Source organism: Vibrio sp. Vb0888 (assembly GCF_033338835.1).
Taxonomy (GTDB): Bacteria; Pseudomonadota; Gammaproteobacteria; order Enterobacterales; family Vibrionaceae; genus Vibrio; species Vibrio alginolyticus.
Window position 1 is genome coordinate 1 of sequence record NZ_JAWOTL010000009.1, and the last position, 57,671, is coordinate 57,671.

52 protein-coding genes (1 of these 52 running past the window's edge) are annotated in these 57,671 nt (G+C 43.8%); 25 read left to right on the top strand and 27 right to left on the bottom strand.

All coding sequences use genetic code 11. From position 1 onward, the window contains the following. Both R7P72_RS13865 and R7P72_RS13870 read left to right on the top strand, forming a co-directional pair. The coding region (locus R7P72_RS13865; RefSeq protein ID WP_254845721.1) for a flagellin at positions 1 to 162 on the top strand (162 nt) is incomplete at its 5' end. A gap of 116 nt (positions 163 to 278) precedes the next feature. Continuing rightward, entirely contained in the window at positions 279 to 1,403 is a 1,125-nt protein-coding gene (locus R7P72_RS13870) for a flagellin (protein WP_005382040.1), read from the top strand. Between the two features lie 94 nt (positions 1,404 to 1,497). Here R7P72_RS13870 and crr read toward each other — a convergent pair whose 3' ends face one another. From crr to cysZ, 5 genes are all read right to left on the bottom strand, one after another. Beyond that, positions 1,498 to 2,007: a PTS glucose transporter subunit IIA gene (gene crr / locus R7P72_RS13875; RefSeq protein WP_005382041.1), complete on the bottom strand. Its 510-nt coding sequence runs from the start codon at positions 2,005 to 2,007 to the stop codon at positions 1,498 to 1,500. Positions 2,008 to 2,128: 121 nt separating this feature from the next. Then, positions 2,129 to 3,853 (bottom strand): phosphoenolpyruvate-protein phosphotransferase PtsI, encoded by a 1,725-nt coding sequence (gene ptsI, locus R7P72_RS13880; RefSeq protein WP_005382042.1) that lies wholly within the window; start codon positions 3,851 to 3,853, stop codon positions 2,129 to 2,131. 140 nt (positions 3,854 to 3,993) lie between these two features. Further along, positions 3,994 to 4,251, bottom strand: coding sequence for an HPr family phosphocarrier protein (locus R7P72_RS13885; protein ID WP_005382043.1), 258 nt, complete (start codon positions 4,249 to 4,251; stop codon positions 3,994 to 3,996). A gap of 300 nt (positions 4,252 to 4,551) precedes the next feature. After that, entirely contained in the window at positions 4,552 to 5,520 is a 969-nt protein-coding gene (gene cysK, locus R7P72_RS13890) for a cysteine synthase A (protein WP_005382045.1), read from the bottom strand. 164 nt (positions 5,521 to 5,684) lie between these two features. Then, on the bottom strand, positions 5,685 to 6,428 hold the full coding sequence (cysZ, locus tag R7P72_RS13895; RefSeq protein ID WP_025767003.1) for a sulfate transporter CysZ: 744 nt from the start codon (positions 6,426 to 6,428) through the stop codon (positions 5,685 to 5,687). Between the two features lie 251 nt (positions 6,429 to 6,679). Between cysZ and zipA the strand changes: the two genes are divergently transcribed. The 3 genes from zipA to R7P72_RS13910 all read left to right on the top strand — a co-directional run bounded on the left by zipA (position 6,680) and on the right by R7P72_RS13910 (position 11,660). After that, positions 6,680 to 7,636: a cell division protein ZipA gene (gene zipA / locus R7P72_RS13900; protein ID WP_017819969.1), complete on the top strand. Its 957-nt coding sequence runs from the start codon at positions 6,680 to 6,682 to the stop codon at positions 7,634 to 7,636. A 90-nt stretch (positions 7,637 to 7,726) separates the two neighbouring features. Then, positions 7,727 to 9,739: an NAD-dependent DNA ligase LigA gene (gene ligA / locus R7P72_RS13905; RefSeq protein ID WP_017819968.1), complete on the top strand. Its 2,013-nt coding sequence runs from the start codon at positions 7,727 to 7,729 to the stop codon at positions 9,737 to 9,739. Between the two features lie 511 nt (positions 9,740 to 10,250). Then, on the top strand, positions 10,251 to 11,660 hold the full coding sequence (locus tag R7P72_RS13910; protein ID WP_318110628.1) for a porin: 1,410 nt from the start codon (positions 10,251 to 10,253) through the stop codon (positions 11,658 to 11,660). A 40-nt stretch (positions 11,661 to 11,700) separates the two neighbouring features. Here the strand turns inward: R7P72_RS13910 and R7P72_RS13915 are convergent, their stop codons facing one another. The 6 genes from R7P72_RS13915 to bcsE all read right to left on the bottom strand — a co-directional run bounded on the left by R7P72_RS13915 (position 11,701) and on the right by bcsE (position 17,418). Continuing rightward, positions 11,701 to 11,883: a hypothetical protein gene (locus R7P72_RS13915; RefSeq protein WP_213907346.1), complete on the bottom strand. Its 183-nt coding sequence runs from the start codon at positions 11,881 to 11,883 to the stop codon at positions 11,701 to 11,703. Positions 11,884 to 12,500: 617 nt separating this feature from the next. After that, positions 12,501 to 12,962 carry an NfeD family protein gene (locus tag R7P72_RS13920; RefSeq protein WP_017634826.1) on the bottom strand — a complete coding sequence of 154 codons (462 nt, stop codon included), beginning with the start codon at positions 12,960 to 12,962 and terminating at the stop codon, positions 12,501 to 12,503. 3 nt (positions 12,963 to 12,965) lie between these two features. Next, positions 12,966 to 13,883: an SPFH domain-containing protein gene (locus R7P72_RS13925; RefSeq protein ID WP_005382060.1), complete on the bottom strand. Its 918-nt coding sequence runs from the start codon at positions 13,881 to 13,883 to the stop codon at positions 12,966 to 12,968. A 153-nt stretch (positions 13,884 to 14,036) separates the two neighbouring features. Further along, complete coding sequence (gene bcsG, locus R7P72_RS13930; RefSeq protein WP_025767002.1) at positions 14,037 to 15,662, bottom strand: cellulose biosynthesis protein BcsG; 1,626 nt, start codon at positions 15,660 to 15,662, stop codon at positions 14,037 to 14,039. Then, positions 15,662 to 15,838, bottom strand: a complete 177-nt coding sequence (locus tag R7P72_RS13935; protein WP_017819966.1) for a hypothetical protein — start codon at positions 15,836 to 15,838, stop codon at positions 15,662 to 15,664. Before R7P72_RS13935 ends, bcsG begins: the two co-directional genes overlap by 1 nt. Beyond that, positions 15,835 to 17,418 (bottom strand): cellulose biosynthesis protein BcsE, encoded by a 1,584-nt coding sequence (bcsE, locus tag R7P72_RS13940; protein WP_053303303.1) that lies wholly within the window; start codon positions 17,416 to 17,418, stop codon positions 15,835 to 15,837. Before bcsE ends, R7P72_RS13935 begins: the two co-directional genes overlap by 4 nt. 470 nt (positions 17,419 to 17,888) lie before the next feature. On the opposite strand from bcsE, the gene R7P72_RS13945 reads away from it, so the two are divergent. Genes R7P72_RS13945 through R7P72_RS13970 form a run of 6 tightly spaced genes read left to right on the top strand, consistent with a single transcriptional unit; the run spans position 17,889 to position 28,641 of the window. Continuing rightward, positions 17,889 to 18,086: a hypothetical protein gene (locus R7P72_RS13945; protein ID WP_021034149.1), complete on the top strand. Its 198-nt coding sequence runs from the start codon at positions 17,889 to 17,891 to the stop codon at positions 18,084 to 18,086. Beyond that, positions 18,083 to 18,862, top strand: coding sequence for a cellulose biosynthesis protein BcsQ (gene bcsQ, locus R7P72_RS13950; RefSeq protein ID WP_005382068.1), 780 nt, complete (start codon positions 18,083 to 18,085; stop codon positions 18,860 to 18,862). Before R7P72_RS13945 ends, bcsQ begins: the two co-directional genes overlap by 4 nt. A 3-nt stretch (positions 18,863 to 18,865) precedes the next feature. Then, positions 18,866 to 21,505, top strand: a complete 2,640-nt coding sequence (gene bcsA / locus R7P72_RS13955; protein ID WP_318110631.1) for a UDP-forming cellulose synthase catalytic subunit — start codon at positions 18,866 to 18,868, stop codon at positions 21,503 to 21,505. Further along, positions 21,495 to 23,780 carry a cellulose biosynthesis cyclic di-GMP-binding regulatory protein BcsB gene (gene bcsB, locus R7P72_RS13960; protein WP_132936490.1) on the top strand — a complete coding sequence of 762 codons (2,286 nt, stop codon included), beginning with the start codon at positions 21,495 to 21,497 and terminating at the stop codon, positions 23,778 to 23,780. The genes bcsA and bcsB overlap by 11 nt, the downstream gene beginning before the upstream one ends. Beyond that, positions 23,780 to 24,886, top strand: coding sequence for a cellulose synthase complex periplasmic endoglucanase BcsZ (gene bcsZ, locus R7P72_RS13965; RefSeq protein ID WP_132936491.1), 1,107 nt, complete (start codon positions 23,780 to 23,782; stop codon positions 24,884 to 24,886). The genes bcsB and bcsZ overlap by 1 nt, the downstream gene beginning before the upstream one ends. After that, positions 24,877 to 28,641, top strand: coding sequence for a cellulose synthase subunit BcsC-related outer membrane protein (locus R7P72_RS13970; protein WP_213907347.1), 3,765 nt, complete (start codon positions 24,877 to 24,879; stop codon positions 28,639 to 28,641). The genes bcsZ and R7P72_RS13970 overlap by 10 nt, the downstream gene beginning before the upstream one ends. Positions 28,642 to 28,701: 60 nt before the next feature. Here R7P72_RS13970 and R7P72_RS13975 read toward each other — a convergent pair whose 3' ends face one another. The 3 genes from R7P72_RS13975 to R7P72_RS13985 form a co-directional block, all read right to left on the bottom strand. Then, positions 28,702 to 29,556: a co-chaperone YbbN gene (locus tag R7P72_RS13975; RefSeq protein ID WP_005382073.1), complete on the bottom strand. Its 855-nt coding sequence runs from the start codon at positions 29,554 to 29,556 to the stop codon at positions 28,702 to 28,704. A gap of 472 nt (positions 29,557 to 30,028) precedes the next feature. After that, positions 30,029 to 30,856 carry an SDR family oxidoreductase gene (locus R7P72_RS13980; protein WP_005382075.1) on the bottom strand — a complete coding sequence of 276 codons (828 nt, stop codon included), beginning with the start codon at positions 30,854 to 30,856 and terminating at the stop codon, positions 30,029 to 30,031. A 44-nt stretch (positions 30,857 to 30,900) separates the two neighbouring features. Further along, a complete protein-coding gene (locus R7P72_RS13985; RefSeq protein WP_213907348.1) occupies positions 30,901 to 31,815 on the bottom strand; it encodes a TIGR01777 family oxidoreductase in 915 nt (304 codons plus the stop codon). Between the two features lie 255 nt (positions 31,816 to 32,070). On the opposite strand from R7P72_RS13985, the gene R7P72_RS13990 reads away from it, so the two are divergent. The 6 genes from R7P72_RS13990 (at position 32,071) to yfcE (ending at position 35,317) form a co-directional block, all read left to right on the top strand. Next, entirely contained in the window at positions 32,071 to 32,805 is a 735-nt protein-coding gene (locus R7P72_RS13990; protein ID WP_005382077.1) for a DUF1538 domain-containing protein, read from the top strand. Next, positions 32,802 to 33,593, top strand: coding sequence for a DUF1538 domain-containing protein (locus R7P72_RS13995; protein ID WP_005382078.1), 792 nt, complete (start codon positions 32,802 to 32,804; stop codon positions 33,591 to 33,593). The genes R7P72_RS13990 and R7P72_RS13995 overlap by 4 nt, the downstream gene beginning before the upstream one ends. Next, the gene (locus R7P72_RS14000; protein WP_005382084.1) at positions 33,583 to 33,933 is read left to right on the top strand and encodes a P-II family nitrogen regulator; all 351 of its coding nucleotides are present in this window, start codon (positions 33,583 to 33,585) and stop codon (positions 33,931 to 33,933) included. The genes R7P72_RS13995 and R7P72_RS14000 overlap by 11 nt, the downstream gene beginning before the upstream one ends. Next, on the top strand, positions 33,930 to 34,337 hold the full coding sequence (locus tag R7P72_RS14005; protein WP_005382085.1) for a CBS domain-containing protein: 408 nt from the start codon (positions 33,930 to 33,932) through the stop codon (positions 34,335 to 34,337). Before R7P72_RS14000 ends, R7P72_RS14005 begins: the two co-directional genes overlap by 4 nt. Before the next feature lie 149 nt (positions 34,338 to 34,486). After that, on the top strand, positions 34,487 to 34,696 hold the full coding sequence (locus tag R7P72_RS14010) for a hypothetical protein (RefSeq protein WP_005382086.1): 210 nt from the start codon (positions 34,487 to 34,489) through the stop codon (positions 34,694 to 34,696). Between the two features lie 75 nt (positions 34,697 to 34,771). Further along, positions 34,772 to 35,317, top strand: coding sequence for a phosphodiesterase (gene yfcE / locus R7P72_RS14015; protein ID WP_005382087.1), 546 nt, complete (start codon positions 34,772 to 34,774; stop codon positions 35,315 to 35,317). 38 nt (positions 35,318 to 35,355) lie between these two features. Here yfcE and R7P72_RS14020 read toward each other — a convergent pair whose 3' ends face one another. From R7P72_RS14020 to R7P72_RS14035, 4 genes are read right to left on the bottom strand one after another with little or no spacing between them, the layout of a single operon-like run. Further along, positions 35,356 to 35,634 carry a SelT/SelW/SelH family protein gene (locus R7P72_RS14020; protein WP_005382088.1) on the bottom strand — a complete coding sequence of 93 codons (279 nt, stop codon included), beginning with the start codon at positions 35,632 to 35,634 and terminating at the stop codon, positions 35,356 to 35,358. Between the two features lie 21 nt (positions 35,635 to 35,655). After that, positions 35,656 to 36,411, bottom strand: a complete 756-nt coding sequence (locus R7P72_RS14025) for a sulfite exporter TauE/SafE family protein (RefSeq protein ID WP_005382090.1) — start codon at positions 36,409 to 36,411, stop codon at positions 35,656 to 35,658. A gap of 46 nt (positions 36,412 to 36,457) precedes the next feature. Beyond that, entirely contained in the window at positions 36,458 to 36,973 is a 516-nt protein-coding gene (gene toxS / locus R7P72_RS14030; protein WP_005382091.1) for a transmembrane regulator ToxS, read from the bottom strand. Between the two features lie 11 nt (positions 36,974 to 36,984). Further along, positions 36,985 to 37,863: a transcriptional regulator gene (locus R7P72_RS14035; protein WP_213907349.1), complete on the bottom strand. Its 879-nt coding sequence runs from the start codon at positions 37,861 to 37,863 to the stop codon at positions 36,985 to 36,987. A gap of 271 nt (positions 37,864 to 38,134) precedes the next feature. Between R7P72_RS14035 and htpG the strand changes: the two genes are divergently transcribed. The 3 genes from htpG (at position 38,135) to hemH (ending at position 42,134) form a co-directional block, all read left to right on the top strand. After that, positions 38,135 to 40,039 carry a molecular chaperone HtpG gene (gene htpG, locus R7P72_RS14040; RefSeq protein WP_005382093.1) on the top strand — a complete coding sequence of 635 codons (1,905 nt, stop codon included), beginning with the start codon at positions 38,135 to 38,137 and terminating at the stop codon, positions 40,037 to 40,039. A 320-nt stretch (positions 40,040 to 40,359) separates the two neighbouring features. Then, positions 40,360 to 41,004, top strand: a complete 645-nt coding sequence (adk, locus tag R7P72_RS14045; RefSeq protein ID WP_005382094.1) for an adenylate kinase — start codon at positions 40,360 to 40,362, stop codon at positions 41,002 to 41,004. A gap of 167 nt (positions 41,005 to 41,171) precedes the next feature. Further along, on the top strand, positions 41,172 to 42,134 hold the full coding sequence (gene hemH / locus R7P72_RS14050) for a ferrochelatase (protein ID WP_005382095.1): 963 nt from the start codon (positions 41,172 to 41,174) through the stop codon (positions 42,132 to 42,134). Positions 42,135 to 42,183: 49 nt separating this feature from the next. On the opposite strand, the gene R7P72_RS14055 is transcribed toward hemH, so the two are convergent. Next, positions 42,184 to 43,572, bottom strand: a complete 1,389-nt coding sequence (locus R7P72_RS14055; protein ID WP_005382097.1) for a peptide MFS transporter — start codon at positions 43,570 to 43,572, stop codon at positions 42,184 to 42,186. Positions 43,573 to 43,905: 333 nt separating this feature from the next. Between R7P72_RS14055 and rfaH the strand changes: the two genes are divergently transcribed. Then, positions 43,906 to 44,406 (top strand): transcription/translation regulatory transformer protein RfaH, encoded by a 501-nt coding sequence (rfaH, locus tag R7P72_RS14060; protein WP_005382098.1) that lies wholly within the window; start codon positions 43,906 to 43,908, stop codon positions 44,404 to 44,406. Between the two features lie 115 nt (positions 44,407 to 44,521). On the opposite strand, the gene asnB is transcribed toward rfaH, so the two are convergent. From asnB to nagA, 4 genes are all read right to left on the bottom strand, one after another. After that, positions 44,522 to 46,186 carry an asparagine synthase B gene (asnB, locus tag R7P72_RS14065; RefSeq protein WP_005382100.1) on the bottom strand — a complete coding sequence of 555 codons (1,665 nt, stop codon included), beginning with the start codon at positions 46,184 to 46,186 and terminating at the stop codon, positions 44,522 to 44,524. Between the two features lie 230 nt (positions 46,187 to 46,416). Further along, positions 46,417 to 48,006: a cation:proton antiporter family protein gene (locus tag R7P72_RS14070; RefSeq protein WP_005384981.1), complete on the bottom strand. Its 1,590-nt coding sequence runs from the start codon at positions 48,004 to 48,006 to the stop codon at positions 46,417 to 46,419. Between the two features lie 81 nt (positions 48,007 to 48,087). Beyond that, complete coding sequence (gene nagC / locus R7P72_RS14075) at positions 48,088 to 49,302, bottom strand: DNA-binding transcriptional regulator NagC (protein ID WP_005382105.1); 1,215 nt, start codon at positions 49,300 to 49,302, stop codon at positions 48,088 to 48,090. A 2-nt stretch (positions 49,303 to 49,304) separates the two neighbouring features. After that, a complete protein-coding gene (gene nagA, locus R7P72_RS14080; protein ID WP_005384983.1) occupies positions 49,305 to 50,441 on the bottom strand; it encodes an N-acetylglucosamine-6-phosphate deacetylase in 1,137 nt (378 codons plus the stop codon). Positions 50,442 to 50,930: 489 nt separating this feature from the next. On the opposite strand from nagA, the gene nagE reads away from it, so the two are divergent. Both nagE and glnS read left to right on the top strand, forming a co-directional pair. After that, complete coding sequence (nagE, locus tag R7P72_RS14085) at positions 50,931 to 52,424, top strand: N-acetylglucosamine-specific PTS transporter subunit IIBC (RefSeq protein ID WP_005384985.1); 1,494 nt, start codon at positions 50,931 to 50,933, stop codon at positions 52,422 to 52,424. Between the two features lie 276 nt (positions 52,425 to 52,700). Next, entirely contained in the window at positions 52,701 to 54,371 is a 1,671-nt protein-coding gene (gene glnS / locus R7P72_RS14090; RefSeq protein ID WP_005382124.1) for a glutamine--tRNA ligase, read from the top strand. Between the two features lie 221 nt (positions 54,372 to 54,592). Here glnS and fcrX read toward each other — a convergent pair whose 3' ends face one another. Beyond that, positions 54,593 to 55,042 (bottom strand): ferric iron uptake transcriptional regulator FcrX, encoded by a 450-nt coding sequence (gene fcrX / locus R7P72_RS14095; protein ID WP_005382141.1) that lies wholly within the window; start codon positions 55,040 to 55,042, stop codon positions 54,593 to 54,595. 200 nt (positions 55,043 to 55,242) lie between these two features. On the opposite strand from fcrX, the gene R7P72_RS14100 reads away from it, so the two are divergent. Continuing rightward, the gene (locus R7P72_RS14100) at positions 55,243 to 55,746 is read left to right on the top strand and encodes a DUF4442 domain-containing protein (RefSeq protein ID WP_005382144.1); all 504 of its coding nucleotides are present in this window, start codon (positions 55,243 to 55,245) and stop codon (positions 55,744 to 55,746) included. A gap of 52 nt (positions 55,747 to 55,798) precedes the next feature. On the opposite strand, the gene fldA is transcribed toward R7P72_RS14100, so the two are convergent. From fldA to R7P72_RS14115, 3 genes are all read right to left on the bottom strand, one after another. Then, positions 55,799 to 56,332: a flavodoxin FldA gene (gene fldA / locus R7P72_RS14105; RefSeq protein ID WP_005382146.1), complete on the bottom strand. Its 534-nt coding sequence runs from the start codon at positions 56,330 to 56,332 to the stop codon at positions 55,799 to 55,801. Between the two features lie 48 nt (positions 56,333 to 56,380). Further along, a complete protein-coding gene (locus tag R7P72_RS14110; RefSeq protein ID WP_005393038.1) occupies positions 56,381 to 56,602 on the bottom strand; it encodes a DUF2788 domain-containing protein in 222 nt (73 codons plus the stop codon). 112 nt (positions 56,603 to 56,714) lie between these two features. After that, positions 56,715 to 57,482 carry an alpha/beta fold hydrolase gene (locus R7P72_RS14115; protein ID WP_017819953.1) on the bottom strand — a complete coding sequence of 256 codons (768 nt, stop codon included), beginning with the start codon at positions 57,480 to 57,482 and terminating at the stop codon, positions 56,715 to 56,717. Positions 57,483 to 57,574: 92 nt separating this feature from the next. Here R7P72_RS14115 and seqA point away from each other — a divergent pair, with 92 nt between their 5' ends. Beyond that, positions 57,575 to 57,671 carry the 5' portion of a replication initiation negative regulator SeqA gene (seqA, locus tag R7P72_RS14120; RefSeq protein WP_005382149.1) on the top strand. It continues 446 nt past the right edge of the window, so only the first 97 of its 543 coding nucleotides appear in the window; it begins with the start codon at positions 57,575 to 57,577; its stop codon lies beyond the right edge, outside the window.

The following is a 57,671-nucleotide window of genomic DNA, read 5'->3' on the forward strand; positions in this document are numbered from 1 at the left end:
ATTAACGAGAACGTGAATGCGTCGAAGAGCCGTATCAAAGATACAGATTTCGCGAAAGAAACGACGGCAATGACCAAATCACAAATTCTATCGCAAGCGTCAAGCTCAATCCTTGCGCAAGCGAAACAAGCGCCTAACTCAGCGCTAAGTCTGCTAGGTTAATCAATTTAACAAAGCAAGAAACCAAAGCCAGGCTCATCCCTGGCTTTTTGCTTATTGGCTATAACGATTCAGATGTGTCCTGACAGTATGTTCGATAAGGCATTCATATCGATTAGATGATCTCTTTAAATTCCAATGTTTCTGCGATGGTGGCGCAGAGACACCTGAGTCAAGCAGCTGCGCAAAATGTTGAGTCACAACGCAACCTAACTTCGGGGTTTCGAATCAACTCGGCGAGCGATGATGCGGCAGGTTTACAGATATCGAATACTCTCCATGTACAAACGAGAGGGCTTGATGTCGCCTTAAGAAATGCGCACGACGCTTTTTCTGTTGCTCAAACAGCGGAGGGAGCATTGCACGAAAGCAGTGACATATTGCAACGCTTACGCTCTCTGGGGCTTCAAGCAGCAAACGGCAGTTATGACTCAAGTGATCGGCAAAGTATTCAATATGAGGTCGTAGCGCTGCAAGATGAGCTTGATCGTGTCGCGATCACGACAACATTTGCGGATAAAAACCTGTTTGATGGATCTTACGGTTCACAAAGTTTCCATATTGGCGCGAACGCTAATTCAATCTCTTTGACGTTACGTAACATGCGTAGCCATATCCCAGAGATGGGAGGGCAGCATTATGTTGGTGATGCGGTCGATAAAGATTGGCGAGTCACTAAAGATAACCAAACCCTAAAAGTCGAATACCAAGACAGTAAAGGGCAAACCCAAACGGAATCCATTGGACTCAAATTGGGTGACCGTATAGAACAGGTCGCCACTTACATCAATGCTCAACAATCGATAGTGAATGCTTCAGTAACGGAAAACAACGAACTGCAATTCTTCGCTTCTACGATGAAGGCGCCAGAGGGTGTGGTTCTCGATGGGAGTTTAGCGGATGAGCTTGATGTGAGCGCTGGTCAATTAGTCACAATGGATGACATCGATATGTCGACGGCAGGTAAGGCGCAGCTTTCAATTGGGGTGATTGATGCAGCAATTAAGTATGTTGATTCGCACCGGAGTGAAATTGGCAGCTTTCAGAACCGTGTAAACGGCTCGATGGATAACTTAAATACTGTGAATCGGAGTGTTACAGAATCCAAGAGTCGAATAAGAGATACAGACTTCGCAAGAGAATCTACGGAAATGGTGCGTTCTCAAGTGCTCCAAGATGCGACAACTGCGTTATTGGCTCAGGCAAAGCAAAGGCCGAGTTCGGCACTTGGATTACTTAGCTGAGCGGGTTTCAGCGATGCCCATCGCTCAGAAAAAAGTCAGATAATAAAAAACGCTGCCATTGGCAGCGTTTTTTTCGTGTTCGATTAAGTAAAAATTACTTAGTTACACGTAGAACTGGAGTTTCACCAACAGTTACAGAACCAGAAAGCTTGTTTAGCTCTTTGATTTCGTCCATGTTAGAGATAACAACTGGAGTTAGCGTTGACTTCGCTTTCTCTTCTAGAAGAGCTAGATCGAATTCAATTACAGTGTCGCCAGCTTTAACAGTTTGACCTTCTTCAGCGATACGCGTGAAGCCTTCGCCTTTTAGTTCAACTGTGTCGATACCGAAGTGAACGAAAAGCTCAACACCGTCGTCAGACTCGATAGAGAACGCATGGTTAGTTTCGAAGATCTTACCGATAGTACCGTTTACAGGAGCTACCATTTTGTTGCCTGCTGGCTTGATAGCAATACCGTCACCAACGATTTTCTCAGCGAAAACAACATCTGGCACGTCTTCGATGTTTACAATCTCACCAGAAAGTGGCGCGATGATTTCGATAGCACCAGCGTCAGCGCTGTCATCAGATACAAGCTTCTTAAGTTTGTCAAACAGACCCATTGTGTCATGCTCCTAAGGTTTGGTTTTATTCTGTCGAATTATAGTATACCAATATAGCTCATTAGACGACTTTTTTCGCCGTCTAATGGCCATTAAGTATTGAATTACTTGGTACTACCGATTACTGAGCTTTCTCAGCAATAAACTTTTCTACCACGGCTTCGATTTCTTCTGCTGTCGGTAGAGAAAGGGCTTCTTCAGCCATTGCTTTCACTTCTGCGAAGTTAGAGTTACGAACTACTTTCTTCACTTTAGGGATTGAAATGCCGCTCATTGAGAACTCGTCCAGACCCATACCTAGAAGTAGAAGTGTTGCACGCTCGTCACCTGCAAGTTCACCACACATACCAGTCCATTTACCTTCTGCGTGAGAAGCGTCGATAACTTGCTTGATCACAGTAAGTACAGCTGGTGATAGTGGGTTGTATAGGTGAGAAATCATCTCGTTACCACGGTCAACCGCTAGCGTGTACTGAGTTAGGTCGTTTGTACCGATAGAGAAGAAAGACACTTCCTTCGCTAAGTGGTGTGCGATCGCAGCAGCAGCAGGAGTTTCAACCATAACACCGATTTCGATGTTTTCGTCGAACACGTGGCCTTCAGCGCGTAGCTCTTCTTTGTACTCTTCGATGGCTTTCTTAAGCTCACGGATTTCTTCGACAGAGATGATCATTGGGAACATGATACGCAGTTTGCCGTGTGCAGAAGCACGTAGAATGCCACGAAGCTGATCACGAAGGATTTCACGACGATCTAGACTGATACGTACAGCGCGCCAGCCTAGGAATGGGTTCATCTCTTTTGGAAGATCCATGTATGGGAGATCTTTATCGCCGCCGATATCCATAGTACGGATGATCACAGCTTGACCGTTCATTGCTTCCGCAACTTCTTTGTACGCTTGGTACTGTTCTTCTTCAGTTGGTAGCGCAGTACGGTCCATAAATAGGAATTCAGTACGGTACAGACCAACACCTTCACCGCCGTTACGAAGGATACCGTCACAGTCTTTCACTGTACCGATGTTACCGCAAACTTCTACACGATGACCGTCAGTCGTTTCTGCGTGTAGGTCTTTCAGTTTCGCTAGCTCTTCTTTTTCAGCTAGGAATGCTGCTTTAACCGCTTTCGCTTCTTCTAGCTCAGCTTCTGATGGGTTGACAACAATCTTGTTGTTCATTGCGTCAAGAATCAGCATGTCGCCATTCTTAACTTTCTTCGTGATGTCGTTAGTACCAACGATAGCTGGAAGCTCAAGTGAGCGAGCCATGATTGAAGTGTGAGATGTACGACCGCCGATATCACAAGCAAAACCAAGCACGTAGTCTAGGTTAATTTGCGCAGTTTCAGATGGCGTTAGGTCGTAAGCAACAAGAATTACTTCTTCGTTGATATCGCTAAGCGAAACAATGTTGATGCCTAGTGCGTTCTTAACAAAACGAGAACCGATATCGCGGATGTCAGTTGCACGCTCTTTTAAGTATTCGTCGTCTAGAGACTCAAGAGCACATGCTTGCTCTTCGATCACTGAGTGGATAGCGTGATCAGCAGTCATCTTGTCGTTTTTGATAAGTGCTAGGATTTCCTCTTCTAGCTCTTCGTCTTCAAGAAGCATGATGTGACCTTCAAAGATCGCTTCTTTTTCTTCGCCAAACGTTTCAAGCGCTTTTTGCTTGATAGTTTCTAGCTGAGCTGCAGATTTGTTACGAGCGTCAAAGAAACGCTGAACTTCAGCTTCTACTTGATCGTCAGAAATAGTGTTTGTGTTTAGGACAATTTCATCTTCTTGAAGTAGTAGTGCTTTACCGATTGCAATACCAGGAGATGCTAGGATGCCTGAAATCATAGCCTTACCTTAAGTTTGGTCAACTTTATAAAACGGGAGAATAATGGGTGCGCTAACGAATAGTTTTAGCTTAGTTTTGAGCCTATTTCCAACGAAGCCATTTTGCTTTCACAAAATGGCTTCTGGAGTAGGAGACCGGATTAGTGTAGTTGGTCCATTAGAGCAACTAGGTGGTCAACTGCTTGCTGAGCTTGTGGGCCTTCAGCAGAAATAGTAACTTGAGTACCTTTTACTAGGCCTAGTGTTTGTAGTTTGAACAGGCTCTTAGCGCTAGCGCTTTTACCGTTAGAAGTCACAGTGATGTCTGCGTCGAATGCTTTCGCTTCTTTAACAAACTGTGCAGCTGGACGAGTGTGAAGGCCGTTTTCTGCTGTGATTTCTACTTGCTTCTCGTACATGTGATATACCCCAATAAATGTATTTTTTTGTTAGTTTGTGACCAGATTTTAGCTTAACTGCTTTACATCTTGTGCGCTAGCACGGGAAGAGTTCAAAGCGCGTCAGTTCTGATACTAGTCAAAAGTTTGGTAACTACGCAACTGTTTGCGTGCGTAATCACTTTGAAACCTTTTTGTGTTCTGCTTCTTTATTTTGAAGCTAGAAATAAAACACCCTGATATTACCAAAGGTAGGGCAGGGATCAACAAAAAAGCCCCTAAACGGGGCTTTTTTAAACTAAAAATTGATTTGAACACATATTATTGTTGGTTCTCTTTTTCGGTAAAGATACCTGCAAAGAGTGCTGTACTTAGGTAACGCTCACCGGAACTTGGCAAGACAGTTACAATTGTTTTTCCTTCAAATTCAGGTAGTTCCGCAAGTCGGTTCGCTGCAACAACCGCTGCGCCAGATGAGATACCAGCTAGGATACCTTCCTCTTCCATTAGGCGACGAGCCATCTCAATCGCTTCTTCTGAGGTAACTTGCTCAACACGGTCAATAATGTCTAAATCGAGGTTACCAGGGATGAAACCAGCACCGATACCTTGAATTTTGTGTGGGGCAGGTTGGATTTCTTCGCCAGCAAGTGCTTGTGCAATAACCGGAGACTCTGCTGGCTCAACTGCAACAGAAGTGATGGCTTTGCCTTTTTCACCTTTGATGTAACGGCTTGTACCTGTGATAGTACCGCCCGTACCAACACCAGCAACGAATACGTCGATTTCACCGTCTGTCGCTTCCCAAATCTCAGGGCCCGTAGTCTTTTCGTGGATTTCTGGGTTCGCTGGGTTGTCAAATTGTTGAAGAAGTAGGTACTTCTCAGGGTTGCTTGCTACGATTTCTTCTGCTTTAGCAATCGCCCCTTTCATGCCTTTCGCCGCTTCAGTCAGCTCAAGGTTCGCGCCTAGTGCTTTTAGTAGCTTACGGCGTTCTAGGCTCATTGATTCAGGCATGGTCAATGTTAGCTTGTAACCGCGAGCAGCCGCTACGAATGCTAGAGCAACACCTGTGTTACCACTGGTAGGTTCTACAAGCTCTACACCTGGCTTAAGAAGGCCCGCTTTCTCTGCTTCCCAAATCATGTTTGCACCGATACGGCACTTAACACTGAAGCTAGGGTTACGCGCTTCAATTTTCGCGAGAACTTTGCCTTTACTTACTTTGTTTAGACGAACGAGAGGTGTATTACCAATAGTAAGAGAGTTATCTTCGTAGATTTTGCTCATAGTGATGTTCCTTCATTACACGTTGTGTGAATATGGATAGAAGAATATGCGGTATGAAAAAAAGGGAAAAGGATTAAAAAGTTATATCTTATTAGGTTGGCCCAGAACTTGATAAAAGAAAAGGGAAAAGCTGGCGCTGATCCCTTTCCTTAATCTCTAATCGACTATCGTTGGTGCTTAAACTCCGCGACCCACATAGCGGTTGCACCACATATTGCTACAGGCATGACAATGAGGTTCAAAATTGGGATCGTCGTAAATACAGACACCAATACCCCAAAGCCATAGGCCTTACCTTGCTTTTGTTTCAATTTGTAACGCATGTCGTTAAATGGGATTTTGTGGTTATCAAACGGGTAGTCACAATATTGAATCGCGAGCATCCAGGCGGTAAAGATAAACCATAAAAATGGGCCTACTGTTTGTCCAAGGGCAGGGATGAGCAATAACAGGAATAGGCCTATTGCTTTAGGTAAAATGTAAAGGAGCTTTCTCCACTCACGAGCTAAAACGCGAGGAACATCTTTCAGGACGGCAGTGAAACCATCATCATTTACTTTTTGTCCCGTTAAGTACTCTTCCACTTTTTCAGCCAAGAGGCCATTGAATGGCGCGGCGATAAAGTTCGCGAGCGTGCTGAAAAAATAGGAGAAGGTAGCGAGTATCGTTAGAGCGAGTAAAGGCCAAAGAATGTAAGTTAACCAGGATAAAAACTCAGGCAGCTGCCCAATCCAGCCTTCTATCCATATATTAAGGTTTGAAAATAGATAGAAGATGGCACCACCTACAAGCAAGATATTTGCAAGTAGAGGTAAGATGACAAAGCGCCTGATTTTAGGGGCTAGTGCCAATTGTATCCCGTATAGAAAATAACCGAACCCGGTTCTCTGCTGATTGTTTTTCTTCATGTCTATTTTGGCTTCGTGTAAATGAAAACTCATTGTACCTGTGAGGACTTTTCTTTCAAAGCCCTGACAAATGACGTCTTGTTAAGTGGAATCGTGGCAAGAATCACAACAAAAAACGGAACTTCTTGCATTAAGTTGTTCTAAATCTACATATAGTTTTGGTAAAGTAAACGTATCATTCAGATTTATTGCACTTGGGTTGCTGCTCAAGGAACTGCGAGTAGTAAAAACAAGTATATTGAGAGTAAATAATGCAGGAATTGCGATTCGTACTCATTGTTGTTGGCGCATTAGCCATCGCGGCATTACTGTTTCATGGTTTATGGAGCAGTAAAAAAGAAGGCAAAGCAAAGTTTGGTAACAAGCCACTTGGTAAGCTGGATGTTGACCAAGAAGACAAAAATGATCTTGTTGAGAAAGAACGAGACTTCGCTCCCGCTCCTGAAGATGACTTTGAGATCATTCGCAAAGATCGCAAAGAACCAGATTTTGGGATGGCGAGTTCTTTCGACAACAAGTTTGAATCTGACCCGTTATTCGGTGGTCCATCTGAAGTCAAACAGACGCAGCAGGAGCCGGATGACATCCCTTCATTTGTTGCAGAAAAAGATAAAGAAGAGGACGTTGAGCCTGTTGTTCAAGCAACAGTAGCTGAAGAGCCATTCCAGCCTGCTGTGGAAGAAGAAGTTATTCCCGCCGCGTTTGATATTACGGAGAAAGAACAGCAAGTCGAAACGGTTAGTGAGCCTGTCGTTGCAGAGCCTAAGGAAGAGCCAAAGCCAGAACCTGAAATGCAAGTGATTGTATTGAATGTGCACTGTGCTGGTGAAGAGCCATTTGTTGGTACTGCTTTATTTGAAAGTATGCAACAAAACGGTCTAATTTATGGCGAGATGGATATTTTCCATCGTCATGTCGACTTGTCCGGTAACGGCAAAGTGCTGTTTAGCGTCGCTAATATGATGCACCCTGGTACGTTTGAACATGCTGATCCTGCTGAGTTTACAACGAAGGGTATTTCATTCTTCATGACATTGCCTTGTTATGGCGAGGCTGAACAGAACTTCAACTTAATGCTCCGAACTGCGCAGCAAATTGCTGATGACTTAGGTGGTAACGTACTTGATGACCAGCGCAACTTAATGACGCCAGATCGTTTAGCATCTTATCGACGTCAAATAGTTGAGTTTAATGCCGCTAACGCATAATCTTAACAGCAAATAATAATAGGGCTCCGGATGGAGCCCTTTTTCTTGGATTTCCCAACCTCACCGATTGAAAATACACGGGGCTTTACTATGTCTGAATCAGTACTTCAGCGACTAGAAGAACTAAAAGAGTCGTTGCATTACCACGCTGTGCGTTACTACGTGGAAGATAACCCAGAGATCCCTGATGCCGAGTACGACCGTTTAATGCGAGAGTTACTGGATATTGAAGCTGAGAACCCTGACTTAATAACCGTAGACTCGCCAAGCCAACGTGTCGGTGGGCAACCTCTCTCTGCGTTTAGCCAAGTGACACATGAAGTACCGATGCTTTCGCTTGATAACGCGTTTGATGATAGTGAACTCGATAGTTTCCACAAGCGCGCACAAGAGCGCGTGGGCAGCCAGAGTGTGAAAGAATACTGTTGTGAGCCTAAATTGGATGGACTCGCCGTAAGTTTGTTATATGAGAATGGCGTTTTAGTTCAGGCGGCCACTCGAGGCGATGGTACTACGGGTGAAAACATCACAGAGAATGTGCGTACGATTAAAGCTATTCCTTTAAAACTCAGAGGTAATGACTGGCCAAATCGTCTTGAAGTTCGTGGTGAAGTCTTTATGCCGAAAGCTGGGTTTGAAAAGCTCAATGAATTAGCAAGGAAGAAAGGCGAGAAAATCTTTGTTAATCCACGTAACGCTGCGGCAGGTAGCTTACGACAATTGGATTCACGTATTACGGCTTCTCGTCCGCTTAGCTTCTATGCATACAGTGTAGGCGTGGTGCAAGGTGCAGAATTGGCAGCAAGTCATTACGAACGCTTTTTGCAAATCAAATCTTGGGGACTGCCAATGTGTCCGGAAACTAAGCGAGTTGAAAGCTTGGCGGATGTAAAAGCTTACTACCAAGATATATTGCAGCGTCGTGATGCCCTCCCTTATGAGATCGATGGTGTCGTTATTAAAATTGACGATATTGCCGTGCAAGAGCGTCTGGGTTTTGTTGCTCGCGCTCCACGTTGGGCGATTGCCTACAAATTTCCAGCTCAGGAAGAAATGACGACACTGAATGAAGTGGAGTTCCAAGTCGGTCGCACTGGTGCGATTACACCTGTTGCTAAACTAGAGCCTGTATTTGTTGGTGGGGTAACGGTAAGTAATGCGACGCTTCATAACGCAGATGAGATAGAACGTCTGCAAGTCAAGATTGGTGATCACGTTGTGATCCGCCGTGCTGGCGATGTTATTCCGCAAGTCGTTTCTGTCATCAAAGAGCGCCGACCAGAAACAGCTCGAGATATTGTTTTCCCAACTCAGTGTCCTGTTTGTGGTTCGCATGTTGAGCGGATCGAAGGAGAAGCGGTAACACGTTGTATGGGGGGCTTAGTTTGCCAAGCCCAACGCAAACAAGCGCTAAAACACTTTGTTTCTCGTAAAGCGTTAGACGTTGACGGTTTAGGCGATAAAGTGATCGAGCAGCTTGTTGATCGTGAGATGGTGAAAACTCCTGCTGACTTATTTAAGTTATCAGCGGGGATTTTAACCGTACTAGATCGCATGGGGCCAAAGTCTGCGCAGAATATTGTGAATGCGTTAGAAAAATCCAAAGAAACAACTTTACCTCGGTTTTTGTATTCACTGGGGATCCGTGAAGTTGGCGAGGCAACCGCAGCAAACTTAGCAATGCACTTTAAAACGTTGGGAGCGATCCAAAATGCTACCGAAGAGCAGTTGATTGAAGTGCAAGACATCGGTGCTGTGGTTGCTCAACATATTACGACTTTCTTTAGTGAAGAACAGAACCAAGCGGTGGTTAAAGATTTGCTTGAACAAGGAATTCATTGGCCAGAGATTAATACTACTGAGCAGGTGGGGGAATTACCATTAGAAGGTAAAACAGTAGTATTAACGGGAACACTTTCTCAACTGGGGCGTACAGAAGCCAAAGAAGCCCTCCAAGCACTGGGGGCTAAAGTGACGGGTAGTGTTTCTAAGAAAACCGATATTTTGTTTGCTGGTGAAAATGCAGGTTCGAAGCTCGCAAAGGCACAAGAACTGGGTATCGAAATTAAAACAGAACAAGACTTACTCGAATTGATGAATTAAGTCTTCTCAAAAAAGCTAAAAAATAACTAAAAGCCCCGTATGGTAAGCATGCGGGGCTTTTTCTTGTCCATAATTAAGTGTTTTTTTATTGAGTAATTGATGCCTTTGTTCTTTTCAGTGATCAAGATCGAACCTTGGGTTATTGGTTTTTTTGGCTTTTTTAGTCTGCGAGTGACTTCAAGTTGATACTTTCAGGCTAAATTTAAATGTTTGATTTTAAATGATATTTTGTTGATTTGTGTTGGTGTTGTTAAAAATAAGATCTGGATCAATAAGTTATATGGAACTTTGGAGTGGCTCATATTTTTTTAGAAAAAAAATAAGTTCCATTTGGATGTTTTTAGCTGCGAAGTTAGTCTTAATCACGTGGATACACGGTGTGTATGCAGGAACTAAAAAAAAGCCAAATTAGAAATAATGAGGTTTGATCAGGAATTTACTTCTCTCCTTCGGCGGCCAACTAAAGGTGAGATAGAAAAATACAGCTATATCCATTTTTAGGAGTTTTTCCATGGACAAATTTTTTAAGGTTTCAGCGTTAACCGCAGCAATGTTTGGTGTTGTTGCTGTCGCTCCAGCTACAGCGTCTACTGAAAGTGCAGCAGGTGGCGAGTACGTAGAGAAAGTGAACGAATTTATGCAAGACTCAAGTCTGAATGCATTATTCATAGTTGATACTCGTTCACGAACTCGTACAACAGGTAAGCCCGGCGGTGAAAATGGTGACCGTTGGAGTCGTCTAAACTACTCTTCTTACAACGCAATTTTAGACTTCACTTCTGGCTACCACGATGGTTGGGTGGGCGCAGATGTTGCGGCTTACTACTCTGGCGATCTTTACAACGATAGTCTTTACAATTCAAACGAAGGCTACCTATGTAACGAAATCTCAACTTGTAACAACCTAGACTGGGGTGCAGGTGATGGTCAGCAGCTTAAAGTTTACAAAGCAGCGCTGAAATTCAAAGCAAACGAAAACTTTAATGCTCGTTTCGGTATGTTACAGGCTGGTGGTAACGGTACAATCGGTAACGTTTGGAGCTTTGTACCTGGTACTTACCGTGGTTTCGAACTAAACGCTAAACTTGGTGATTTCAACCTAAGCTACTTTGGCGCAGACCAATTTACAGCACCTTGGCTGCTTCACGAAGATGATTACGCACCAGCGCTTTGGTCTGACACTTCATGGAGCTACCTACACTCTCTGGGCCTAAACGGTAACCTAACTGACAGCTTGTTTATGCAACTTGGTTTGGGTCAAGCTACTGGCGTTCAATATGCAAATGGTGTTGACTGGGGTGCAGGTCAAGTAACTAGCTACCACAACGAAACTGACAACACTTCTTACAAGGCTTACTTGAAGTACACTGTTAGTGACCGTACAACTCTAGCATTTGATTTCTACGGTGTTGACGATGATGTGAAATACGATGGTCTAGGTTTCCACACTGGTCTATCTTTGAATCAATCTTTCGGCAAGCTAGCTTGGATGTCTGAGTTGCGCTACACAGACACAGATAACCGTGCGGACTTCGTTCCTCGTACTATTCATACATATGGTATGAACAATGGTACTTGGTCTCAGTGGTGGGACGCGCTGTCTGACTGGAACAAAGCGGGTGAGCTAGCATGGTACAACCGTCTATCTTACAACCAAGGTAACGGCTGGAACTACTACCTAGGCTTTGGTTACGGTACTGGCGCTGACTCTGCAGCAAGCGGAGCATCAGGTGACTGGGATTACGAAAGCGAATACGCAGTTAACGCAACAGTATCTTACTCACTACAAAGTGGCGCGCTTAAAGGTTCTACCATTCGTTTACACGGTACAATCCTAGAACGTGATGAGTACGCAGGTGCTAGCGATGCGGATGAAACAGACTTACGTCTACAAGTTCTTATCCCTTACAGCTTCCACTAATACTTAATTAGATAATAAAAGGAGCCGCTAGGCTCCTTTTCTATTTCACTTCTCGGCCGTCGTATATTTTGCAATATAACGGTGGCAACATATGTACATTACCGTTTGGCAACTCACACTTTATCTCTGGGCCTAACGTACGACCACCGGATGCACCATTAGCATGAGTGGTTAACGGAATTATGGCAAAAGACATTACTAATAGACCAGATAAAAATCTCATAATAATCACCTTAATATAAACTTTAAATATCTACGTGCTTGTATAAACCGTGACTACGCAGAAAGGCAAGGTTGAATAGGGCTATTATATCAAACTAAGCTCTTACTTCTTTACTATTCCCATTCCCCACCTCTAAATCGACACATTTCACTTGGAATATTCGTAACGTCGCCACTTGGCATCTTACATTCGACTATAGGTCCCAAATTAGTTGTACCGCCGTTTCCGTTGTTGTAGGCAAAGGAAGAAAAAGAAAAAATACCGCACAACATTAGAAAGAGAAGCTTATTCATAGTACATCCTCTTACTTACCAAATAAAAAGCACTCAACTTAAATGCTTATGCGTTAAGTATGTATCCGAGGATAAAAAGATCAAAAAATAATTCAATAAAGTTTTATTTTTTAAAATAAATTTAGATCGATAATTTACCTAGATATATTTCTATCTTATTGATTGTCGTGTGTTGAATAATTAAATAATAGGAAATGGTAGGTAGGGTATTAATAATATTACTAATACTTATTTTTTTCTCGATTTTAATTAAGGTAATGAAATGAAAGCAGTTGTTTAGATTAAAGTAATGGAGCATGATTTGCCCCATTACTTTGGCATAAATTAATTAGAATCAGGCTCAATGATTAAAATAATACCTTCAACATCGGTGATTCTTACGCGGGTACCGGCTGGAAGTGCTTGATCCGATTGTGCGGACCATGTGGTATCGGCTACCTTGATGCGATTGAGCCCGACGGAAAAGTCTTCTTCAAGGATAAGAGTACGCCCAATTAACTGCTTGTACTTTTGGTTCAGATCTCTTTCTTGGTCTTCTTGCTTGTCTTTAGACCATTGTCGTCGCCACCAAAGCCAGGTGGTGATTAAGCTGAAGCTTGCAAAGCAAAGCCATTGCAATTGCCAGCTCATTGGCAAAACGGTCATGAGTGCTCCAACGATAAGTGCAGACATCCCGAGCCAGAGAAAATACCCTGCGGTACCAAGTAGCTCAACTGCTAAAAGAGCAAAGCCAAACGCTAGCCAATGCCAGAAAGAGATACCTTCCAACAAACTAAAAAAGTCCATAAATTATTCTTTATCTTGCTGTTTAAACATTTCTGCTATCCCTGCAACCGAGCCCATTAGTCCGGTTGCTTCTAATGGAAGCATAATGATTTTACCATTTTCGGCTTGACCAATGCTCTTGATCGCTTCGGTATAACCCTGTGCAATGAAGTAATTGACGGCTTGCATGTCACCTTTTGCAATGGCTTCGGAAACCATGTAAGTCGCTTTTGCTTCTGCTTGCGCGGCACGCTCACGTGCTTCTGCATGGAGAATAGCAGACTGCTTTTCGCCTTCAGCTTTTAATATCTCTGATTGTTTATGACCTTCGGCCTTTAATATCTCAGCTTGGCGAACCCCTTCTGCTTCAAGAATTTCCGCACGCTTATTACGCTCGGCTTTCATTTGCGCATTCATTGCAGCGGTCAGATCGGCTGGTGGCTGGACATCTTTAATCTCAATTCGTGTGACTTTTACGCCCCAAGGGTTTGTTGCTTGGTCAACAATCGCCAACAGCTTAGAGTTGATCATGTCGCGTTGGCTCAGCATTTCGTCCAGTTCCATTGAACCTAAAACGGTACGAATGTTCGTAAGGGTCAAGTTTCTAATAGCGTGTTCTAAGTCGTTGACTTCATAAGCCGCTTTTGCAGCATCGATCACTTGAACAAATCCGACAGCGTCAATAACCACGTTAGCGTTATCTTTTGAAATGACCTCTTGCGCAGGAATATCGAGAACGCGCTCCATCATGTTTACTTTTTGACCAACTTTATCAACGAATGGAATGATCAAGTTTAAACCCGGCTTTAATGTGTGGGTGTAGCGTCCGAAGCGTTCAACTGTCCAGTTGTTTCCTTGCGGAACCGTTTTAATGGCTGAAGATAAGATAACGACAGCAAGAACGACGAAAATACCGATGGTGATCAGTGAATCAATTGGCATGAGTTATTCCCTTAAGTGCATAATATTCGATCCATTTTTACCTATTTATAGACAATAGACAATTGAAGTTCTGAGACCTTTGAGAGGTTATTGGTTTTTTATATGACAAAGGCCGGAAACACCGGCCTTTGTCATTGCATGGTTTTACTCTCGCTATTTTGCGGGGTATTCAATCCAACTTGAACCATCAAGAGAAACATAATATTTCCCTTGTACTTCAATCACAGTAGAGCCTGAGTTCTGCGCGACAACTCGTGTTTCTGGTAGGTTCTCTGTCAATATTGAAGGGCTAAACGTCTTACTTTGATAAATGTTTTTATCCAGGATATTCGAAACGAGCTGCGACAATGCCAGATAGCTAGATGGCTCGCTTACGTGTTCGGTGTCGCCCTGACGCTGAATTCCTTCTCCGAAGATTTTAATTCCTACCGGTGTATGAATGATTGTCGGTGCAGGAATTTCTCGCATACCCGAAATTTGCATGCGGTCTCCTCGCATTCCACCACCATGTTCTGGTACCAAAGCGACAACGATGTTGCGTTTTGAGGACTCTAAGGTTTTAAAGAACGCGTGGAGGTCATCAAGCAAATTCTTAAGGCGCATTTTGTAGCTAGCAATAGATGTGCTTGAATTCGCATTGATGATCCTGTTGCCATCATGTAGTGAAATTGAGTTGTAGAGTGCCACGACTTTGTCGTCACTACTGTTAAGTCTTTGCTGCCACCAGTTATCCAATACTTGCTTATCGCGGAAGATCGAAGAGCCATCAAAAGATTTTTGGTAAGGAGTTAAGTCTTCTTGAGACATAAGAGCCGCTTGTAAGTCGCCGTCTTTTTTGATCAATTCAAGGAAGCTATCAAAGACACCATTGTGGTTCATCAGTAAATTTTCTGTGAAGCCTAGCTCTTTCAAACTTTCGAACAAGTAGCACTGCTTTGATGGTGCTGGCTGGAACAGTTGACTGTGTTCCTGTTGACCACAATTGGCTCGTAACAGACGAATGACCGCAGGCCCGCTGTATGACGTTGCAGAGCTAAAGTTGTCGAACATGATGTCAAATTCTTTGAATAGAGGATGATCGGCCAGTCCTGCAATTTCGATGTCATCCCACGCGACCGAGCAAATACTCAAGAACAACAAATCGAAAGGAGCATCCATTGCGCTGTTGGTATCGAATGCCACACGTCGAGAAGCTTCTTTAGAAAAGAAATCTGCAGTTAACGTGTTGAAACTGGCATCATTAATTTCCGTTATTTGAGGTTGTTTGCTAGCAGTAACCTCGGTTGTCGGCTGTTGTTGAGCTACTTCTGCAGCCACTGTTGTCTGAGGTTCAGTCGTCATAGGAATACTTATATAGACCATCGCAATAACCACAAAGACTGAAACTCTAACGAACTTGCTCAAAATAAAGTACGCACCACACAAAGCGAGCAATCCGAGTATTGCTTGGAATGATAAAAATCGTCCCAAAAGCTCGACCAGATAACTCAATTCAAACTGCATTAACTGTCCCGCTTGAGCCCAAAGACGGTCTAGAGGAGGTAGGTAAGAATCGTAATGCAAGAGCCACGCTGCGGCGACAAATACAACGATATGACGTACCGCATTTAGGCTTTTCATCGAGATAGGAAGCAGGATGAAGATCAACAGCGCAAAGTTTTCTATTGGATGGAAATCGATGATTCCTTGAAAATAGAGCGCTGTTTTTGCGATAAAGTAAATATTCCACCAGCCCAATCCTATAGTAGAGGGGGTAGAGTCATGAGAATGCGATATCATTACTTAAGCTTCTTAGTATTAGTGGCTGATGTATCTAGCTCAAAATAGCGCGAGCGTTTTAAGTGCTTGTGGTAAAAGCGTCGGGTAGCGTTTACTAGGTCACGGATAAAGTATCCTAGGAGTAGGCCAATACCTGAGCTGATAATCACGGTCAGTAAAAAATCGTTAATATTCATGAACGCTCCTTGAGCTCGATGGTTTTTTTCACAGCAAACAAAGGAGGAACATCAGTAATGGAGTTAGTGGCGGTATGGAATATTTTCCTCTCTGTCGCCAGAGCTGAAACGTCGTCGGATATGACGGCTTCATCTTGAACGATGAATTTTAACTCTGTTTCGATATCTAATTGAGTATCAAACGTGTGAGTTGAATGAAATAAGTCTCTCACTGGGAACTCAAATATATTGTTGAGTGCAATATCAATATCGCTATGTCGAATAGCACTGAACAAGACATATAGAGCTTTGTTGCAGGCTGTCACAACGTCGCCATCTCTTCGAATATGGCAAAGACGTAAACATTCCTCTGCCGTCATACCTGGTAATAAGTTCAGCTTGATAAGCGCAAAGTTCACATTTGAGTGTGTTGAGTGGGAAATGACGTCAATACAGTATTGGCTAAAGTCCTGGTTTTGTAAGTAGCCTTTGCTACCAAACTTAAGGTCATACTTTAAGAGCGCCTCTAAACTGTCAGGAATTGGGCGTGTAAGCATCTGGCCTTGAATTGCTTCAACCTGAGTCATAAAGCGCATTGGGGGGATTTGCGCGTGAGAAATGAAGTTTGCCCCCGAGCGAAGTAAGAACTTTTCATCTGCATATCTCAGACATTGTTGGGTCTCCCTGACAATAATCTTTAGCTGACGGCCATACGCGGACCTTAAACGGTAGCAATCTAACGCGATCTGTTGAACTTCGCTTTGGTTATCACAGCTGAAAACAATAGTTGAAGAGCGAGGGTTGTCTAGCATCGCTATGAGTCCTTGATTGCTCTCTGCCACACGCATCCCTTTTGGGGCTTTCACGCTTTCTCTGAAAGCTCTTCTGCTGACATAGATTCTATCGCTATCCGATTTGTCTTCTGGCATGACATGAGATTGATGCGTTTCGTAAGACGTTGCTTTTAGTGTTTTATCTTTAGTTTTAGTGAGAATGTATTCGTGTTGGGTAATTACACCGTGTTTATTGGACCAAAAATCCACAAGATAGCAGTAGCGAGCGTCATCTAATGATGTCATGGTCGCCAAACCTGCAATGTGTCTATTATGAGAAATAAGAATGGGCTTTAATAGTGAAGTCGTCAGATGCCCATATATACAAACACTAATAGTGATTTTTTTATTATTTGCCAGCTCATTTAAGCTTTGTAGAAAGACACTTATAAAATCATCATTAGTTGATGATAGTAGCGAGTCTGGAACAACTAATAGACATGTAGAAAACTTCTTTATGTTCGTTTGGTGAATGTCTTTAGCAAGATTTATAGCTTTGGGTGTTTTTTTTGTGAATTTATGACTAAGAAAAAAACACTGTTCAAGGTGGGTTTTAGATAAGTCATTGAATTTCATTAAGGCTTCATCATTCAATGTGGACAAAAAAGTTTCTTTGTCTGTAAAGCTTGTAAGTGAAGTGTTGTCATTTTCCGGTAGTGTACTGAACAAATAATCAATAAGCATCTGTTTATGAGTAAATAAGTTTACATAAACAGAGTTTATCTCTCGTTCGTTTTTAATAGCAGATGATTCAGAGAGTGATGACATAAAGAGCCTTAAATCAATAACTTAATGTGTTTTGTGAAGCTCACAATCCGTTGTATGCTAATCGTTACAATTTTGATTTTCTTAGTGACAAGAAAATGACGCTAAGATATTAAACGAAATTGATCAGAAATTAAAATAGTTATAGCATGTGCTTCACATGATGTTTATGAGTTTAAAATCAATAGTCTCTAAGTCTATGATTCTCATTTAAAATATTTAAATTTCTTATGTGTATTAAATGGATGGTAACAATTCATTATTGTAATCCTTTTTTCTGAAGTTAAATATTATTTAGGCCTTTGTTATTTATATGGGCTATAAATAAACTTATTCACATTCATCATCGTTCTATAAATATGAGACGCATAGGTCGATGCGTCAATTTTTTAACAATGGAATTTATACTGAAAATGATAGTGGCGGGATTGCTGTTATCTCAGTTTAAGCTCCGTTACATTGTGAAAAATTCTATGACTGAGTCTGCAAAAGATATTAATTCGATCTACTCTTCTTATAACTTAACTCAATACACGTATATTGAAACAACAGAAAACGAGTCTTACGTACAAGTTAAAAATAAGTGGCAAGTCTTCAAAGCCAACGGTGCTCGTAATGTTCTATCTTTGGTACGTAATACGCAGAAAAATTCAGAAACGGAAGCGATATGAAGCGCCTTCTATTTGTTAGTTTAAAAGGCGGCTGTGGCTCAACGACCGTCGCTGCGAATTTGGCACAAGCGTTAGTTAAGATAAATAAACAGGTACTGGCCATTGAGGTGGTGCCTAATAGTTTACTGCAAGCTCATCTTGGCTTGCCGAGGGAAGAGCAAGGAGGCTGGGCGAAACAACTTCTTTTAGATAAGCCTTGGACCCAGGCTGGTTATGAAAGCCCACAAGGTGCACTTTTTTTACCGTTTGGCCATCTGAATTCTGAGCAGTTAAAAGCGTTTTTTAATGAGCGTTCTCACTATCTATCAATGCTAGGTGAAATGACGTTGCAAGTGAGCGAAAACCGTGGTGAGCAGTGGCTGCTTTTTCACGCCGACTTAGCAGAGCTTACTGATCCTGAAGTGCGATCTTTTGTCGACTCAATGGATATGATTGTGGTGGTGGTAACGGCAGACGCCCTGAGTTATCTCACTCTTCAATCTTGGCTACAACATGAAGAGCTATCGAGATTGCTTCGCTCTGATAAATTACGTTTTTTGGTGAATAAATATCAGCCAGAAACCGAAATTGGTCGTGATTTCATGTTGGTGCTGAAAAAGGAACTTAGCGAATCCTTGATTCCTGTTTCGATTCATCGAGATACGGCATTGCTTGAATGTGTGGCAAACCTGACGACCGTTCAACACTATTCGCCATCGAGCCAAGCCGCAAAAGATTTTCAGTCTTTTGCTTTTTGGTGTGTATCAGCGTTATCAAGCGCTCAGGACCAAAGCTAATTTATGCGAAGTCTTAATCTGATTTTCCAACGTTGGGTAGTGGACCAATTCAGACTGCAGAAGAACGCTTACGAGCAAGCCTGGAATTGTAAAACAAACTGGGTTGGTGAGTGTGCTTTGTCTTTTTGGTTTTCATTGAGTTTTGTATTTTTAAAGCCGGTTATTTCGGGTGTTCCCTCATGGAAACTGCCTTTGGTTTACTATCCAAACGTTAATTTTGCTGCGCCAAGATGGTTTGATCCTGTACGTTTTATTATCCAAAGCGTGTGGTTGCTTTGCTTCAGGCAAAACGTAAATGTAAATACAGCATGGTCCAAAAAAACCAGCAGCTTAGCGATGACTTTAGCCGAGCAAATTCGCAATGCGTTCTACTTGCCATTTGAATTGGTTGCAAAAGGCGTCCGCTGGTTAGAACAGACAGCGAACAACATCAAAGATCCACAAGTTCGAGAGCGTATTAAAGCAAGTAAGTCAGCGATGGCGTTGAACTACACCTTGTTGTTTTTCGTGGTGTTAATCGCTTTGCTTTGTTTTACGGTGCCATTTGGTTATCAGGCTCAGACTGTCTTTGTGCTGTTACTCTGGGCATTAGCGATGATGGTCCGTCGCATGCCGGGTCGTTTTCCTACCATGCTTTTGATCATCTTGTCGGTTACGGCCTCATGTCGATACTTGTGGTGGCGTTATTCGTCTACCCTGAACTGGGACGATCCTGTTGCTTTGTTTCTAGGGGGCGTTTTACTTCTAGCTGAGACGTATTCTTGGATTGTGCTGATGCTTGGCTATTTCCAAAATATCTGGCCATTGAATCGCAAACCAGTATCGATGCCACCGGATCAGTCAACTTGGCCAACCATTGACTTGATGATCCCTACTTACAACGAAGATCTCGATGTTGTGAAAGCGACGGTTTATGCCTCGTTAGGTGTCGATTGGCCGAAAGACAAACTTAACATCCACATTCTGGATGACGGCAAGCGTGATAGCTTCCGAGATTTCGCCAAAAGTGTAGGGGTGAACTACATCCGCCGCCCAACGAATGAACATGCGAAAGCCGGTAACATTAACTATGCGTTGAAGCAGACCAGCGGTGAGTTTGTTGCGATTTTTGACTGTGACCATATTCCTACACGAGCATTTTTTCAGCTCACAATGGGGATGTTCCTGAAAGATCCAAAGTTGGCGCTTATTCAGACGCCGCACCATTTTTTCTCACCGGATCCTTTTGAGCGTAACTTATCGAACTTTCGTAACGTGCCAAACGAAGGCAACTTGTTTTACGGCCTGATTCAAGATGGTAACGACTTATGGGATGCGACTTTCTTCTGTGGCTCGTGCGCTATTTTACGTCGAGAGCCTTTAGAGGAAGTCGGTGGTATTGCAGTCGAAACCGTGACGGAAGATGCGCACACGTCTCTGCGCATGTACCGTTTAGGCTATCGTTCTGCATATCTTAAGCAGCCGATTTCTGCTGGTTTGGCGACAGAAACATTGTCTGCACACGTTGGGCAACGCATTCGTTGGGCTCGCGGGATGGCGCAGATATTTAGGGTCGATAATCCATTGACTGGAAAGGGGCTTAAGCTCTCTCAACGGCTTTGTTACGTCAATGCCATGCTGCACTTTCTATCTGGTATCCCGAGGATTGTATTCCTGATCGCACCCTTGGCTTATTTGTTGCTGCATTCCTACGTGATTTATGCGCCAGCGCTGGCGATCATTTTGTACGTATTACCCCACATGATTCACGCCAGCATGACCAACTCTCGTATGCAGGGTGACTACCGTTATTCGTTTTGGGGTGAGGTATACGAAACCGTGCTTGCTTGGTATATCGCAAGGCCAACAACGGTGGCTTTGTTTGCGCCCCATAAAGGGACATTCAACGTAACGGCAAAAGGCGGTTTGGTTGAAAAGTCTCACTACGATTGGGTGATCTCTCGACCATATTTGGTTTTGGTTGCACTCAACATTTTGGGCTTCGCTGTAGGGATTTACCGAATGGGGTGGGGGCCTCAAAATGAAATCGGTACAGTTATCGTGAATCTCGTATGGACGATGTACAACCTGTTGATTTTAGGTGCTGCCGTTGCGGTTGCAGTAGAAGCTAAACAAGTGCGAAAAGATCACCGAGTAGAGGTGGCGATTCCTGTCGCGGTTAGGCTTAATTCTGGGCATTTAATACAAGCGCAGATGAAGGATTTCTCTTTGGGGGGCGTGCGCATAGAAATTGACGGGGTCGATGAACCAACCTGTGCTTACTTACTCGGTCAAACCTTAGAAGTGATCCTCAATCGAGGTGGCCAAGAATTCGTGTTCCCTATGACGGTTGCCTATGCTCATAAGGGGATATTTGGTTTACAACTCAACGAATTGTCTCATCAACAACAAATCCAATACGTCCAATGTACATTTGCACGTGCAGATACATGGGCGAAATGGCAACAAGGTTATCAATCAGATAAACCTCTATCGAGTATGCAGGCTGTACTGCAAGTCGGCTTTAATGGATACAAACGCTTGCTGCAACATTGTCCTAAGTTTGTTCAGGTCAGTGTGGATGCACTTTTATTTTGTATCGAATTTATTTGGTCACTAAGACCTCGTTATGTCCCAATCAGGACCTCAAGTCATGCTAAATAATAAAAAACTAACAGCGTTGACAACGGCTATCACTCTCATGTGTATGTCGTGCAGTCTCGCGGCACAAGAAGTAAGTCAGCAACAAGCAACGCCTTTGGCACAGCAAGATGCTGAAGATTCGACCGTGTTTAAGCGCGTCATCCCATTTAGTCAATTAGGTTACAGTGGTTCAATTGCTATCCAAGGTAGTGAGGCCAGTGCTTATATTGGTTTCGGTTCGCGACTCGATGAGGTGGTATCTAAAGCAACGTTGCACTTTGATATCACACCTTCGCCAGCGTTGCTCTCTTTGGTTTCTCACGTCAAAGTGTATTTGAACAACGAACTTATGGGAGTAGCGTCAATCGTCGATGGCCAGCAAGGCAAAAAGTTGAGCTTATCTATGCCGCTGGACACTCGTTACTTTAGTAATTACAACCAAATTCGCTTTGAGTTAATAGGGAATACTCAGAAAGACTGTGCTAACCCCAATGACTCGAGCATTTGGGCTGAGATTAGCCAAAGTAGTCGAATTGAGATGCTTGCTCAAAAGACAGTGCTGGAAAGTGACTTGAGTTTGTTACCGGCTCCTTTTTTTGATGTCCGTGATTTCAGCCAGTTAAATCTGCCTGTCGTGATGGGTAGCAAATACGATTTAGATGATGTCAAGGCTGCCGGTGTCTTGAGCTCTTACTTTGGTGCTCTTGCGGGTTGGCGTGGTGCTCAATTCCCTTTTAGTGTCGACACGTTACCTAAGCGCAACGCCATTGTCTTTGTTACCAATGACAACAAACCTGAGTTTCTGAGAGATTTTCCAGACACGGATGGCCCTCGTCTTCAAGTCATCACTCATCCAACAGACCCGTACGTGAAGCTTCTTCTAGTGATAGGCCGTGACAGTAAGGATCTTAACATTGCGGTGCAAGGTTTGGCGTTGGGAAACCAACTTCTTACTGGACCAATCGCGAAGATTAATGAAGTCAAACAAATCAAACCACGAGTCCCGTACGATGCGCCAAACTGGGTGAGTACGGCTCGTCCTGTTGCATTGTCTGAGTTAGTCGAACAAAAAAGCATGCTGCAAGTGGAAGGCCGAACGCCTCCACCAATCAACGTAAGTTTGCGTTTACCACCCGATCTCTTTACTTGGCAAAGCCGTGGTATACCGATGGATCTTAACTATCGTTATTCACCGCCTGCTGCGGATCATTCCGGCTCTCGTCTGACTTTGAGTATTAATGACCAATTCATTGAGGCGTTCAACCTAACCACAAAAGGTCAAGGTGGAGAATCTAACCGTATACGTGTTCCTTTGTTAGATGATGGCATTCTAAGTGGTGATACGTTTGTTCGCATTCCGGCTTTTAAGGTGGGTAGTCAAAACCGAATCGAGTTTGAGTTTGGTTTTGCGTCGGTGACTGATGGGCAATGTCAGGTGACGCAGCCAAGTAAGCAATACGCGGTCATTGATGGTGACTCTACGGTTGATTTTAGTGGTTTCCCTCACTACATCGAAATGCCAAATATGCGCGCTTTTGCTACTTCTGGCTTCCCTTACACACGCATGGCCGATTTGTCAGAAACTGCGATTGTTGTTCCAGAGAGAGCTCCAAAAGAAGTGTTGCAGACCTTCTTAAACGTCATGGGCTCGTTAGGAAGTGATTCTGGGTACCCAGGTATTCAGGTGCTTTTGACAGATAAATGGAATGCTGAGCAACTAAAAAATAAAGACATCCTGACGATTGGTGTTGTGGATGCACTAGAACAAGCCGCTAATAACCCTGACCAAGTTAACTTAGTGGTTAAAGAAGGTCAGAGACAAATTCGCCTGCCAAGCAAAAATGAAAAGCAGCTCGGAATGAACTGGATGAGTCCAAGTGATGCTCGTCAAGTGGCCGCGGATTATGTTTCTGTTGAGGCAGAAGGCTCTTTTGCTGCTATTTATGGTGCAGAATCGCCATTTACGAAAAAACGCAGCGTCATTTCTATTATGGCGGCTCACCCGTCAGATTTTGCGTCGGTTGATCGCGCGTTGGCTGACTCCGGTAAAGTGGAGCGCATGTTTGGCTCGGTAGTGACGTTGAGAAATAACGAAGTAGCAAGCTACAACGTGGGTTCGCACTACTATGTCGGTAAGCTTCCTGTGTGGCAGCTCGTTTGGTATCACTTCTCTAATCACCCAGTCATCGTTGCGTGCTTTGCCGCCTTGCTAGTGGTGATCGTAACCATTGTGCTTTGGCGCGTATTACGTCAAGTGGCGTCTAGACGTTTAGAAAAAACTGAGGAAGAGGAATAATGAAAAAACTCATCTCGTTCCTTATGTTGTTCGTGTCTCCTTACTTGTGGGCTAACACCTGCGAGTGGCCACAATGGGAAACATTTAAGTCGGTATACATGGAGCAAGGCCGAGTCGTTGATGGCAGTGACGAGCGTATGATTACAACCTCGGAAGGCCAATCTTACGCATTGTTTTTTGCCTTGGTTGCCAATGACCCTAAAACCTTCGATCAGGTTTTAAAATGGACTCAATCACATTTAGCTGATGGGGACTTGACGGCAAGGCTTCCCGCTTGGTTGTGGGGAAGAAAAGAAAATGGTCAGTTCGGAGTGTTGGATTCTAACCCAGCGTCAGATTCTGATTTGTGGATAGCTTACTCCCTTGTTGAGGCGGGGAGATTATGGAATAACTACTACTATCAGACCCTTGGACATCTGATCGCGAGTCGTATTTTACGTGAAGAAACCATCAACATAGCGGGAGTTGGAACGGTATTGTTGCCAGCTCCAACGGGCTTTGATGCCGACGGCCAGTACCGTGTGAATCCGAGTTATGTTCCGTTACAACTGATTGCTCGTATGCAGTCGCTGTACCCGCAATACAACTGGGATTCAATGTACAAGGCAAGTGTTCACATGCTAGAGAAAACGATGCCAGCTGGCTTTAGCCCAGACTGGGCAGCATTGAGAAATGGTCGTTATAGCTCAGATGTGGTTACAGGGCCGATGGGCAGTTACAACGCGATCCGCACTTATCTTTGGGCGGGTATGCTAAATGACCAAGTTTCAGAAAAAGCAGTATTAGTACAAAAAATGCAGCCGTTTGTCGCGGCAACCAAAGCCCTTGGTGCGCCAGCGAGAGAAGTAAATACTGAAACGGGTAAATATACCCAAGCAGGAAGCGCAGGTTTTTCTGCTGCGGCTCTTCCGTTACTCGCGGCTTCTGGTGAATCTACGCTGTTGGAGACGCAGTTTCGTCGTGCTCAAAATGAACTTGTGGTGGACAAAAACGATCATTATTACGACAACGTATTAAGTCTATTTGGGCTTGGTTGGCATGAAGAACGTTACCGTTTTGGTGTGCAAGGTGAATTGCTTCCTGTATGGAGCGAGAGATGTCAGTAACAGGACGCGTGTTATGGTGGATTCCACTGGTTGCTTTGGCGGCTGGTGGCGTCGGCACTGTGCATGCAGAAAGCTTTAGCTCAAAACCTCTGACAAAGTCGCAGCTCGCACAGGTCTACAAGCCTATCGAGCTGGTTCAATTTTCCACATCATTAGCACGAGTTGACTCGGTTGAGTGGTTGGTTGAGCAGCTAAAACTGGCGGATGCGATTGGCCGAGATGATATTGTCGAGAGTACTCTGGAGAGGCTGTTCGCGATTGAAGAAAGCAATCCAACGGGGCTTTTCTATCAAGCGAATATGTATCTGAAACGTAAGCAGCCAGAATTAGCAAAACCGGTATTTGAGCGCTTAATCAGACAGGCGCCTCATTCGACTCAAGCGAAAAACTTGTCATCGATTATGGCTATTCAGGGAGAGAAAAGAGCGGATTATCAGCGCGCTCAGTTGCTTGCAAAATCTGGTCGTTACGATGAAGCGATTCAAGCTTACAAAGCCCTTTTCCCAAATGGAATGCCATCACCAGCGTTACAACTGGAATTCCTACAGTTGCAAAGTAACTTGCCAGGCAGTTGGAGCTCGGTAAAACAGGGACTGGAACGTTTAAATGCAAATTATCCTAGTGTTCCGTCTTTTCAACTCGCGTTAGCCAACCACATTCGCAAAGATAATCCTGCCGATCCATGGATTCTCGATACCTATAAAAAGTTAGCGCTTGCTCCTTCGGTTGGAACAAATGCGGCAACGTCGTGGTTGCGTGCATTGGATCAATTGCCTATTTCAGATCAAGTTGTTCAGCAATATGCCATCTTAGCTAGCTACTACCCGTCTGACATGGAGATACAAAGAGCGAATCAAAGCGCGAAAGATCGCTGGAAAAAGGAAAAGGAACTACGCAAAGACCCCACTTATCTCGCCAAGCTCAAAGGGTTAGCGTTGCTCGAGGAAGATAAAACCGACCAAGCAGAAGCTCAGCTGCGTTATGCGTTGACGACTCGTCCGCAAGATCCTGAATTGCTTGGTGCTATGGGTAAGGTTTATCTACGTAGAGGGCAGCAACAAAAAGCGCTCGGATACTTTAAACAGGCTCAGCACTTAGATCATAATCCTGACTCGGCCTCAAAATGGGCAGCGCTAATCGAGACTTCTCAATATTGGGCGTATCTTGATCAAGGTGATGCCTTGGTCGAAAAAGGCCAGTTTAAGCAAGCAGAAAGCGCTTATCAAAAAGCGATTCAAGTAGATAAATCCCAACCTTATGCTTATTCATCATTAGGCTCTTTGTATCTGGTACAAGAAAATTATGCCGCGGCAGAGAAGGTTTTCAAACAAGCTTTGCAACTGGATAGCAGCAATAGCTCTGCATTGCGTGGTCGCTTAGATGTTCGTATTCAGCAGCAAGATTGGTCTGGCGCGGAAGCACTCGCGTGCAGTTACTCAGCCCCACAGCAGAAAGTGGTCGCTGAAAAAATAGCGAGCATCAAGTCGGAAGTTATTTTGACTCGTCTGCGGATCGCAATCGCTCAAAATGATCAGGCAACGATGAAAGCGTCCGTAGAGGAATTGATTGCGCTACAGCCAACCTCCCCATGGTTAAGGCTTGATATTGCTGATGTTATTCATTCAATGGGCGACAAAGTACGCGCGGATACGCTGATGTCCGATTGGGCTACATCTAGTAGTGACCCTGAAATGAAATTTGCTTACGCGCTTTATCTCGCGAAGGACTTCAACGTGAATGAGGCCATCGCTGAGCTAGAGAGTATCGCACAACATGACATGACAGACGCAATGCAGCGCAATTTAACCCGCTTGAAGCTTGATGCTCAGTTGAGAGACATTCAAACGCGTTACTTAGCTTCTCCCGAATCAGTAATGGCGACATTACGTGCGCTAGAGTCGGATTATCAAGGTCAAATTCAACCGCTCGCTCGTCTAGTGAGTGCGTGGTTAGACATTGATGAAGTTAAGGAAGCTGAGAGGATTTTCCAAAACATTTCGCTTTCAGAAGATTGGTCAACCGATGACAAACTGGCTTACGGCAGCATGATGGTAAGCTTGAATCACTTTGAATATTTTGATCGTTGGTACGCGGACTTAGCATTAAATTCCGCAACACAAGATTTAAGTGCTTCGGAAGCATTACAGCTTGATGAACTCAAAACCCGTCGACTGTTGAGTCAAGCGGATCTGATGCTGGTTAATCAACAGCCTAAGCTTGCGTTGGATTTGTATGAACAAGTTTCTTTAAAGCCTGAGCCATTTAAAACTCAAGCAGAAATTGGCATGTTGCAAGCTAGTGCTTTGACTGGATATGAAGCGACGTATCACGACATGCACCTCATTTTGAATAAAAAGCGCGATAGCTTAACTGCGGCACAGTTGATGACAGTGGCCGCGGTGTTTAATCAACAAGGCTATCGAAATGACGCTAATGCGCTAAATCAGTTGTTGGATGCGATGCCTGATGCCGACGCATTAGCATTTCGCAATAGCATGTCTATAGCAATGGAAAATCAACAGTGGGCGTTAGCTGAAACACGCGCCTATCAAGCCTTAAATCGTGACCGAATGGATAAAAATCGTGAACCTGAAGAGGCGAAAAAAGAACCCCTAAGCTTACGCGAGCTATATGATACTGCTGACGACTACTGGTTGACTCGTAACGTCAAATCGGACATCGATAAACTGCATGATCGGAGTGATGGGCATGTCATGATTGGCTGGGATTACAGTGCACGAGATGGCCGTAATACTTCGAATCAAGTGCCCATAGAAGCCCGAATCCCGATAGAGAGCTGGGATGGGCACCTGTTGCTAAAAGCCGATTATGTTTCTATCGATTCAGGTCAGTTGGACTATTATGAAAAAACCACCGATTCTGACAGCACTTCGTTCCAAAATGACGCATCAGGTATGGCATTTGGAGTGGGCTGGCAGGCTGAAGATTGGTTGGTCGATATCGGCACGACACCAATTGGTTTCGACCATACCACATGGGTTGGTGGTGTGCGCATCAATGGGGACCTGGGTGAGTTCGGTTGGACGGCAGAAGCTTCGCGTCGCCCAGAGACCAGTAGCGCGCTTTCTTATGCTGGAATGTCTGTCCCTAGCGGCACGACTGACCCTCAAGGGACTAAATGGGGCGGAGTTGCTCGTACTGGTGTGAAGTTGAGCTCAAGTTGGGACATTGGTGGCCCTTACGGTTTTTGGAGTAGCTTGCAGTATCATGTTTTGACTGGTGAAAAGGTTGAGGACAACACTCGTTTAGGCGTGCTAGGTGGAGCTTACTACAAGTTAATTGCAACGGATGACCAGCGTTTAAGTATAGGTACGAACTTAATGTACCTTGATTACGACAAAAATCTGGGTGAGTACACGCTAGGTCACGGTGGCTACTACAGCCCGCAAAGTTACTTCTCGGTGTCTTTACCTATCAACTTTTATGGCCGATACAACAGTTCTTGGTCATATCAATTGAGTGCATCCGTCTCTAACTCTTGGACTAAGGAAGACGCGCCATACTTATCGACAGTAGCGGAGTCAGACAAAGGTGGTGGTTTTGGTACGTCGTTGCAAGCGGCGGTGGAAAAGCGAGTCAGCAAACGTTGGTATCTTGGTGCGTTAGTCGATGTACAACGTTCTGAGTTTTATACACCAAACCATTTCATGCTTTATGCCAAGTACACCTTTAATGATCGTTGGCAACCAATAGAGTATCCGCCAGCAGCACCAACGCTGTATAGCGACTTCTAACAAAAAACAAAGGCCGGAAGTCCCGGCCTTTGTTGTCTTATTCCTAGAAGAATGCGACGCTTAGTACAAAATTGAGTAAAGCTGGCGACGATATTTGCTTGCTAATGCGTTACCTTGACCTAGCGCACTGAGAATATCCATAAAAGTCTTCTTCACGTCACCGTCTTGGGCGCCCAAGTCTTTTTTAAGAATATTCCACAGCAGTTCCAACGCTTCTTCATCCCGAGCAACTTGGTTGTATTGTACCGCCAATTCACAAGCGAGTTCGAAGTTTGCCATGTCTGCTGCGTATGCTTGTTCTAGTCGCTGTAACTCAGGGCTATCTGCAGCCTGCAAATGCAGCTCGAGCTTGGCTATTAGGCTCTTGTAGTAGTTATCTTGATACTCGAGAGGGATAGCGTTCAGTAGTTCTTGGGCAATATCAAATTGTTTGGTTTCTAGCAAACAATCAGCCATCGCGAGTTTCACATCACCACGCTCTTGCAGCTCTGGCGGCAAAGTGTGGATGATGCTCAAAGCCTGAGCATGCTCACCTTGCTGAAGAAGTTCACTGACTTGTTTTAATAGTTGTTCATCTGGGCTTGGCAAATGCTTTTGTAGCATGGTAGCAATGGCATCAATTGGCTGGGGGCCTCCCAGACCATCGACGGCTTGACCATTTATAAACAGCGCGATAGTTGGCAATACTTGCACGCCAAATTGAGACGCTAAAGCGGGCTGATCTTCACAATTTAGTAGAGCAAGCGTAAATGCACCGTTGTACTGTTGAGCAAGAGATTGCAACTCAGGGAGTATCTGTGCGCTTTCTGGCTGAGCGTTGGCCCAAAAGTGGATCAAAACGGGCGTGTTCATTGATCCTTCAAGCGTTTCGCGAAAGTTCTGTTCTGTTATCTCAACGATAAATGGGGATTGCATCAGAGTATCCTTGCCTTGTGTCTTGTCGTTGATATTAGATATGGAGTTGATTTAGGTGAAATTCAAGCGACATTCACCATCAATAATGAATCATTCTATTTTGAGAAAACGTGGGATAATAGAGTGAGGTTATTGCTGCTCAGGTGTTAGATAAAAAGAAAACGCTGCCGAAGCAGCGCAATTCTAATGCTATTTGTTAGTGCGGTATCAAAATAGGATGAACATGGTCAACACTACACCCACACTAAGCCAGTTAAGCTGATTTAATGTCATTGTTGCCTCGCAGTAGTATAAACATTGCTACAAAACGGAATGGGTGGCGATACCAAATCTAAGCAACTCAATCACTTTGGGCGAAAGAATCCCCGCTGAATTGCGTAGAAATTGATTCGTTTAGTTGAGGTTTTTTTAACCTACATGTTCATAATGACATCACATTGTTACGATGAAATTACATTTCGACAAAACTTTTTTATGCAGCCTGTCGCAAAATTTTATCAAGTGCACGGGTTGGTAATAGTCTTTTCAAGACTGCGAATAATTTAGTCGGTGTAGTAATTCGATAACGAATTTTCGGTGAAACGCTAGTTAATGCATGAAGAACTGGTGCGATGCAAGACTCTGCAGGTAAAACAAATCGATTATTAGACTTGTCGTTGTTGAGTCGCTCTCTTTGTCCTTCATAAGCATGACGATGGGGGCTAGATTCAATATCAACCCACTTCTCAAAGGCTCGTAATGCATTGTTTCTAAATTGAGTTTCGATCGGTCCTGGTTCTATCAATACCACTTTGATATTCGTATCCGCAAGCTCTAGCCTGAGCGTATCTGTCCAGCCTTCTAAGGCAAATTTTGATGCATTATAGGCACCACGGTATTTCATTGCGGCAAAACCAAGAACAGAGCTGTTTTGTATGATGCGTCCTTCGCCTTGCTGGCGCATATGAGGAAGTACCTCTCTGACCAACTGGTGCCAACCAAAAAAGTTGGTCTGAAATTGATCTTGAAGAGCCTCGGTGGGTAAGTCTTCCAGTGCTCCGGGCTGACCATAGGCACCATTATTGAACACTGCGTAAAGCTTACCTTCTGCTAACTCTAGCGCTTGCTTCACGCCCGAAGAAATGCTTTCTGGGCTATTTAGGTCTAGATTGATGCAGGTTAGCCCTTCATTAATTAGGCGCTGGACATCTTGTTCTTTCCTACAAGATGCAATGACATTAAATCCCTTGTTTTGTAGGGCGTGAGCGCACACGTAACCGATGCCGGTTGAACAACCCGTAATAAGAATCGACTTTTTCATAATTTAATTTAAGACTCAGAAACCTTGATTAGAGCCATCATTCATCAGCTCCGGTCATGAAGCAAGTGCTTGAGTGCTGGCTCTATTCTGGAGTAGCTAAATTTAAAGCCCAGTTCGGTGAGTTTTTTGGGTTTGGCTCTCATGCTATCAAACAATAAGCAGGAAGATTCTCCCATTAGGAGTTCCATCGCCCATTTAGGCGTGAACAAGATATGCGGACGTTTTAGCGTTTTAGCTAGTGTGCCGCTGAATATACGATTAGTCACAGGATGGGGGGCGCACATATTGAATGCACCGTGGGCATGTGGTGTTTCAAGCAAGTACATGATGGCGCGGACCATATCTAGGATGTGAATCCAAGGCATGTACTGATTACCGTTCCCGAGTGGGCCGCCTACGCCAAGCTTGTAAGGTAATAGCATTTTTGCCAACGCACCACCATTAAGGCCGAGTACCACGCCAGTTCTCAGTAGACAAACCCGTGTTTGTTCCGACTCTGCGCGCTTGGCTATTTGCTCCCACTTTGCACAAACCTCGTGAGGAAAGTCGTCGCTATTAACATGTAAGCACTCATCAAACGGATGGTCTTGTTGATCACCATAGTAGCCAACTGCCGAGCCACTAATAAAAACAGAGGGAGGTTCGGTACTTGCGTGGATCAGCTCAACAATTTGCTCGGTAATTTTCCAACGACTTTTGCAGATTTTTTCTTTTTGCTCGCTGGTCCACCTTTTATCCGCAATTGGCTCACCTGCAAGATTAATGACGGCATCAACGTGATTGAGATCGGCGAACGACTCGAGCGAGTCAAGGTATTCGATATTACCCAGATCAGCATGCTGTAGGCGTTGTTTTGCTCGCTCTGGAGAGCGTGTAAGTAGTATAACCTGGTGAGTTGATAGCAGCTTGAGCAACTCCGAGCCAATAAACCCAGTGCCACCTGTGAGTAATATCTTCATGTTATCTCTTTGAATGTACACGTATTAGAACATTATAGTCGTTTTGTGCTTAGCTTGATCATCTCAACACCATTATTTCTGGGATAGTGACAAGCTGGCAGAGATACTATTAACTTCACATATTAGAAAATATGTAACTAAATGTTATAGATGGCGCTAGTGCATTCACGGTAGAAGAGTGAAATCTATGCCAGACTAGAAGTTATCGCTCATTGGAACGAGCGTAATCAGTTTGCACAATCAAGGAGGATAGGCATGGAAGCATTTGTTGCGCTTTTTCGAGCGCTCCTCAATAGTGCTCGTGACTTATTACCCATCATCATTGTTATCACTTTTTTCCAATTAGTCGTTTTGCAAGAGCCGCTGCCCAACCTGGTCTCCATTCTTTTTGGCTTGTTGCTTGTCGTTTTAGGATTAACCTTTTTTATCTTTGGCCTAGAACTTGGTCTTTTTCCTATCGGAGAGAGTATGGCTCAAGCCTTTGCAAAAAAAGGCAGCGTGTTTTGGTTATTAGTCTTTGCGTTTTGTTTGGGGTTTGGCACCACGATAGCTGAACCTGCATTAACCGCGGTAGCGGAAGAAGCCTCAGAAGTTGCGGCTGAGGGCGGAATGATCGCTAACTCAGAGCAGTCCATGCAGGATTACGGAGAAGGACTTCGAGTAACAGTAGCTCTCTCTGTGGGGATAGCCATCGTTATCGGTGTTTTGCGTATCTTAAAAGGGTGGCCGATTCATTACATGATCATTGGTGGCTATGTAGGCGTTGTAATACTGACGTGGTTTGCACCTGAAGCCATTATTGGCGTCGCTTACGATTCCGGAGGTGTAACCACGTCCACCATAACAGTACCTTTGGTCACTGCTCTGGGCGTCGGTTTAGCGTCTTCTATTAAAGGGCGTAACCCTATGGTGGATGGCTTTGGTTTAATCGCTTTTGCCTCGCTGTTACCGATGATGTTTGTGATGGTTTACGGAATGGTCGTAACATGATTTCAATTGATCATTTCCTAGACACTTTGTTATCGACCGTTCGAGACGTCGTTCCCATCGCCAGCATTATTTTTGGTTTTCAGTTAGCGGTGTTAAGGCGTCCTGTTAGCAACCTTAAGAAAGTTTTGCTTGGGTTCGTTTATGTGATTTTCGGGTTAGCTCTTTTTTTACTTGGATTAGAAATGGCGTTGTTTCCACTTGGGGAGACGATGGCTGTGCAATTAACGGCGCCGGAGTTTTTACAAGAGTTCAAAGTATCGGTAGGGAAAGCCTTAATGTGGGTCGACTATTATTGGGTTTACACCTTCGCCTTTTTTATAGGCTTTAGTACCACGATTGCAGAGCCTTCTTTAATCGCTGTAGCGATAAAAGCAAACCAAGTCTCTGGAGGCAGTATCAGTATTAACGGCTTGCGCGTAGCCGTTGCGTTTGGGGTGGCAATTGGTATTGCATTAGGGAGTTACCGGATTGTCGTGGGCGATCCCATTCATTATTACATCATCGCGGGTTACATCGTCGTTGTGATTCAAACGTTTTACGCTCCTAAGCTTATTGTTCCACTCGCCTACGATTCTGGAGGCGTAACAACTTCTACCGTCACTGTCCCACTTGTAACTGCATTAGGGTTAGGGCTTGCTTCGACCGTCCCTGGAAGAAACCCAATGATTGATGGCTTTGGCTTGATCGCGTTTGCCAGTCTATTTCCTATGATCTCTGTGATGGGCTATGCGCAAATAACCCAGTGGCTGAATAAAAACGTCTCGGAGGAAGAAGAAAATGCGCTTTAAATTGATACTTGCGTTTGTTGAAGACAGCAAAACAGACAAGGTGTTGGACGCTGCACGCGATGCTGGTGCGACCGGTGCTACGGTGATTAACAATGCTCGCGGACAAGGTTTAAATCAAAAGCGAACGTTTTTTGGTTTAACGCTAGAAGTGCAAAAAGATGTGCTGCTGTTTGTGGTCGAGGAACATCTCTCTCGACACATATTAGAAACCATTAATGAGGTTGGTGAATTCGACAGAGAGTCGGGGCAGGGCATTGCTATTCAGATCGATATTGAAGATGCAGTCGGTGTCGCGCATCAAGTAGAAACGTTGACCAAAGTGGTTGAGGATGAATTATGAGTGATCAAACGATAATTAGAGTTCGAGATGTAATGGCGGCTACTTATGTCATGGTTGATGGGCTAATGACAGTTTATGAAGGCATAACGCTAGCGAAAAAATACCAAGTCAAAGCACTGGTGGTGAAAAAGCGAGATGATAATGATGAATATGGCATCGTGTTGATGAATGATATCGCCAAAAAGGTGCTGGCGAATAATCGTTCTCCTCAGCGCACAAATATTTATGAAATCATGACCAAGCCCGCTTTGTGTGTCGAACCAGATATGAACGTAAAATATTGTGCACGTTTGTTTGAGCGATTTGGCATAAGCAGAGCGCCGGTCATTGAAAGTGGCGAGGTCATTGGGATGGTGAGTTATAACAATATTGTCATCAATGGTATGGTGCGAGAAGAAGTGTAATAGGTTGATATAAATGAAAAATCAACGAATTTTTTCTCAAGTCAGCGACTGTTACAAAGAACTAAAATATTTAATATATGTTAGGTTGCATATGTGTTAATTCACCATTATTCTTTGCGCCCTAAGCCTAATGTCGAGGAATCTGTATCATGCCTTTAGTCTCTTGCCCCGTGTGTGAGAAACAAATCTCAAAACGCGCTCATGCATGTCCAGGATGCGGAGAGCCCGATCCGCTGCACCATCTAGCCAAATCAAAATTTATGTCGATGGTGTTTTGGATACTGGTGTTGGTTGGAACAGCGTATGCAGCATGGTTCTATGTTTTGCCTATGGTCATTGAATCATTGCGCTATCAGTAGTATTCAAACCGTCGTAGGTTGAGCTGCTAAAAAAATGCCGTAGAATGACCTCATACTTTTTGAGGAGACGATGTCGTGAAACTATTTTTTGCCTCAGACCTACATGGCTCTTTGCCAGCAACTAAAGAAACCATTGAGCTATTTCTGGCCTCTGGTGCGCACCACCTGATTTTGCTAGGAGATACGCTAAACCATGGGCCGCGAAACCCTATTCCAGAAGGCTACAACCCTCCACAGGTAGCAGACTTATTGAACCAATACAGTGATCAAATTATTTCTGTACGTGGCAACTGTGATAGTGAAGTGGACCAAATGCTATTGAAGTTTCCAATGATGATGGATTACTCATGGGTGCTACTTGAATCTGGCAAGAGAATCTTTTTGACTCATGGTCACTTGTACAACTCTGAAAAACGGCCGCCACTGCGTGAAGGTGATATCATCGCCCACGGTCATACACATGTTCCCGTCGCAGAGATGCAAGATGGAGCCATTATATTCAACCCAGGCTCGATGACATTCCCACGTAATGGCTTACCGAGAAGCTTTGGTACTCTAGAAGGCAATAAGCTAACGGTAAAAACACCAGAAGGCGAAGTATTAGCACAAACCATGATTTAACGGTTTTACTAAGTAAAAAATAGGGAGCGAATTGCTCCCTATTTTGTGTCTGAATGTCCTAAATCGCGTTCTGGGTCGATAATGTCTCTAACGCGCTGTTTTAGCACCTTGGCTTCAGGAAAGCCGCTGTCTTTTTTCCGTTCCCAAATTTGCTGGCCATTACAGAAAATTTCGAAGCGACCACCTGTGTCCGGGTGTAAGCTGATTGTTTCTATTTCTTCGCTAAAAGTATGCAGTAATTCTTGCGATAGCCAAGTTGAACGCAACATCCAGTTGCACTGGCGGCAGTAATAAATATCAATGATTGCTTTATCCATGAAACTTTCCTTTTAATCTTTTTAAACCAGCAACTTGATGCCCACGGCAAACGTGAGAATTTCGAATGCAACTTTAATCACTCTGTTACTGTATCGAGTCGCGGCCCATGCGCCTAAACTGCCGCCTAGAAAAGAGCTTAACAATAAAACAGGTAACCAAGCCCAGTGAATAGGCGCCCCTGCCTGTACGACGGCAATGCCTCCAATGCCATTCCAAAACAGGCCGACACAAATCATGGTGTAAGCAACGGCTTGTTTGTAGTCGTAACCAAACCAGCGCACCAAAAATAGTGTCACGAGCAAACCAGAACCTGCGGTAAGAGATCCGTTAATGATGCCGATAAACAGTAAGCCAATTCCACCAATAACCCAACCAATAGGATGACGGTTGCGTATTACTTCAGCTTGGCCTAGCGATGTCTTAAGTCGCGAGTAGATACCCAGCGCTAAGATCATCGTGCCGAGCATCTTTTCCGCGATACCATCAGGGATCTGTACAATTAAGTTAGCCCCTAAAATCACGCCAATACTGCCGGACAAGATAAGATAGAGCGCGATTTTCCATTTAATAGTGCCTGATCTCAAATGCGTGCTTGCTGCGCCTAAGCCTAAAGCGACCGAAGCCACCTTATGTGTGCCTAGCGCAACGGAGAACGGTAAGCCGAGAAAGATGAGTAAAGGGAATTGAAGCAAGCCTGCTCCGCCACCAGAAAGTGAAGCCAGCGTGTTGGCGATTAGTGAACCGAAAAAAAGGGTAAGGGTATCTAGCCAATCCATAAGCAAAACAAAGGGGGCGTCTTGCCCCCTTATCATCCAATCAAAATTAGTTTTTAAACAGTACCGAAGAACCGTGGTTCAAGCTAGTGAGCAATAGTGTTTTTTCGTTCACGACGTCAATACGACGACTTTGCTCCGCATCTAGCTTAAAAATTTGAGTAATCAAACGTAGCTGTGCTTCGGAAAAGTCTTTTGATTGAGAAGATGAAATATCTTTAAACTCCGAAGGCGAGACCAACAAATAGTTGTCACTTACTTCCCAGCGGCCTTTTTCCGAGATATTTATCGTTGATTCTGCGGTTGAGCCTTGAGCGAATAGTTTGATATTTGCTACGCGAATATAGTCACCATTAGGGAGATATTTCACGTTTGATTCAACATTAACTCGGCGTAGTGGGCCGACAGTATCGTCAGGCAAGCTGTCTGTAATGACTGTCACCATGGTCGACTGCCATTCGTTTGCTGTGAGGAGCTGCTCCACTTTTAGGTCACTTCCCCAATACAACCAACTACTGAAAAGAACGGATACGGCCAAAACCGCAGATGCTAATTTAATCTTCATATTGGCCTCCTTTATTTGCAGATGTCTGTTGGATCGTTTTGACCTGCGAAAATACGCAGTGTTACGTTCTCGTAAGAGTGGTTACTGTCATGAATGTAGTTCAGAATCAGCTGGTTATTTTGTCCACCAGTGGCAATCACTTCAACTGGCAACGAGTCTTCTGCATGGTGCTTCACGTAGCGCTCAATGCATTGCTCTATTGAAGGCAACCAGTTGTTGATTTGAGGGTGATTTACAGGTGTCATCACCGGTACACTTTGATACTCACCAATCTGACGGAATTGGGATTCCGCAGGGTTCGTGAATAACAATACGCAAACAGGAAGCAGCAGAGACAAAAAGATAATGACACGCGGTAGCCAGTTAATCGTGTTAGATGCTGGCTTCGGCTGAGTTTTAGTCGGCTCTACTTGAGGCTCAAGATCAGCAGTAGTATCGGTCACTATCTCTGTTGGTGGTGTATCGCTCGCTTCTAACTCCACTGCTGGCGCTTCTTGTTCAGAAGCGGTTTCTTCAACGTCAGTGTTAGAGTCAGTAGAAAATGGGTTCAAGCGTTCCACTGAACAAATGAGTTGGTAGCCACGTTTAGGTACCGTTTTAACAAACTCTGGAGATTTTGTTGAATCCTTCAACATCTTACGCAGAGTAGAAATCGCTTGAGTCAGGCTTGAGTCATCCACCTCAAAACCTTGCTCACGCCAAACAAACTCGTGAAGCTCGTTACGGGTTAAAACTTCGTTTGGTCTCTCTGCCAACATCAGAAGTATACGGCTTTCGTTGCTTCCTAATCGTACAACGTCGTTGCCGTTTTGTTGGTCAGCGAGCGAATTACTATTTGGATCAAAGGTGAACCTTTGAGCAAGTAGAAATTTGGTGCCAATGTTAGTCATTTAGTTCTTCTTAGATGGATGATGTTGTAATTATGGTGATTTATGTCACAAAATTACCGGGGCGCTTGGAGTGCGCACGACATTTTAGATGCTTTTAGACGGGTAGGATAATTAAAATTTTCTAAAAAAACACCGTTTTTAGCAATATTGACCTTGAATTTACATTTGTCAGCCACATGTTAAATGACATCTCGGTAAGGTGATTTCAAGGGGAAAGTCACAAACTTGTCCCTATGAAAAAGCCAATTAGTTTAGATGTTATGGAGCACACATGAGCGAAACCGTATCTCAAAATAAAGAAACTCGTGGTTTTCAATCAGAAGTAAAACAACTACTGCATTTAATGATCCATTCTCTTTATTCAAATAAAGAGATCTTTTTGCGCGAGCTGATCTCTAACGCATCAGATGCATCAGACAAACTGCGCTTTCAGGCGTTATCTAACCCAGATCTATACGAAGGTAATGCAGACCTTTGCGTGAAGCTGTCGTTTGATGAAAGCGCAAATACCTTAACCATTTCTGATAACGGTATCGGTATGAGCCGTGATGATGTGATTGAGCACTTAGGAACAATCGCAAAATCTGGAACAGCCGAGTTTTTCTCAAAGCTATCTGAAGAGCAGAGCAAAGACTCTCAGCTTATTGGTCAATTTGGTGTTGGTTTCTACTCGGCATTTATCGTTGCTGACGCCGTTACCGTGCGCACTCGCGCTGCGGGTCTAGCCGCTGATGAAGCGGTACAATGGCACTCAGCGGGTGAAGGTGAGTACACCATCGAAAACATTACCAAAGAGTCACGTGGTACCGACATCATTCTTCATATGCGTGAAGAGGGTAAAGAGTTTTTGAATGAGTGGCGTCTACGTGACGTTATCAGTAAGTACTCTGATCACATCGGCATTCCTGTTTCAATCCAAACTGTCGTTCGTGATGACGAAGGCAAGGAAACAGATGAGAAGAAGTGGGAGCAAATCAACAAAGCCCAAGCACTGTGGACGCGTAACAAATCTGATGTTTCAGAAGAAGAGTATCAAGAGTTCTACAAACACGTATCACATGACTTTGCCGATCCCTTGGTCTGGAGTCATAACCGTGTAGAAGGTAAAAACGACTACACGAGCTTACTATACATCCCATCGAAAGCACCTTGGGATATGATGAACCGCGACCACAAATCAGGCTTGAAACTGTACGTACAGCGCGTATTCATTATGGACGATGCAGAGCAATTTATGCCGTCATACTTACGCTTCGTACGTGGTTTAATAGACTCAAACGATTTACCGCTAAACGTATCGCGTGAGATTTTACAAGACAATAAAGTGACTCAGTCTCTACGTAATGCTTGTACTAAGCGCGTGCTAACGATGCTCGAGCGTATGGCCAAGAATGACGAAGAGAAATACCAATCATTCTGGAAAGAGTTTGGTCTTGTGATGAAAGAGGGCCCTGCGGAGGACTTTGCAAACAAAGAGAAAGTTGCAGGTTTATTGCGCTTTGCTTCAACTGAAGTGGATTCTTCTGAGCAAACTGTGGGCTTGGCGTCTTACGTTGAGCGCATGAAAGAAGGTCAAGATAAGATCTACTACTTGACGGCAGACAGCTATGCAGCTGCGAAAAACAGCCCTCACTTAGAACAGTTCAAAGCGAAAGGCATTGAAGTTATCTTGATGTACGACCGCATTGATGAGTGGCTGATGAACTACTTAACTGAGTTTGATGGTAAACAGTTCCAGTCAATCACTAAGGCTGGGCTTGATCTAAGTCAGTTTGAAGATGAAGCAGAAAAAGAGAAGCAAAAAGAAACCGAAGAAGAGTTTAAGTCGGTTGTAGAGCGCACGAAGTCTTACCTAGGCGATCGTGTGAAAGAAGTTCGTACGACCTTCAAACTCGCATCCACGCCTGCTGTTGTGGTAACGGACGATTACGAAATGGGCACTCAAATGGCGAAGCTTCTTGCGGCAGCTGGTCAAGCTGTACCGGAAGTGAAATACATCTTTGAGCTAAACCCTGAGCACGAATTGGTTAAGCGTATGGCTGACGAAGCCGATGAAGAAGCGTTTGGTCGCTGGGTTGAAGTTCTGCTTGGTCAGGCAATGCTAGCGGAGCGAGGCTCTATTGAGGATCCAACAGAGTTCTTAGGAGCCGTTAATCAACTTTTGACTAAGGTGTAATAACCTCTGCAAATCAAAAAGCTCGCATTTCGCGAGCTTTTTGTTTGTTGTCGCAAAATTTTGCATCTCAAGTGCTGAGTTAATAATCAATAGGGCGTGAAAGAGGGTACTGTTAACATTCTTTAGTCTTAATACACTCTTTGCTCAGAGAACCTGTGATAGAATCTGCGACTTGAATGTGAGTAATAAGGCGTGTATTTTTGCTCGCCTATATACGTTATACCGAAACTTATCGTTGCAGGTGCTTCTCAGGTTTGATGTCTAAGAGGTCAGCTATTGTGAGCTTCGGTATAAATCTTAAATATTAAAGAGGATAAATCATGCGCATCATTCTTCTAGGTGCTCCAGGTGCAGGTAAAGGCACACAAGCAAACTTCATCATGGAAAAATACGGTATTCCACAAATCTCTACTGGTGATATGCTTCGTGCTGCTATCAAAGCAGGTACAGAGCTTGGTAAACAAGCTAAAGCTGTTATTGACGCTGGTCAGCTAGTTTCTGATGAAATCATCCTTGGTCTTATCAAAGAGCGCATCGCTCAAGAAGACTGTGCAAACGGTTTCCTACTAGATGGTTTCCCACGTACTATCCCTCAAGCTGACGGCCTAAAAGAAATGGGCGTAGACGTAGACTACGTTATCGAATTTGACGTTGCAGACGATGTGATTGTTGAGCGTATGGCTGGTCGTCGTGCTCACCTTCCTTCTGGTCGTACTTACCACGTGGTTTACAACCCGCCTAAAGTGGAAGGTAAAGATGATGTAACTGGTGAAGATCTTGTTGTTCGTGATGATGACAAAGAAGAAACAGTACGTGCTCGTCTAGGTGTTTACCACGAGCAAACTGCACCGCTAATCAACTACTACGGCAAAGAAGCTGAAGCAGGCAAGACTAAGTACCTTAAGTTTGATGGTACTAAGCAAGTAGCTGAAGTTAGTGCGGATATCGAGAAAGCACTATCTTAATTTGCTGAAGTCAAAAATTTAATATTTTGATATATTGAAAGCGGCCCAAGTGGTCGCTTTTTTTAGTTTACTCGTAAACATATATCTAATTAACTTCAGCTCGGCTATTCGTTACTTCGAGGTTACTTAAATATATGAACCAAGCCGTTTACCATGAATAGGATGTTATGAAAGAGAATAATAAACAGGGTGTACTCCTAGTTAACCTGGGAACTCCTGACGCACCAACCGCTCCTGCCGTAAAGCGTTTTTTAAGTCAGTTTCTTCATGATCACCGAGTGGTAGACATGACTCGATGGCTTTGGTGTCCACTATTGCACGGCGTTATCCTTCCTATCCGAGCTCCTAAAGTTGCCAAACTCTATCAATCAGTATGGATGGAAGAGGGCTCGCCGTTGATGGTGTACTCTAAACGCCAAACTGAAAAGTTAGCACAAAAGCTTGATATACCTGTAGAGCTTGGTATGACGTATGGTAACCCAAGTTTACAATCAGGCTTTGAAGCCCTATTGGCGCAAGGCGTTGATGAAGTCATTGTTTTACCGTTGTATCCGCAATACTCGGGAACAACAACGGCAGCGGTTTCTGACGGAATCACTAAAGCATTTAAAAACCTGCCTGTGATGCCAAGCTTTAGCTTTATTCGTGATTATTACAATCACCCGAAATATATTGAAGCGTTAGCGCATTCAGTTCGTGAACATTGGCAAAAGAATGGTCAGGGAGATTACCTGCTGTGTTCTTATCATGGTATTCCAAAACGCTATGCTGACAATGGTGATGTTTACCCACAGCATTGTGAAGAGACGACTCGCTTGCTTGGGGAAGCGTTAGGTTTAAGTGAACAACAAATTGGCATGACGTATCAGTCCCGATTTGGGAGAGAAGAGTGGCTTCAACCTTATACCGATAAGACCCTAGAGGCACTTCCTGCAAAGGGTGTGAAAAATATTAATGTTGTGACCCCTGCATTTTCTTCAGATTGTTTAGAGACGTTGGAAGAGATCTCGGAAGAGTGTAAAGAGATTTTCCTTGAAGCAGGTGGTGAAAACTTTACCTACATCCCTTGTTTGAACGATAGTGAACTTCATATCGAGATGATGGTTGAGTTAGTTAAATCTAAACTTTAGATACAAAAAAGGGTCGCAATAGCGACCCTTTCTACGTTTAGTTGAGCGATCAAGCGACTTGTACTTGCTGCTCTTCTACTTGCTCTGCCGTGCTGTGCGTATTTTCAGCGCCATGCATCCAGCGAACGAGTGTATTAGAGAACAGGAGCAAGATTACGCCACTTACGGTTGCGCTGACCGCAATACCACTAAAGATAGCCATAGCGCCTAACTCGCCTACGTGAGAACCCACATAGCCCGCAACATAGTTAGCAATCGCATTACAGCCAAACCATGCACCCATCATAAGTGAAGCTAAGCGAAGCGGTGCTAATTTAGTCACCAATGAAAGACCAATTGGTGATAAACACAGCTCGCCTAATGTGTGGAAGAAGAAAGCGCCGACCAACCATAACATCGATGTTTTTACTGTTGTATCTCCACCTTGTTCTAGCACTGCGCCAACCATACAAAGGAAACCAATCGCCAAGAAAAATAGTGCCATCGCAAATTTCACTGGCGAAGTAGGTTCACGTTTACCCAATTTTACCCAAAGGACAGCCAGAACTGGCGCTAGAGTAATAATGAAAAATGGGTTTAGTGATTGGAACCACGCAGCAGGAACTTCGAAACCACCAATCATGCGATCAGTATATTGTTGAGTGTAGATGTTCATCAGACCACCAGCTTGTTCAAAGCCTGCCCAGAAGACAATAGTGAATAAGCTCATGACCAGAATTACTTTTAGTCGATTCACTTCTTCTTTGGTGAGTGGCTGCTTCGTGGTGGCGTTTTTGTTGTTTAGATCTCGTTTCGCCGCTGGTTCGCGACCAATATCACCAAGCCATGATTGAGCCAGTACCATTTGCATCACTAGGCTAACCAGCATACCCACACCAGCGGCAACAAAGCCAGCTTTCCAACCGTAAGAGGTTGTCACAGAGCCAGAAACGACGCCGGCAAGTAATGCACCTAAGTTGATACCCATATAAAAGATAGTGAATGCGCCGTCACGACGGTTGTCACCTTCTTGATAAAGGTCGCCAACCATGGTTGAGATATTTGGCTTAAAGAGACCGTTACCAGTGATAAGTAGGCCAAGACCTAAATAGAAACTGTGTAGCGAACCAATACCTAAAGCATCAGCAGGAAGTGCAAGAGTAAACTGGCCGATGGCCATTAACGCGCCACCAAGCAAAATTGAGCGACGTTGACCTAAATAGTTATCTGCTAGGTAACCACCGATAAGAGGGGTGATATACACAAGCCCTGTGTATATGCCGTATAGGTCTAATGCGTCTTTGGTTGACCAGCCAAGGCCGCCATTCATTGTTGTATCAGTAAGGTAAAGCACGAGAATGGCACGCATTGCGTAGTAAGAAAAGCGTTCCCACAGTTCTGTACCGAACAATAAGAACAGGCCACGTGGATGACCAAAATATTGATGTTGGTTTGACATAAGCTCTTCTAATAATAGTTATTACATTTTTTAACGACTTCTACGTATACAATGCAATTCAACGAGTGACAAATAATAAAATTTTGCCATTCAACTATTTTTGTTTGTTAAGTGGCTGTTTTTGATTGGATTTGCAGATTATATGATGGTGTATTGGTTGTGTTACAAACTTAATTTCCATTTTTGCCTATGGACTTCTTTATCGTAAGTTGCTGAAAAATGTCGTTAATGCGAGCGATGTATAATCATACTTTTATAGATAAACTGAATATCAATGACTCAACTTTGGCTTAATGCTAGGATAAAAACAAAATAGAATTGGCTAGTAAAAAGATGAAACGTTGGTATCTACTTTATTGTAAACGTGGGGAGCAGGTTAGGGCGAAACAACACCTTGAAAATCAAGGTGTAGAGTGCTTTTATCCAACTGTAGAAGTTGAGAAGATTTTGCGCGGTAAAAGACAAAAAGTCGAGGAACCGCTGTTTCCTTGTTACGTATTCGCTTACTTTGATTATGAGCAAGGGCCAAACTTCACCTCAGTCCGCTCTACTCGAGGTGTTGTTGACTTTGTGCGTTTTGGTGCTCAACCGAAAGAAGTTCAAGGTGACTTGGTCTTCGAATTGATGCAGCTAGAAAAGTGTTGTAATGACAATACCGTTTCTGAATGTATGCCAAAACCAGGCGATCAAATTAGAGTTAAAAGCGGTCAATTTGCGGGCATAGATGCCATCTTCCAAGAACAAGATGGTGAGAAACGCTCAATTATGCTAGTTCAGATGATCACCAAGCGTGTGCCTGTCAGCATAGACAATAGTGATTTAGATTTAAAATAGCCTAATTCCATCAAACATAAAAAGAGGTGCAAAAGCACCTCTTTTTGATCGTATCTAATTTTTTGTCTGTTTTAAAAGGGTTGGACGAACCGACCCTTATCTTTATCGTAGAGAATTAGTATGAGTCGTTGTGAACGGTCTGTACTGCACGACCTGATGGGTCAACACAGTTTTGGAACGATTCATCCCATTCAATCGCTTTCGCTGAAGAACACGCTACTGAAGGGCCTCCTGGTACACACTCTGCTGCTGATGGAAGTGGGAATAACTCTTCAAAGATTTCACGGTACACGTAGCCTTCTTTTGTCGTTGGCGTGTTGTATGGGAATCGATATTGAGCTGTTTCCATCTGCTGGTCTGTCACTTTCTGTTCTGCTACTTCTTTCAGCGTATCGATCCAGCTGTAGCCAACGCCATCAGAGAATTGCTCTTTTTGACGCCATGCGATCGATTCTGGCAGGTAGTGCTCGAAGCACTCACGAAGGATGTGTTTCTCCATTTTACCGTTGCCACACATCTTGTCTGCTGGGTTCAAGCGCATTGCTACATCTATGAACTCTTTATCTAGGAAAGGTACGCGTCCTTCAACTCCCCATGCTGCCAGCGACTTGTTAGCACGAGCACAGTCGAACATGTTCAGAGCAAGCAGTTTACGCACTGTCTCCTCGTGGAACTCTTTCGCGTTTGGCGCCTTGTGGAAGTAAAGGTAGCCACCAAAGATTTCGTCAGCGCCCTCACCAGACAATACCATCTTGATACCCATCGCTTTGATCTTACGACCCATTAAGAACATAGGTGTTGATGCGCGGATAGTCGTCACGTCATACGTTTCAATGTGGTAAATCACGTCACGAATCGCGTCCAAACCTTCTTGAATCGTGTACGTCATTTCGTGGTGAACGGTACCAATTTGGTCGGCAACTTCGCGAGCGGCTTTCAGGTCAGGCGCGCCTTCTAGGCCAACAGCAAAAGAGTGCAGTTGAGGCCACCAAGCTTCAGACTTTTCATCATCTTCAATACGCATCGCTGCAAAGCGTTTTGCTACCGCAGATGTAATAGAAGAATCTAGACCGCCTGAAAGAAGTACACCGTAAGGCACGTCAGTCATTAGTTGGCGTTTAACAGCCGCTTCTAGCGCTTCCGTCAATTCTTCTTTGCTAGTGCTGTTACCTTGTACTGCTGCGTACTCGTTCCAGTCACGAACATAGTAACGTGTTGGCTGAGTATCTTTAGAGCTGTAGTAGCTACCAGGAGGGAATTCACTTACTGTTTTACATACTGGAACAAGAGCCTTCATCTCTGATGCCACATAGTAGTTACCATGCTCATCGTGACCTTGATAAAGAGGGATAATACCAATATGGTCACGGCCGACTAAATACTCATCTTTTTCTTCGTCGTAGAGCACAAAAGCGAAAATACCGTTTAGTTCTTCAAGGAGATCTGCGCCCATATCTTGGTAAAGTGCAAGAATGACTTCACAGTCTGAATCGGTTTGAAATTCGTACTTTCCTTCGTAACGAGCACGAATTTCTTTATGGTTGTAGATTTCACCATTGACGGCAAGGATGAGCTTCTTATCAGGGCTGTATAGCGGCTGTGCACCACTATTTAGACCAACAATCGCCAAGCGCTCGTGCGCTAAAATAGCACGCTCTGAAGAGTAAATCCCAGACCAGTCTGGGCCACGGTGACGAAGTTTTTTCGACATCTCTAATGCGATAGGGCGCAATGCGGCTGCATCGCTTTTAATGTCTAAAATGCCAAATACTGAACACATACTACATCCTTACTAAACTAAACAATTTCTAATCGGTATGGTTTAAATTTGCCATTACTAATAAAAAAAGCAACGTTTTGTGATTAAAAAAATGATAAAAGGCCTTGTTGTATGGAAAATATTTAACTCAACCGTTGTTTTGGTGAATGAGATCAAGGTTTGGTATAAAAACTATACAAAAAAGGCTTTCTATCAATAGAAAGCCTTCCGAAAAATATCAGTGCTGTTGCTTATTTAATTGGTGTGAATTTAGGTTGAAGTTGTTTACAGACGTGTCGAGCAAAACCGCTACCAGCTTCACTATAAATATTGAATGCTGCGTCAACGCCATTTTCAAGTAAGCCTTCCAATTGATCTGGGTATTCGGCGATAGCGGCAATTTGCCCCTTATATTTTCTGCGTTTAAGCTGCTCAAGTGCTGTTTGGTTACCTTGATGATGTGGCATTGCAAGCAGAACCAGTTTTACATGACCTGTATCTAAAATTCGCTCCCAGAAATCCGGGTCGGTGGCATCACCAGAAATCACATTTCTTCCTTCTGAACGATGATGATGTGCAGCGTCTTCACGAATTTCTATACCCAATGAAATTTTGCCATAGCGTGAACGTAGCTCATCATAAGCGCCCGTTCCAATACGCCCCATACCTAAGATCAATACTTGGGCATGACCTGGGTTGATGAGTTGGTCGCGTTGATTGAGCTTTTCTACCGCTGTCTCTTGCAGCCACTTACCTGAATGTTGATAAATTTTATGGCTAAGGCGGTTAAGTGGCGCGGAAATTACAAAGGATACCGACACCGCAACCGCAATCGCAGCAAGCATATCACTTGGCATCCAGCCCATTTTATAGGCCAACCCAGCAACAATAAGACCAAACTCACTGTAGTTAAATAGTGATAAAGAGGCGAGCAAAGAGGTACGTACTCGAAACTTAAAATGATTAATAGTGACGAAGTACAAGAGTCCTTTGATTGGTAGCAGTAAGATAAATAGCAGGGCGAGAACGACGCCATTCACGCTCAATGAGGCGGATAAACCAATGTTCAAAAAGAAGCAGACTAAAAAGAGCTCCTTCATATTGAATAATGACTTGGATAGTTCTGAGGCTTTTGGGTGACCTGCGAGTAGCATGCCTAAAATTAGCGCGCCCAAGTCTGGTTTCATCCCGACCAACTCGAATAGCCCAGCACCGACAACAAGCGCGAAGAAAATACCGAATAGCACCAGCATTTCGCCGTGGCCAACTTTATCGAGCAGCTTATAGAATAGGGGACGAAGGAAAGGCAGTGCGAACAAACCGATGGCATACCATTCTGGGACTTTTCCGGTTGAAGCAGTCAGGAATACTACGGCAAAAATATCTTGCATAACCAAGATACCGATCGCGAGTGTGCCGTAGGTCGCGTTCATTTCGCCTTTTTCTTGCAATGCTTTTACGGCAAAAACGGTACTAGAGAACGATAGTGCAAAAGCTAAAAGCAGGATTTGGCTGCCGTCCATACTGGCTAGCGAAGTCAAGCCCAGTAGTTTTAAGCCGGATAACGCTAGGGCAAAAAAAGCGGTAGAGAGTATGTTGTGGGCGGTTGCCCCTCCCCATATTTCTTTGGACAGCAGGGTTTTTACATCGAGTTTGAGTCCAATAGTAAACAGAAGAAGAGTAACACCAAGATCTGCGAGAGTGACAATAACGTCATTGCTTTGGTAACCAAATGCATGCAAGCCAAATCCAGCTAGTAGAAAACCAACGAGGGGAGGGAGGCTGCATTTAAGCGCAATAAAACCAGCTAAAAAAGCGGCTGTAATTAGAATAATTTCCATACTGTTGAGCTGTATTCCTGATATACAAAAACGGGCTGTGAAAACACAGCCCGAGATTGTAACTCAATTGGTTGTATAAACTTAGTCTTCCAGTAACTTTTGTAACAAAACTCCGTTTAGCATAGCGCGTTTAATCATCGCAAATGCGCCCATCGTTGGCTGCTTATCAATGTGAGAAGCCACGATAGGGAGGTCGTTATGGAAAGTTTTAAGAGATTGATTCTCTACGTTGCGTTGAATTGCAGGGAAAACAATATCTTGTGCTGCAGTAATATCGCCAGCAATTACAATTTTCTGTGGATTAAATAAGTTAACCGTAATCGCAATCGCTTTACCTAGCTGGTTGCCCACTCGCACTAAACTCTGTTTCGCAAGTTCATCACCATTCATTGCGTGCTGACATACCGCTTCAATTGTGATGTTTTCAAGGTCGGTTAAGCTTGATTCGTATCCTTGAGTAATCAGTTGCTTCACTCGTTGAATAATCGCTGGGTTTGCAGCTACGGTTTCTAAACAGCCAAAGTTTCCACATTGGCATTGCTCACCAAGCGGGTCAATTTGGATATGACCAATTTCACCGACGTTGCGGTTAAAACCAAGAAAAACCTGGCCGTTAACGATAATACCTGCGCCAGTACCGCGGTGGACGCTAACCAAAATAGAATCCTGGCAGTCTTGGCTTGCTCCAAAGTAGTGCTCAGCCAACGCCATGCCACGTACGTCGTTGCCAACAAAGCATGCTGTATTAAACTTCTCTCCAACAATTTCACCGAGAGCAAGATTATCGATATCGGTATTAGGCATGTATTCGACCACGCCAGTTGTTGGGTTAACAAGGCCCGGTAAAGTGATGCCGATAGCGATGAGTTGATCAATTTTGTCTTCGCATCGGCTTACGAAATCTTTTAATAAATCGATAAGTCCTGCGATTAAGTCTGCTTGGTTAGTGTAGTGCAGTTCATGCTGATCTTCTGCCAGCGCGGTACCACCTAAATCGTATAAACTGAACTGTACGTAATCTCGACCTAAGCGAACGGCAATCGAATGAAAAGGTTTGACTTCAGTAGTCAAAGAGATCGCACGACGACCACCAGTTGAAGCTTGTTGGGCGACCTCCTTAATAAGGCCGCGCTCTAAAAGTTGGCGGGTTATTTTGGTAACACTAGCAGGCGCGAGCTGACTCACGTCCGCGACTTGAATACGGGAGATAGGACCTTGCTGATCAATCAGCCTATATACCGCAGCGCTGTTAAGCTGTTTTACTAAATCTACATTACCAATCTGTCCGCCATTCATGCTTAATTTTGCTCGTATTGTCCGTTAACAACCGTCGCTTTTACTTTAAAGTCACGATCGAAAATAGTCAGGTTTGCAACCATCCCTTTTCGAACTCGGCCAAGGCGATCCTCAACACCAATTGCTGTTGCTGGGTATAACGTGGCCATTCGTAGAGCTTCGTCTAAAGCGATCCCCGCGTGCTCAACTGAATTCTGAACTGCTTCAATCATTGTCAAAGCTGAGCCGCCTAGCGTGCCATTTTCATCAACACACTTACCATCTCGGTAATATACTTTCTTACCGACAAAAATAAAGTGATCAATGTTAGCACCTGCTGGAGCTGTGGCATCCGTCACCAAAACAAGCTTTTCACCTTTGATTTTATGAGCAATTCGGATGTTTGCGTAGTCGACGTGAAAACCATCAGCAATAATGCCAGCATAAACGTCAGGAGTATCGTAAATTGCACCAACAACTCCTGGTTCACGACCAACCATTGGTGTCATTGCATTAAAGAGGTGTGTAGCAAAAGTAATGCCTGCTTCAAAGCTTTTACGTGCTTCGGCGTAGGTTGCATTTGTGTGGCCAATTGAAACCACGATGCCAGCAGCCTTTAATCGCGCAATATGCTCTGGGTCGTTATGCTCAGGTGCTAGTGTTACTTTCGCTACGATATCGGCGTTTGCGCAGATAAGGTCGATCATGCTTTCGTCTGATGGGCGAATAAAATCGACGTTATGGATGCCTTTTTTCGCGACGTTAAGGTAAGGACCTTCGAGGTGTAAACCAAGCGATTGATTTTGATATTTGTTGTGGTACTCACGAGCTGCGGCAATTGCAGTTCGCATATCTTCATCAGATGATGTAATGAGTGTTGGCAGGAAGCTAGTACAGCCAGATTTGAGGTTTGCCTGGTGCATGATTTGCATGGTTTCAGGGGTAATTGCATCGTTTAGCATTACACCGCCACAACCGTTCAACTGCAGATCGATAAAGCCTGGACTTAGATTAGCGCCTGCAAGGTCTTTTACTTCGATGCTTTGAGGTAGCTCAGAAACCGGCACAATAGATTGAATAAGATCGTTTTCGATGATGACCGCATGATCGGTAAGAACATCACTACCGGTATAAATTTTACAGTTACTTAGCGCGTACATAGTCAGCTAGTCCTTATAGATGAGAATTCAATTTCTATATCGTTATCTAAGTAGAGACTGCTTCAGTCATATGGGTACTTAGTTTGTATCACTGAATTAGATAACGAGTCACATACAGCAAGTCGCGTTTTATCGATGTTATTGTCATAGTAACTAACTGAAAAGTAATAATTGTATGGTTTTTTATGATTCTTTTTCAGAGCAAAGTTACAGTGATTTACCCGCCTAGATACCAAAATAACACTGATTCTGCCTTGCATAAAGTGCGAGAATATTATCTTTAAAACGCCATTTTTTCGTATAATAAAATAAGTTTTATGATCTCGCTAGCAAAAACCTTCCGAAAGGGCAAATTGTGGTGATTATGATCACAAACGGTGAGCTTTTAATTTGCGGAGCAAAATTAATATCATAAACTTAGGATGACTAAATTGGACGGCTGAAATAAGTCATTCAACATAACATCTAATCCTATAGGGGGAACTTAAGGTGAACATTCTCGGATACTTCCAGAAGGTGGGTAAGGCGCTTATGGTGCCGGTTGCCACACTTCCTGCAGCAGCAATACTCATGGGTATTGGCTACTGGATCGACCCAAATGGCTGGGGCGCAAACAGTGCACTTGCTGCATTTCTTATTAAAGCTGGTGCAGCGATCATTGACAACATGTCAGTATTGTTCGCTGTTGGTGTTGCTTATGGAATGTCTAAAGACAAAGATGGCGCCGCTGCACTTTCAGGCTTCGTGGGCTTCTTAGTTGTCACAACGCTTTTGGCCCCTGGTGCAGTATCACAAATTCAAGGCATTGACCCAAGTGAAGTACCTGCTGCATTTGGTAAAATCAATAACCAGTTCGTCGGTATCTTGGTTGGTATTGTTTCTGCTGAGTTGTACAACCGTTTTTCTCACGTAGAGCTGCACAAAGCACTGGCGTTTTTCTCTGGCAAGCGTCTTGTACCTATCCTAACGTCTTTTGCTGGTATCGTTATTGCGTTCATCCTGATGTACGTTTGGCCATCAGTTTACGGCGGTCTGGTAAGTTTTGGTGAAAGCATTCAAGGTATGGGTGAAGCAGGTGCAGGTGTTTACGCATTCTTCAACCGTCTTCTAATTCCTGTTGGTCTGCACCATGCACTAAACTCAGTGTTCTGGTTTGATGTCGCTGGTATTAATGACATTCCAAACTTCCTTGGCGGTGCGAAATCATTAGCTGAAGGCACGGCAACGGTAGGTGTTACGGGGATGTACCAAGCGGGCTTCTTCCCAATCATGATGTTTGGTTTACCAGGCGCTGCTCTAGCGATGTACCATACTGCGAAATCAAAGAATAAAGAGAAAGTGGCATCTATCATGATTGCAGCTGCGTTTGCTTCATTCTTTACAGGTGTAACAGAACCACTTGAATTTGCATTCATGTTCCTTGCTCCAGGACTGTACGTTCTTCACGCAGCGCTGACTGGTCTATCAGTTTATATCGCGGCATCAATGCAGTGGATTGCAGGTTTCGGTTTCTCTGCTGGTTTAGTCGACTTAGTATTGTCGACTCGTAACCCGCTAGCGGTAAACTGGTACATGCTCATTGTACAAGGTCTTGGTTTCTTTGCGGTTTACTACTTCGTGTTCCGTACCGTGATTGTTAAGTTTGGCCTTAAAACACCGGGACGTGAAGATGATGAAGAAGCTTCATCTAACGTGGCTGGATCAAGCAATTCTTCAGAGCTTGCTCGTCAGTACTTGAAAGCACTTGGCGGTCATGACAACCTAAGTTCTATCGATGCCTGTATTACTCGTTTGCGCCTTTCTGTGAAAGATATGAGCGTTATCAATGAGAAAACTCTGAAAGATCTTGGAGCTATGGGAGTTGTGAAGCTAGGTACAAACAACCTACAAGTTATTCTTGGTCCACTAGCAGAGATTGTTGCTGGTGAGATGAAGAATGTATCTAAAGATGAAGACTTAAGTGGTGTTCAGCTACCAGCTTAACTGTTTAATAGTGGTGTGATTGTTTGTTATTGGTATTGCAAACAATTGATACTACAACATCGCAAAAGGCCTCCGCAGGAGGCCTTTTTTCGTTTAGGCCCTTTGAATCTGCTTTGCTTTCACGCTAACTCGATAAATATTGTCGTTTTAGAGCGAGTTCTTGTTGTCTAATTGCTTAGAATTGTGGATCATTAGGAACAATGTACTCTGTGAAACCATACTTGGATACAGGGTTCCGTTTTCTCTGACAATACTAATATTTTTGAGGTGCTATAGATGAGTGAAGCTGATGCTCGTCCATCAAACTTTATTCGCCAGATCATTGATAAAGATCTAGCGGATGGTAAACACACTAGCGTGCATACTCGATTCCCGCCGGAGCCAAATGGCTACCTGCATATCGGTCATGCTAAGTCTATCTGTTTGAACTTCGGTATTGCTCAGGACTACCAGGGTCAATGTAATCTGCGTTTCGACGATACAAACCCTGAAAAAGAAGACATCGAATACGTTGAGTCTATCAAGAAAGATGTAAACTGGTTGGGCTTTGAGTGGAGTGGTGAAGTATGTTACTCATCAAACTACTTCGATAAGCTTTACGAATATGCAATTGAATTGATTAACAAAGGCTTAGCGTATGTAGATGAGCTAAGTCCAGAGCAAATTCGTGAATACCGCGGCACACTAAAGGCGCCAGGTAAACCAAGTCCATACCGTGACCGTTCTGTTGAAGAGAACTTGGCGTTGTTTGAAAAAATGCGCGCTGGTGAATTTGAAGAAGGTAAAGCGTGTCTTCGTGCTAAAATCGACATGGGTTCTTCATTCATGGTCATGCGCGATCCAGTTTTATACCGTGTGCGTTTTGCTACGCACCACCAAACTGGTGATAAGTGGTGCATTTACCCAATGTACGACTTTACGCACTGTATTTCTGATGCATTAGAAGGCATTACGCACTCTATTTGTACGCTTGAATTCATGGATAACCGTCGTCTGTACGATTGGGTTCTAGACAACATCACGATCGAAAGCCGTCCACATCAATACGAGTTCAGTCGTTTAAACCTTGAATACACAGTGATGTCTAAGCGTAAGCTTAACCAGCTAGTTACTGAAAAACTGGTTAATGGTTGGGATGATCCACGTATGCCGACTGTCTCAGGTCTGCGTCGTCGTGGCTTCACACCTGCATCTATTCGTGAGTTTTGTAAGCGTATTGGTGTAACGAAGCAAGAAAATATGATCGAGTTTAGTTCATTAGAATCTTGTATTCGTGATGACCTAAACGAGAACGCTCCGCGTGCAATGGCTGTACTGGATCCTGTTAAAGTTGTTATCGAAAACTTTGAAGCAGGCGCAGTAGAAAACTTGACAGTTGCCAACCACCCAAATAAACCTGAAATGGGCGTGCGTGAAGTGCCATTCACGCGTGAATTGTGGATTGAGCGTGAAGACTTCCGTGAAGAAGCGAACAAAAAGTACAAGCGTTTAGTGCTAGGTAAAGAAGTTCGTTTACGTGGTGCTTACGTGATCAAAGCTGAGCGCGTTGAAAAAGATGCCGAAGGCAACATCACAACGATCTTCTGTTCTTACGATGCAGATACGCTAGGTAAAAACCCAGCAGATGGTCGTAAAGTGAAAGGCGTTATTCATTGGGTGTCAGCTGATAAAGCTCTTCCAGCGGAAATTCGTCTGTACGATCGTTTATTTACGGTGCCAAACCCAGGCGCAGCGGAAGATTTTGCTTCTACTATCAACCCTGAATCATTAGTTGTGATCAATGGCTTTGTCGAGCCTAGCCTAGCTTCTGCAGAAGCAGAAAAAGGTTACCAGTTTGAACGTATGGGTTACTTCTGTGCAGACTCGAAAGACTCTTCAGCAGATAATCTAGTATTCAACCGCACGGTCGGTCTACGTGATACCTGGGCAAAAATTGAGAATCAATAATCTCGATTAATGCTGAGAATGATGAAAAAATGCCAGCAAACGCTGGCATTTTTTATACCTACTCCCACAGAGCGCTATATAGATGTGCAAGACTGTGGAGAAAAAGATGGGCGTTTAGTAGCTTTTGTTCTGTAACCAAAGTGCTGACGTCTAAGGTACTTACTTCTAGAAACAAAAAACGCCAGCATGTGCTGGCGTTTACTTTTTAAATTAACAAACCCTTATTTTTTCGGTTTGTGTGCATCTGGATTGTCTTTACAACCACCATCGCTACACTTGCCGTACAAGTATAAGCTGTGGTTTGTTAGTGTGACATTGTACTTAGCTGCAATCTCTTTTTGACGTTCTTCAATAAGATCGTCAGAAAATTCAATTACCTCACCACAGTCTAGGCACACTAGGTGGTCGTGGTGATGTTGAGTCGATAATTCGAAGACTGACTTTCCACCTTCAAAGTGGTGACGAGTTACAATACCAGCATCGTCGAACTGGTTTAGAACTCGGTAAACAGTTGCTAGGCCAATTTCTTCACCTAGATCAATCAACTTTTTGTACAAATCTTCAGCACTGATGTGCTGGCAGTCTGGCTGCTGAAGTACTTCTAGAATTTTTAGCCTCGGAAGGGTTACTTTTAAACCCGCATCCTTCAGCGCCTGATTATTATCTGACATATACTTTCCCGTTGGATCATCTGCAGCGATTTAACAGAATTCAATCTTCCTACCATTATAGGATAAGCGTTCGGAACATTAAACCACGAACTTCAAAGGGTTAATAGAATCTTTTTGTAAATTAGAAACAGGTCCATTATATTACAGCTCTGACCAGTTACAATTGTGTAACATTAAGCTTGGAGAGGGCAGGGATAGCGATGAATAGGCGACTAGCGAAGATATACAAACCAGGAATTGTAAAGTTCGCACTCAATATTTGGCCTCCTTTTTGGGGGGCGGGTATTAAAATCTTACATATTTCTCAAGACTTCCGTACTGTAAAGGTACGTTTAAAGCTTCGCTGGTGGAATAAAAATGCCAATCGCACCCAATATGGCGGCAGTATTTTCTCTTTAACTGATCCTATTTACTCGTTGATGCTGATGGGGATTCTACGAGAGGAATATTATGTGTGGGATAAAGAGGCAAGCATTAACTTTATTAAGCCGGGGCAAAGTGATTTGTTTGCAGAATTTGAGGTCACTGAAGGGATGCTGGAAAACATTTATCAAATGACACGGAATGGAGAAAAGTGCTTTCCTGAGTTTATTACTCATGTAAAAGATAAACAGGGGAATGTGGTTTCAGAGGTTCAACGCAAGCTTTATGTAAGAAAGAAACCTCAGTATCGCGAAGAGGAAGTACTTACCGATGCTGTGTGACAATACATACAAAAAGACCTCCAAGTGGAGGTCTTTGCATCATTCAATTTGATTAGCCTTCTAGCTCAGCTAAACACATCTCTTCATAGATCTGTTTAACCCAGCTTTCAACACGCTCGTCAGTCAATTCTGGTTGGCGGTCTTCATCAATACATAGACCTACGAATTGGCTTTCGTCACCTTCAACAAGTGCTTTAGACGCTTCAAATTCGTAGCCTTCTGTCGAGGTATGGCCAAGAATTGTGCCGCCTTTAGATTCAACGATATCACGGACTGTGCCCATCGCGTCACAGAAGTATTCTGCGTAGTCTTCTTGGTCGCCACAGCCAAAGATAGCCACTAGCTTAGTAGAGAAGTCGATTTGCTCAAGTTCAGGGAAGAAGTCATCCCAATCACATTGTGCTTCGCCGTAGTACCAAGTTGGGATACCTAGAAGAAGAAGATCGAAGTTATCAATGTCTTCTTTGCTGCTTTTCGCGATGTCTTGAACGTGAACTAGATGTTTACCTAGTTGCTTTTGAATCATCTTTGCAACGGCTTCAGTATTACCTGTGTCGCTACCGAAGAAGATACCTACACTTGCCATAGAGTCTATACCTTTACATTGTTTGTTATTGGCGATGCTACTAAGGGTTTAACCTAACCCTGAGCCTTCCCAAGTTAGCTGAATTACACCTTTTGCAATAAAGCCAGCACAGCCTAGGAAAAGGACTAACCACACAATACGACGACCAAAAACAGGTACATTGCCTTGCTTTAGCACATCTTTTATCGCCATCCCGATGAAAAAAAAGATAGCAGCAAAAAGAAGATCGAGCCCAATAGACTCGAGCATATCCATATAGTCGTAAAGCATTTTAGCCCTTCATGCCGAAAAATCTTGGGCGCACTATACCACTGTTAAACGGTAAAGTTAATGCACTACAAGAAGGGTTATTTCAATAATCTAGTGTTGCTTTTCGAATTTGTTAACTGGAAATGTATTTTCGAATGACTCTCATTACTTCTGTCGGTTTCTCGGCGTGTAACCAGTGACCAGTGCCAGCGATAATGTGTGCTTTAGCATGGTTAAATTGTCGCTTCACTGCCGGCTGATGTTCTGGCATTAAGTAGTCAGAGTCGCCGCCTTTGATAAATAAAGTTGGGATATCTGTTGGTGTGATTTCTTGCCAGCCAATAATTTGGTCATAATTCTCAAAAAGGCTCGGTACGTTAAACCGCCAATCCATCTTATCGCCATTTTTGTACAGTGATTTAGAGAGAAATTGTCTTACACCATCGAGTTCAATATGTTGAGCTAGGATATCCATGGCTTGCTGTCGATTTGCTGGTTTTTCATTAATAACAGCATGTAAGCCGTTAAAAACATTATCGTGACGGTTCGTAGTGTAGGCTACAGGCGCCATGTCGAGAACGACTAACTGCTTGACTACATTTGGAGCAATGTCCACAAGAGCCATCGCGACTTTTCCGCCCATGGAGTGACCAATAACAATAGATGGCTCAACGTTTAAGTGCTGAAGGAGCTGAGCCACATCTTTTGCCATATCGGTATAGTTATGGACTTCGGAGTGGAAAGAGAGGCCGTGATTTCTCAGATCAATACTGATCACCGTGTGATCTTTAATAAGATCGCGGGCGAGTAGACCCAGATTACTTAAACTACCAAACAATCCGTGAATCAAAACAACTGTTTGGCCTTGGCCTTCCTGCTTATAGTTGAGTAATGCTGACATTTTATCTTATTCGTGATGGGTTTAACGTGGAGTATCCGCGTGGATCTCGTTATAATCCCCCAGAGTTTAAACATTGAGAATGTGAAAAGCGAATGAAAACAATTGAGGTTGATGAGGATCTATACCGTTATATAGCTAGTCAAACTAAGCATATCGGTGAAAGCGCCTCGGATATTTTGCGACGCCTTT

What these genes read in the sequence shown, in the direction of transcription:
- cysZ (WP_025767003.1), bottom strand. Translation starts at nt 6,428, where the DNA reads ATGAAGAAAAACAATCAGCAGAGAACCGGGTTCGGTTATTTTCTATAC.
- ligA (WP_017819968.1), top strand. Translation starts at nt 7,727, where the DNA reads ATGTCTGAATCAGTACTTCAGCGACTAGAAGAACTAAAAGAGTCGTTG.
- R7P72_RS13995 (WP_005382078.1), top strand. Translation starts at nt 32,802, where the DNA reads ATGATTTCAATTGATCATTTCCTAGACACTTTGTTATCGACCGTTCGA.
- R7P72_RS14010 (WP_005382086.1), top strand. Translation starts at nt 34,487, where the DNA reads ATGCCTTTAGTCTCTTGCCCCGTGTGTGAGAAACAAATCTCAAAACGC.
- toxS (WP_005382091.1), bottom strand. Translation starts at nt 36,973, where the DNA reads ATGAAGATTAAATTAGCATCTGCGGTTTTGGCCGTATCCGTTCTTTTC.
- glnS (WP_005382124.1), top strand. Translation starts at nt 52,701, where the DNA reads ATGAGTGAAGCTGATGCTCGTCCATCAAACTTTATTCGCCAGATCATT.
- R7P72_RS13870 (WP_005382040.1), top strand. Translation starts at nt 279, where the DNA reads ATGATCTCTTTAAATTCCAATGTTTCTGCGATGGTGGCGCAGAGACAC.
- R7P72_RS13920 (WP_017634826.1), bottom strand. Translation starts at nt 12,962, where the DNA reads ATGGACTTTTTTAGTTTGTTGGAAGGTATCTCTTTCTGGCATTGGCTA.
- R7P72_RS13925 (WP_005382060.1), bottom strand. Translation starts at nt 13,883, where the DNA reads ATGCCAATTGATTCACTGATCACCATCGGTATTTTCGTCGTTCTTGCT.
- R7P72_RS14110 (WP_005393038.1), bottom strand. Translation starts at nt 56,602, where the DNA reads ATGCTTTACGACTATATGGATATGCTCGAGTCTATTGGGCTCGATCTT.
- R7P72_RS14020 (WP_005382088.1), bottom strand. Translation starts at nt 35,634, where the DNA reads ATGGATAAAGCAATCATTGATATTTATTACTGCCGCCAGTGCAACTGG.
- asnB (WP_005382100.1), bottom strand. Translation starts at nt 46,186, where the DNA reads ATGTGTTCAGTATTTGGCATTTTAGACATTAAAAGCGATGCAGCCGCA.
- R7P72_RS13915 (WP_213907346.1), bottom strand. Translation starts at nt 11,883, where the DNA reads ATGAGATTTTTATCTGGTCTATTAGTAATGTCTTTTGCCATAATTCCG.
- bcsG (WP_025767002.1), bottom strand. Translation starts at nt 15,662, where the DNA reads ATGATATCGCATTCTCATGACTCTACCCCCTCTACTATAGGATTGGGC.
- R7P72_RS13910 (WP_318110628.1), top strand. Translation starts at nt 10,251, where the DNA reads ATGGACAAATTTTTTAAGGTTTCAGCGTTAACCGCAGCAATGTTTGGT.
- nagA (WP_005384983.1), bottom strand. Translation starts at nt 50,441, where the DNA reads ATGTACGCGCTAAGTAACTGTAAAATTTATACCGGTAGTGATGTTCTT.
- R7P72_RS14100 (WP_005382144.1), top strand. Translation starts at nt 55,243, where the DNA reads ATGAATAGGCGACTAGCGAAGATATACAAACCAGGAATTGTAAAGTTC.
- R7P72_RS14025 (WP_005382090.1), bottom strand. Translation starts at nt 36,411, where the DNA reads ATGGATTGGCTAGATACCCTTACCCTTTTTTTCGGTTCACTAATCGCC.
- R7P72_RS13945 (WP_021034149.1), top strand. Translation starts at nt 17,889, where the DNA reads ATGACTGAGTCTGCAAAAGATATTAATTCGATCTACTCTTCTTATAAC.
- rfaH (WP_005382098.1), top strand. Translation starts at nt 43,906, where the DNA reads ATGAAACGTTGGTATCTACTTTATTGTAAACGTGGGGAGCAGGTTAGG.
- bcsB (WP_132936490.1), top strand. Translation starts at nt 21,495, where the DNA reads ATGCTAAATAATAAAAAACTAACAGCGTTGACAACGGCTATCACTCTC.
- fcrX (WP_005382141.1), bottom strand. Translation starts at nt 55,042, where the DNA reads ATGTCAGATAATAATCAGGCGCTGAAGGATGCGGGTTTAAAAGTAACC.
- R7P72_RS14035 (WP_213907349.1), bottom strand. Translation starts at nt 37,863, where the DNA reads ATGACTAACATTGGCACCAAATTTCTACTTGCTCAAAGGTTCACCTTT.
- nagC (WP_005382105.1), bottom strand. Translation starts at nt 49,302, where the DNA reads ATGAATGGCGGACAGATTGGTAATGTAGATTTAGTAAAACAGCTTAAC.
- htpG (WP_005382093.1), top strand. Translation starts at nt 38,135, where the DNA reads ATGAGCGAAACCGTATCTCAAAATAAAGAAACTCGTGGTTTTCAATCA.
- zipA (WP_017819969.1), top strand. Translation starts at nt 6,680, where the DNA reads ATGCAGGAATTGCGATTCGTACTCATTGTTGTTGGCGCATTAGCCATC.
- bcsE (WP_053303303.1), bottom strand. Translation starts at nt 17,418, where the DNA reads ATGTCATCACTCTCTGAATCATCTGCTATTAAAAACGAACGAGAGATA.
- bcsZ (WP_132936491.1), top strand. Translation starts at nt 23,780, where the DNA reads ATGAAAAAACTCATCTCGTTCCTTATGTTGTTCGTGTCTCCTTACTTG.
- hemH (WP_005382095.1), top strand. Translation starts at nt 41,172, where the DNA reads ATGAAAGAGAATAATAAACAGGGTGTACTCCTAGTTAACCTGGGAACT.
- R7P72_RS14005 (WP_005382085.1), top strand. Translation starts at nt 33,930, where the DNA reads ATGAGTGATCAAACGATAATTAGAGTTCGAGATGTAATGGCGGCTACT.
- R7P72_RS13935 (WP_017819966.1), bottom strand. Translation starts at nt 15,838, where the DNA reads ATGAATATTAACGATTTTTTACTGACCGTGATTATCAGCTCAGGTATT.
- R7P72_RS13885 (WP_005382043.1), bottom strand. Translation starts at nt 4,251, where the DNA reads ATGTACGAGAAGCAAGTAGAAATCACAGCAGAAAACGGCCTTCACACT.
- crr (WP_005382041.1), bottom strand. Translation starts at nt 2,007, where the DNA reads ATGGGTCTGTTTGACAAACTTAAGAAGCTTGTATCTGATGACAGCGCT.
- adk (WP_005382094.1), top strand. Translation starts at nt 40,360, where the DNA reads ATGCGCATCATTCTTCTAGGTGCTCCAGGTGCAGGTAAAGGCACACAA.
- ptsI (WP_005382042.1), bottom strand. Translation starts at nt 3,853, where the DNA reads ATGATTTCAGGCATCCTAGCATCTCCTGGTATTGCAATCGGTAAAGCA.
- R7P72_RS14000 (WP_005382084.1), top strand. Translation starts at nt 33,583, where the DNA reads ATGCGCTTTAAATTGATACTTGCGTTTGTTGAAGACAGCAAAACAGAC.
- R7P72_RS14055 (WP_005382097.1), bottom strand. Translation starts at nt 43,572, where the DNA reads ATGTCAAACCAACATCAATATTTTGGTCATCCACGTGGCCTGTTCTTA.
- R7P72_RS13985 (WP_213907348.1), bottom strand. Translation starts at nt 31,815, where the DNA reads ATGAAGATATTACTCACAGGTGGCACTGGGTTTATTGGCTCGGAGTTG.
- bcsA (WP_318110631.1), top strand. Translation starts at nt 18,866, where the DNA reads ATGCGAAGTCTTAATCTGATTTTCCAACGTTGGGTAGTGGACCAATTC.
- R7P72_RS14070 (WP_005384981.1), bottom strand. Translation starts at nt 48,006, where the DNA reads ATGGAAATTATTCTAATTACAGCCGCTTTTTTAGCTGGTTTTATTGCG.
- fldA (WP_005382146.1), bottom strand. Translation starts at nt 56,332, where the DNA reads ATGGCAAGTGTAGGTATCTTCTTCGGTAGCGACACAGGTAATACTGAA.
- R7P72_RS13990 (WP_005382077.1), top strand. Translation starts at nt 32,071, where the DNA reads ATGGAAGCATTTGTTGCGCTTTTTCGAGCGCTCCTCAATAGTGCTCGT.
- bcsQ (WP_005382068.1), top strand. Translation starts at nt 18,083, where the DNA reads ATGAAGCGCCTTCTATTTGTTAGTTTAAAAGGCGGCTGTGGCTCAACG.
- R7P72_RS13975 (WP_005382073.1), bottom strand. Translation starts at nt 29,556, where the DNA reads ATGCAATCCCCATTTATCGTTGAGATAACAGAACAGAACTTTCGCGAA.
- R7P72_RS14115 (WP_017819953.1), bottom strand. Translation starts at nt 57,482, where the DNA reads ATGTCAGCATTACTCAACTATAAGCAGGAAGGCCAAGGCCAAACAGTT.
- R7P72_RS13970 (WP_213907347.1), top strand. Translation starts at nt 24,877, where the DNA reads ATGTCAGTAACAGGACGCGTGTTATGGTGGATTCCACTGGTTGCTTTG.
- cysK (WP_005382045.1), bottom strand. Translation starts at nt 5,520, where the DNA reads ATGAGCAAAATCTACGAAGATAACTCTCTTACTATTGGTAATACACCT.
- R7P72_RS13980 (WP_005382075.1), bottom strand. Translation starts at nt 30,856, where the DNA reads ATGAAAAAGTCGATTCTTATTACGGGTTGTTCAACCGGCATCGGTTAC.